At 42.2% G+C, this 53,375-nt stretch carries 47 protein-coding genes; 10 read left to right on the top strand and 37 right to left on the bottom strand.

What is annotated here, in order from left to right; all coding sequences use genetic code 11:
* The first annotated feature begins 567 nt into the window (after window positions 1-567).
* Window positions 568-1,758, top strand: coding sequence for an MFS transporter (locus DET59_RS19235; RefSeq protein ID WP_113971219.1), 1,191 nt, complete (start codon window positions 568-570; stop codon window positions 1,756-1,758).
* A 231-nt stretch (window positions 1,759-1,989) separates the two neighbouring features.
* Here DET59_RS19235 and DET59_RS19225 read toward each other — a convergent pair whose 3' ends face one another.
* The 7 genes from DET59_RS19225 to DET59_RS19195 all read right to left on the bottom strand — a co-directional run bounded on the left by DET59_RS19225 (window position 1,990) and on the right by DET59_RS19195 (window position 6,329).
* Window positions 1,990-2,388, bottom strand: coding sequence for a type II toxin-antitoxin system death-on-curing family toxin (locus tag DET59_RS19225; RefSeq protein WP_113971217.1), 399 nt, complete (start codon window positions 2,386-2,388; stop codon window positions 1,990-1,992).
* Window positions 2,388-2,639: an AbrB/MazE/SpoVT family DNA-binding domain-containing protein gene (locus DET59_RS19220; protein WP_113971216.1), complete on the bottom strand. Its 252-nt coding sequence runs from the start codon at window positions 2,637-2,639 to the stop codon at window positions 2,388-2,390. The genes DET59_RS19225 and DET59_RS19220 overlap by 1 nt, the downstream gene beginning before the upstream one ends.
* 172 nt (window positions 2,640-2,811) lie before the next feature.
* The gene (locus tag DET59_RS19215) at window positions 2,812-3,945 is read right to left on the bottom strand and encodes a serine hydrolase domain-containing protein (RefSeq protein ID WP_181778240.1); all 1,134 of its coding nucleotides are present in this window, start codon (window positions 3,943-3,945) and stop codon (window positions 2,812-2,814) included.
* Between the two features lie 209 nt (window positions 3,946-4,154).
* Window positions 4,155-4,415, bottom strand: a complete 261-nt coding sequence (locus DET59_RS19210) for a hypothetical protein (RefSeq protein WP_113971214.1) — start codon at window positions 4,413-4,415, stop codon at window positions 4,155-4,157.
* 92 nt (window positions 4,416-4,507) lie between these two features.
* Window positions 4,508-4,951 carry a GNAT family N-acetyltransferase gene (locus tag DET59_RS19205; protein ID WP_113971213.1) on the bottom strand — a complete coding sequence of 148 codons (444 nt, stop codon included), beginning with the start codon at window positions 4,949-4,951 and terminating at the stop codon, window positions 4,508-4,510.
* A gap of 562 nt (window positions 4,952-5,513) precedes the next feature.
* On the bottom strand, window positions 5,514-5,801 hold the full coding sequence (locus DET59_RS22335; protein WP_181778239.1) for a TIGR04104 family putative zinc finger protein: 288 nt from the start codon (window positions 5,799-5,801) through the stop codon (window positions 5,514-5,516).
* A 123-nt stretch (window positions 5,802-5,924) separates the two neighbouring features.
* Window positions 5,925-6,329, bottom strand: a complete 405-nt coding sequence (locus DET59_RS19195) for a DUF4181 domain-containing protein (protein WP_113971211.1) — start codon at window positions 6,327-6,329, stop codon at window positions 5,925-5,927.
* Between the two features lie 815 nt (window positions 6,330-7,144).
* On the opposite strand from DET59_RS19195, the gene DET59_RS19185 reads away from it, so the two are divergent.
* On the top strand, window positions 7,145-7,984 hold the full coding sequence (locus DET59_RS19185; RefSeq protein WP_113971209.1) for an STAS domain-containing protein: 840 nt from the start codon (window positions 7,145-7,147) through the stop codon (window positions 7,982-7,984).
* 127 nt (window positions 7,985-8,111) lie between these two features.
* Here DET59_RS19185 and DET59_RS19180 read toward each other — a convergent pair whose 3' ends face one another.
* The 4 genes from DET59_RS19180 to DET59_RS19165 all read right to left on the bottom strand — a co-directional run bounded on the left by DET59_RS19180 (window position 8,112) and on the right by DET59_RS19165 (window position 11,123).
* Window positions 8,112-8,510 carry an HI0074 family nucleotidyltransferase substrate-binding subunit gene (locus DET59_RS19180; protein WP_113971208.1) on the bottom strand — a complete coding sequence of 133 codons (399 nt, stop codon included), beginning with the start codon at window positions 8,508-8,510 and terminating at the stop codon, window positions 8,112-8,114.
* Complete coding sequence (locus tag DET59_RS19175; RefSeq protein ID WP_113971207.1) at window positions 8,486-8,809, bottom strand: nucleotidyltransferase family protein; 324 nt, start codon at window positions 8,807-8,809, stop codon at window positions 8,486-8,488. The genes DET59_RS19180 and DET59_RS19175 overlap by 25 nt, the downstream gene beginning before the upstream one ends.
* Window positions 8,810-9,073: 264 nt before the next feature.
* Window positions 9,074-10,438, bottom strand: coding sequence for a sensor histidine kinase (locus tag DET59_RS19170; protein ID WP_113971206.1), 1,365 nt, complete (start codon window positions 10,436-10,438; stop codon window positions 9,074-9,076).
* Window positions 10,428-11,123 (bottom strand): response regulator transcription factor, encoded by a 696-nt coding sequence (locus DET59_RS19165; RefSeq protein ID WP_113971205.1) that lies wholly within the window; start codon window positions 11,121-11,123, stop codon window positions 10,428-10,430. The genes DET59_RS19170 and DET59_RS19165 overlap by 11 nt, the downstream gene beginning before the upstream one ends.
* 199 nt (window positions 11,124-11,322) lie before the next feature.
* Between DET59_RS19165 and DET59_RS19160 the strand changes: the two genes are divergently transcribed.
* The gene (locus tag DET59_RS19160; protein WP_113971204.1) at window positions 11,323-11,757 is read left to right on the top strand and encodes a hypothetical protein; all 435 of its coding nucleotides are present in this window, start codon (window positions 11,323-11,325) and stop codon (window positions 11,755-11,757) included.
* 104 nt (window positions 11,758-11,861) lie between these two features.
* On the opposite strand, the gene DET59_RS19155 is transcribed toward DET59_RS19160, so the two are convergent.
* The 4 genes from DET59_RS19155 to DET59_RS19135 form a co-directional block, all read right to left on the bottom strand.
* Window positions 11,862-12,080 (bottom strand): hypothetical protein, encoded by a 219-nt coding sequence (locus DET59_RS19155; protein WP_113971203.1) that lies wholly within the window; start codon window positions 12,078-12,080, stop codon window positions 11,862-11,864.
* Between the two features lie 223 nt (window positions 12,081-12,303).
* Window positions 12,304-12,726, bottom strand: a complete 423-nt coding sequence (locus tag DET59_RS19150; protein WP_113971202.1) for a hypothetical protein — start codon at window positions 12,724-12,726, stop codon at window positions 12,304-12,306.
* A gap of 215 nt (window positions 12,727-12,941) precedes the next feature.
* The gene (locus DET59_RS19145; protein WP_113971201.1) at window positions 12,942-13,457 is read right to left on the bottom strand and encodes an SRPBCC domain-containing protein; all 516 of its coding nucleotides are present in this window, start codon (window positions 13,455-13,457) and stop codon (window positions 12,942-12,944) included.
* A gap of 484 nt (window positions 13,458-13,941) precedes the next feature.
* Window positions 13,942-14,469, bottom strand: a complete 528-nt coding sequence (locus tag DET59_RS19135) for a hypothetical protein (protein ID WP_113971199.1) — start codon at window positions 14,467-14,469, stop codon at window positions 13,942-13,944.
* Window positions 14,470-14,786: 317 nt separating this feature from the next.
* On the opposite strand from DET59_RS19135, the gene DET59_RS19130 reads away from it, so the two are divergent.
* A complete protein-coding gene (locus DET59_RS19130) occupies window positions 14,787-15,467 on the top strand; it encodes a hypothetical protein (RefSeq protein WP_113971198.1) in 681 nt (226 codons plus the stop codon).
* Between the two features lie 248 nt (window positions 15,468-15,715).
* Here DET59_RS19130 and DET59_RS19125 read toward each other — a convergent pair whose 3' ends face one another.
* The 9 genes from DET59_RS19125 to DET59_RS19085 form a co-directional block, all read right to left on the bottom strand.
* Entirely contained in the window at window positions 15,716-16,987 is a 1,272-nt protein-coding gene (locus DET59_RS19125) for a TIGR02679 family protein (RefSeq protein ID WP_113971197.1), read from the bottom strand.
* Window positions 16,965-21,098, bottom strand: a complete 4,134-nt coding sequence (locus tag DET59_RS19120) for a TIGR02680 family protein (protein WP_258549743.1) — start codon at window positions 21,096-21,098, stop codon at window positions 16,965-16,967. The genes DET59_RS19125 and DET59_RS19120 overlap by 23 nt, the downstream gene beginning before the upstream one ends.
* Window positions 21,085-22,251 carry a TIGR02678 family protein gene (locus DET59_RS19115; protein WP_113971196.1) on the bottom strand — a complete coding sequence of 389 codons (1,167 nt, stop codon included), beginning with the start codon at window positions 22,249-22,251 and terminating at the stop codon, window positions 21,085-21,087. The genes DET59_RS19120 and DET59_RS19115 overlap by 14 nt, the downstream gene beginning before the upstream one ends.
* Window positions 22,229-23,746 (bottom strand): TIGR02677 family protein, encoded by a 1,518-nt coding sequence (locus tag DET59_RS19110; RefSeq protein WP_113971195.1) that lies wholly within the window; start codon window positions 23,744-23,746, stop codon window positions 22,229-22,231. Before DET59_RS19110 ends, DET59_RS19115 begins: the two co-directional genes overlap by 23 nt.
* Window positions 23,747-23,981: 235 nt before the next feature.
* Complete coding sequence (locus DET59_RS19105) at window positions 23,982-24,443, bottom strand: hypothetical protein (protein WP_113971194.1); 462 nt, start codon at window positions 24,441-24,443, stop codon at window positions 23,982-23,984.
* Between the two features lie 257 nt (window positions 24,444-24,700).
* Window positions 24,701-25,807 (bottom strand): glycosyltransferase family 2 protein, encoded by a 1,107-nt coding sequence (locus DET59_RS19100; RefSeq protein WP_113971193.1) that lies wholly within the window; start codon window positions 25,805-25,807, stop codon window positions 24,701-24,703.
* A gap of 40 nt (window positions 25,808-25,847) precedes the next feature.
* Window positions 25,848-26,348 carry a glycosyl-4,4'-diaponeurosporenoate acyltransferase CrtO family protein gene (locus tag DET59_RS19095; RefSeq protein WP_113971192.1) on the bottom strand — a complete coding sequence of 167 codons (501 nt, stop codon included), beginning with the start codon at window positions 26,346-26,348 and terminating at the stop codon, window positions 25,848-25,850.
* A 15-nt stretch (window positions 26,349-26,363) separates the two neighbouring features.
* Entirely contained in the window at window positions 26,364-27,851 is a 1,488-nt protein-coding gene (locus DET59_RS19090; protein ID WP_258549742.1) for a phytoene desaturase family protein, read from the bottom strand.
* Window positions 27,852-28,499: 648 nt separating this feature from the next.
* A complete protein-coding gene (locus DET59_RS19085; RefSeq protein WP_113971190.1) occupies window positions 28,500-29,753 on the bottom strand; it encodes an ATP-binding protein in 1,254 nt (417 codons plus the stop codon).
* Between the two features lie 279 nt (window positions 29,754-30,032).
* Here DET59_RS19085 and DET59_RS19080 point away from each other — a divergent pair, with 279 nt between their 5' ends.
* The gene (locus DET59_RS19080) at window positions 30,033-32,111 is read left to right on the top strand and encodes a peptidoglycan D,D-transpeptidase FtsI family protein (protein ID WP_181778238.1); all 2,079 of its coding nucleotides are present in this window, start codon (window positions 30,033-30,035) and stop codon (window positions 32,109-32,111) included.
* 179 nt (window positions 32,112-32,290) lie between these two features.
* Here DET59_RS19080 and DET59_RS19075 read toward each other — a convergent pair whose 3' ends face one another.
* Genes DET59_RS19075 through DET59_RS19060 form a run of 4 tightly spaced genes read right to left on the bottom strand, consistent with a single transcriptional unit; the run spans window position 32,291 to window position 35,126 of the window.
* On the bottom strand, window positions 32,291-32,659 hold the full coding sequence (locus tag DET59_RS19075) for a hypothetical protein (protein WP_142675612.1): 369 nt from the start codon (window positions 32,657-32,659) through the stop codon (window positions 32,291-32,293).
* Entirely contained in the window at window positions 32,643-34,004 is a 1,362-nt protein-coding gene (locus DET59_RS19070; protein WP_258549744.1) for a replicative DNA helicase, read from the bottom strand. The genes DET59_RS19075 and DET59_RS19070 overlap by 17 nt, the downstream gene beginning before the upstream one ends.
* Complete coding sequence (locus DET59_RS19065) at window positions 33,955-34,269, bottom strand: replicative helicase loader/inhibitor (protein WP_113971186.1); 315 nt, start codon at window positions 34,267-34,269, stop codon at window positions 33,955-33,957. Before DET59_RS19065 ends, DET59_RS19070 begins: the two co-directional genes overlap by 50 nt.
* Window positions 34,266-35,126: a hypothetical protein gene (locus DET59_RS19060; protein ID WP_113971185.1), complete on the bottom strand. Its 861-nt coding sequence runs from the start codon at window positions 35,124-35,126 to the stop codon at window positions 34,266-34,268. Before DET59_RS19060 ends, DET59_RS19065 begins: the two co-directional genes overlap by 4 nt.
* A 241-nt stretch (window positions 35,127-35,367) precedes the next feature.
* On the opposite strand from DET59_RS19060, the gene DET59_RS19055 reads away from it, so the two are divergent.
* A complete protein-coding gene (locus DET59_RS19055; RefSeq protein WP_113971184.1) occupies window positions 35,368-35,970 on the top strand; it encodes a hypothetical protein in 603 nt (200 codons plus the stop codon).
* A gap of 209 nt (window positions 35,971-36,179) precedes the next feature.
* Here the strand turns inward: DET59_RS19055 and DET59_RS19050 are convergent, their stop codons facing one another.
* The 6 genes from DET59_RS19050 to DET59_RS19025 all read right to left on the bottom strand — a co-directional run bounded on the left by DET59_RS19050 (window position 36,180) and on the right by DET59_RS19025 (window position 47,177).
* Window positions 36,180-36,956, bottom strand: coding sequence for a hypothetical protein (locus tag DET59_RS19050; RefSeq protein ID WP_113971183.1), 777 nt, complete (start codon window positions 36,954-36,956; stop codon window positions 36,180-36,182).
* A gap of 584 nt (window positions 36,957-37,540) precedes the next feature.
* Window positions 37,541-39,673 (bottom strand): DEAD/DEAH box helicase, encoded by a 2,133-nt coding sequence (locus DET59_RS19045; protein ID WP_181778237.1) that lies wholly within the window; start codon window positions 39,671-39,673, stop codon window positions 37,541-37,543.
* Window positions 39,673-40,989 (bottom strand): ATP-binding protein, encoded by a 1,317-nt coding sequence (locus DET59_RS19040; RefSeq protein ID WP_113971181.1) that lies wholly within the window; start codon window positions 40,987-40,989, stop codon window positions 39,673-39,675. The genes DET59_RS19045 and DET59_RS19040 overlap by 1 nt, the downstream gene beginning before the upstream one ends.
* On the bottom strand, window positions 40,979-42,970 hold the full coding sequence (locus DET59_RS19035) for a TerB N-terminal domain-containing protein (RefSeq protein WP_113971180.1): 1,992 nt from the start codon (window positions 42,968-42,970) through the stop codon (window positions 40,979-40,981). Before DET59_RS19035 ends, DET59_RS19040 begins: the two co-directional genes overlap by 11 nt.
* A gap of 519 nt (window positions 42,971-43,489) precedes the next feature.
* Window positions 43,490-44,941 (bottom strand): DUF2357 domain-containing protein, encoded by a 1,452-nt coding sequence (locus tag DET59_RS19030; protein ID WP_181778236.1) that lies wholly within the window; start codon window positions 44,939-44,941, stop codon window positions 43,490-43,492.
* Window positions 44,942-44,945: 4 nt separating this feature from the next.
* Window positions 44,946-47,177: an McrB family protein gene (locus DET59_RS19025; protein ID WP_113971178.1), complete on the bottom strand. Its 2,232-nt coding sequence runs from the start codon at window positions 47,175-47,177 to the stop codon at window positions 44,946-44,948.
* A gap of 169 nt (window positions 47,178-47,346) precedes the next feature.
* Between DET59_RS19025 and DET59_RS19020 the strand changes: the two genes are divergently transcribed.
* Together DET59_RS19020 and DET59_RS19015 are read left to right on the top strand one after the other, a co-directional pair.
* Window positions 47,347-48,720: a Sau3AI family type II restriction endonuclease gene (locus DET59_RS19020; RefSeq protein ID WP_113971177.1), complete on the top strand. Its 1,374-nt coding sequence runs from the start codon at window positions 47,347-47,349 to the stop codon at window positions 48,718-48,720.
* A gap of 139 nt (window positions 48,721-48,859) precedes the next feature.
* Complete coding sequence (locus DET59_RS19015; protein ID WP_113971176.1) at window positions 48,860-49,282, top strand: very short patch repair endonuclease; 423 nt, start codon at window positions 48,860-48,862, stop codon at window positions 49,280-49,282.
* Between the two features lie 36 nt (window positions 49,283-49,318).
* On the opposite strand, the gene dcm is transcribed toward DET59_RS19015, so the two are convergent.
* Window positions 49,319-50,581 carry a DNA (cytosine-5-)-methyltransferase gene (gene dcm / locus DET59_RS19010; protein ID WP_113971175.1) on the bottom strand — a complete coding sequence of 421 codons (1,263 nt, stop codon included), beginning with the start codon at window positions 50,579-50,581 and terminating at the stop codon, window positions 49,319-49,321.
* Window positions 50,582-50,761: 180 nt separating this feature from the next.
* Window positions 50,762-51,085 carry a nucleoside triphosphate pyrophosphohydrolase gene (locus DET59_RS19005; protein ID WP_113971174.1) on the bottom strand — a complete coding sequence of 108 codons (324 nt, stop codon included), beginning with the start codon at window positions 51,083-51,085 and terminating at the stop codon, window positions 50,762-50,764.
* A gap of 261 nt (window positions 51,086-51,346) precedes the next feature.
* Between DET59_RS19005 and DET59_RS19000 the strand changes: the two genes are divergently transcribed.
* Together DET59_RS19000 and DET59_RS18995 are read left to right on the top strand one after the other, a co-directional pair.
* Window positions 51,347-51,607, top strand: a complete 261-nt coding sequence (locus DET59_RS19000; RefSeq protein WP_113971173.1) for a helix-turn-helix domain-containing protein — start codon at window positions 51,347-51,349, stop codon at window positions 51,605-51,607.
* Window positions 51,604-51,831 (top strand): hypothetical protein, encoded by a 228-nt coding sequence (locus tag DET59_RS18995; protein WP_113971172.1) that lies wholly within the window; start codon window positions 51,604-51,606, stop codon window positions 51,829-51,831. Before DET59_RS19000 ends, DET59_RS18995 begins: the two co-directional genes overlap by 4 nt.
* A gap of 22 nt (window positions 51,832-51,853) precedes the next feature.
* Here DET59_RS18995 and DET59_RS18990 read toward each other — a convergent pair whose 3' ends face one another.
* Window positions 51,854-53,272 carry an HNH endonuclease gene (locus DET59_RS18990; RefSeq protein ID WP_258549741.1) on the bottom strand — a complete coding sequence of 473 codons (1,419 nt, stop codon included), beginning with the start codon at window positions 53,270-53,272 and terminating at the stop codon, window positions 51,854-51,856.
* Between the last annotated feature and the right edge of the window lie 103 nt (window positions 53,273-53,375).

The raw sequence follows: 53,375 nt of genomic DNA, 5'->3' as shown, positions 1-53,375 counted from the left end.
GTCCGTTTTGCTTGCCGGCTCAGGACACTCTTATCATACCAAGAGGTTCTTTTTTTGTTCAAACTCTATTTTTCTTCATAACAGGAATGCTGCCCGTTAGTTGAAGAACTGAATTTTCATACTCTTTAGATTTATTTTACCACATAATGTAATAAATCCTTTATTTTTTCTCGCAACAGTATGATAATCACATACCAATTCACAAGTAAAATAGCACCCTAATTCGCACAATGACAATAGCCATTGTCACGTTGTTATTATGGGTGCTATTTCTTACGTTATTTTGTTGTTATCTTCTTATAAAACGCCGATATATCAATACAAACTGTTCTGCTATTTACTGTGCTATAAGGTATGCTAATTCATATGCCATTTGCGATGTTTCTCCACAAAAACTGAACTACTTAGAATAAAAAGCATTCCTTTTTTGTTTAGAAAGCATCAGAGCTGCCCCCATGCTTTCCCGGGACAAGTGACCTGTCCCCACTGTCCCATTCTATGATATGATAATTAAATTGTTTGCCTATACTAATATTGATGTCTATCCATCCTAGAAAAGAGGTACTTATGCAAGAGACTGTATTAACCAAACAGCATTGGTTTCTTATCTTCACACTTAGTTTACTAACGTTTGTTCTCGGGACAAGCGAATTTGTCATCGTGGGGATCTTAACGGAGATTTCCTCGAGCCTTCATATAACGAACGCAAAGGCAGGTACGCTGGTGTCGGCGTTTGCGATTACTTTTGCCATCGCCACCCCGATCGTGATGTCGGCAACAAGCCATTTTCCAAAGCGGAAATGGATGTTGTTTTTGATAGGAACATTTATCATCCTGAATGCATTGTGTGTGATTTCGACAAGCTACGTCATGCTCCTTGTCCTTCGCATGCTGACAGCCATTGTCACAGGAGTATCGATTTCCCTTGCCATGACGATCGCCAGCGAAGCGATTCCCGTGACGAAACGGGGAGTGGCCATTTCCTTCGTTTTCGGCGGGTTCACTCTGGCAAACGTGATCGGAGTTCCCATCGGTACCGTCATCGCGGAGTGGTACGACTGGCATGCCACGTTCCTGTTGACGACGATCCTTGGTGTGCTTGCCTTTTTGGCATCGTTCATGAACTTGCCGAGTAAGCTCAGTCAATACCGCAGTTCCATGCGTGACCAGTTCTCTTTATTGACCCACCCGCGGATCTTGATGGCTTTCTTCATCCCGGCTCTCGGATTCGGTGCCACCTATGCGGTCTTTACGTATCTTGTCCCGATTCTGGACATGATGGGAGCACCAGGCAGCTCCATCAGCTTGATTCTGTTCGCCTACGGATTCATCTCGATATTCAGCAACATACTGGCCGGAAAGATTGCCAGTCACAATGCCATCGGACGCCTGCGTTTCGTTTTCCTTATCCAGGCCTTTGTCCTGATCGGATTGTACTTTACGACCGGCCATTTTATCATCGGCTTGATCAACATTGGCTTGATGTCCTTGATGGCGATCTTGCTAACGACCTCAACCCAGCTTTACTTGATTGACCTTGCCGGTGTGTATCAACCGAAAGCGACAGGACTCGCCGCTTCCTTGATGCCCGTTGCAAGCAACGTCGGTATCGCCATGGGATCGGCACTCGGAGGCCTTGTTTACCATCAAGGGCCCTTGATGAATGTGTCGCTAGTCGGTGGAGTGGTTGCCCTTTGTGCAAGTCTGTTGACATTCTTGAGTCATCGATTGGACCGGAAGCATGAGACATCAGCGTAAAGGACATTATCCAACAGAAGGATCTAGAAAGAAGTGTTCAACAACGTTAACCACCTACATTAACAGGAAAGGAAAAAAGGTTCTGATCACCCGATCAGAACCTTTATCTATTATAACCCACGGGGTTTTCCCTGAAGAAAAAGTGCCTGATCACCTTGCTGGGGATCAGGGACCGATTAATCATAGTCTCATCATTAAAAATACCACTCTCAATATTCCAAGAGAATGGCATTAAATTTTTACGATATGTTGTTGAATGCTAAAAACAATCTCTTCAAAATTGTATTTGTGATTCACTACGTCCACTGTAAAATCTTGTTCTTCTTCAATTCCCATTGTCCATTTATAATGATTAATCTTCAAGAAAATAATGAGTGAAGCAAGCGCCGTTCGTTTGTTGGCATTATGAAACGCGTGGTTTTTTGCAATGGATTCAAATAGAGCTGCCGCCTTTTCAGATATTTCCGGATAAGCATCACGGCCAAATGCAGATTGTTTTGGCCGGTTAATGGCTGAATCCAGAAGGTGCGCATCTTTAACCCCTACAGGTTCCTTTGGTGAGTACAGACGAATTTGTACTGTGTTTATGGCAATCACTTGGTTTGTGGTCAGATAAATAAATTCATCCATTATTTGTCCACTAACCCTTTAAAGGCTTTGTCATGTTCCTTAATCACATCATTTAGAATATCCATGAACTCAGCATCTACTCCTTCAGGAAGTGTTAGCTGTTCTTTTTTCCGTAAAACAATTTTCCCTTCTTTGACTTCAACCTGAACGTCATCCCCTTGAGCTAATCCAACTTGCTTAAGAAGCTCAGTAGGAATCGTGATACCATAGCTATTTCCTATCCTTGTAACTCTCCGCTCATATTGTTCCACTTTTCTCACCCCTCGTCATAACGTTATAACCATTATAACATACTAACCGCAGAAAGCTACGGGACATATCTAGAGCTTCCAATATCGATGTATGGCAGGAGAAAAGGGGGCAGTCCCTCGGCACGCTATAGCGTGTTAAGGGACTGCCCCCAATCATCCACTAAAATATATGTCATGAATCCATAAAAACATCCATAATCTTATCACAAATATCATGATGAATAGTCCCGTCAAAATTCAATAAAACCACCACTCCCAGATTGAGCTCAGGAACCATGGTCATCAGGGCTCTTACTCCTAACTGGCCTCCACCATGTTCAACGATTTTGTATCCTCTATAAGTGTCTGTAAACCAGGCAAGTCCATAGCTCCTGACGTCACATCCAGGTGCCCGCCATTCCTCGCTTACAAGATGGATGGGCTTTTGCATTTCTTCTATTAATTCTGATTGTAAAATAGTCGATTCTTTATTCAAATGGAATGTTACATAGTTGCCTAAATCATTGGCTGTCGAATACAAATACCCGATTGGAGCCGAGATTGGGTTGATGGGAAAAGGCGTTTCGATTTTATCCTCGCCTACATAATATCTGGCACTGTTCGGATCTTCCTCAACCTCATATGAGTCACTCGTCGTCCGCTTCATATCTAGGGATGTAAGGATTTCCTCGTGAAGAAATGCTTCCCATTTACTTCCTGTCACCTTTTCAAACAGATCAGCAAGAATCACATACGCATCTGTGCAATAATTCCATCCCTCTCCTGGTGGGTATTCCAACTCTACTTTTTCAAACCATTTCGTGATATCTTCGCGATTCTTTATACTAGCAATCTCTTCTTCTGTCAGCTGATAATGATCCAATGCCTCCTGAAATTCTGTCGGTGTGTCAGAAAAAATTTCCCTCACATTCGGAGCAATCATATTGGCGATCCCTACTTCTGAAGGGAACCCTGCCGTATGGGACAACACATGCCGTATCGTAATCCTGTCACTCTGTTCTTTATTCTTCGTTCGGAAGTATGGCAAATAGGTAACAACCGCATCGTCCAATGCAATCCAATGCTTCTCAACAAGCTGCATAATGGAAAGGGCCATAAAGTTCTTGGATACACTTTGAATGCTCATCCATGTATCACCATCAATCGGTCGTTCTGCGTTTCCGATCCGGGCATTCCCGAAACCCTTAGAATAGATCGTCTCTGAGTCTTTCACAATGGCAACGCTTACTCCGACTCCCTGGTGATTCTGCATCAATTCATTAATATAATCTGTTACTTGGTTACATTCTTCATTAAATTGCTTCATACGAACCTCCATATATGCGTTTCCGCGATCGCTTCGTATTTCATAACGATCGTATCCTCCACACTTTTTGAGTAATCTCTCTTATTCTCTTAACCTGCCAATTAATTGATATACCTTCCCTATATGTTACCAAAAAAAACGGTGCCTGACCCCGATTCACTTATGTCTTAGGGTCCGGCACCAATATATGATTGATTTATATTTCTTTGTTATGGCTGATTCCAAAAGAATATTGAAACCAGTGGAACAACTACCGAAATGAGAAGAATGAAAGAATTACCTATGATTCCGATTGTTTTAAAACCGCCTTTGCCTTTAAGACCCAATATCAGTCCGATCAACGGAAGCACTATGACAATCATGATCATTACTTTTCCAGAGAATAAGTCCCCTGTTATAAACATCGATATAAAATAAACCGAAAATGCTGCTAAAAAGAAAAGAACTGACAGTAACCCGTACTTTTTCATTCTATATCCCCATTTTTTTTCCATTATATTACTTTTATGTTATTTATTCAAAATTATTTCATGCAGACGGCGGCTCCTTTAGAATGGGTCCATTACTTTTGCAAAACCATATCAATATGAGGGATTCCATCATCCAGATAGGTTTCCGTTATCGCCCTGAATCCAAATGACCCATAGAACTCCCTTAAATATTCCTGAGCCTGAATCTTCACCGATCTTTCCCCTAATTCATCATGAATGAAATCCAGTCCTCTTTTTACTAATTCGCTTGCCAGTCCTTTACGACGATATCCTTCCTTCACAAGAACTCTGCCAATGGAAGGTTCTTTATACGAAACACCTGCCGGTAAAAGTCTTGCATAGGCAACCATCTCCCCGTTCTCTTCTTTATAAAGATGATACGAGTGCACATCCTTCCCATCGGCTTCCAGGTAGGGACAATGCTGTTCCACCACAAAGACCTGGGTCCTCACTTGTAAAATCCTGTATAACTCGTCAGTGGATAGTTCATGAAAGCTCTTTAATTTCCAGTTCATGATATTGGACACCTCTTATGTACTGATTTTGGGTAGGGGACGGATCCCATCCTACTTTAAGTCAAGCGGGGTCCGGCCACATTCACTACTTTCGATTCTAGTCCATGATTAGAAAAAGGTCGAGGATTGTACATCGCCGACCTGTCAAAGTTTATTTCATATGGAATATACCTTTGCCGACATACTTTTTGTATCCCCAAAGGCTTAAAACTGCATGAGAGGCACCCACCAATGCTAATAACGTACCAAGCTTAACGACATCTGAGATTGTAACCATAAACAATCCATATCCAATTAATAGTCCTGCAATGACACAGTTTAGTGCCCAAAATATTCTCTTTCCTATTTTAATCACCTCTCTTTTATGAGCAGGGGTTAATAGGGGACGGATCCCATCCTCCTTTATGTCAAGCGGGATCCGGCCACATTCACTACAGGTCAGCCCACTAGCTCGCTTCATTTAGGCAAGGTGCGTTAATGGAGTATTGAAAAAAGCCTTATTTCTTCACTTGAATTGAGTAATTAGGCTTTCTCATATTTCTATAAATCCGCTTCTTTCTGCTCACACTACCCCCTTATACTTAACAAAAAATGGTGTTAACAATGAACCACCCAAGAAAATGGATATCCCTATAACAAAAGTTAAAATGAAATTATCGAAAGGGGATAAGAAATTCAAAAAAATCAGCGAAGGTGCAATTGTGCAAAGAACAAAAGTTAACCTCCCCAAAATAGTTATTCTGTGTTCCGTTCCACAGTTACTACACTCAATTGGTTTGTATGTCCATATAAAAGATTTATAGATTTCACTCCAACTAAATGGAGTATGACAATGATCGCATTTCTGCAAAATTAAACACCTCGACGATAGAAGAGTTTCTTCTTGGGTTAATAGGGGACGGATCCCATCCTACTTTATGTAAAGCGGGATCCGTCCCCATTCACTACAGAAAATGAAGCAGCAACTTGCTTATTAAAAAGGACCCAGCATCCCCATCTGAACAACAACCACTAGGGCTGTCAGAATCAGGAACAATTCAGTTAACGTTAAGATCGCCTGCTTCGGGACTTCGCTATATTTATACTCAAAGTATGCTTTGACACCATAGTCCAGCATGGCGGAAAAAATAATTCCCAATAGCAACAAGTAATTAAAGGCCTCATTGTTAATCTGAACCAAAATGAGTATAGCAAAGATGAGCCCGGTCGAACGCCTCACCCATTTGTCCACTTTACGATGTAACTCGTTAATATGATTATTAGAAAAGAACTCCTTCTTTACTTTCTCGATCTTAAACATTTTTCGTAGAATGAATTTAACAAGTGAAATAAGAGCAAACACGATCATCGCAATGAAGACAAATTTCAACCAAAACATTTAGCATCTCCTCTTTATATATTTGACGGTTTTGTCATGCCAAAAATGCTACACAACACATTTGAATTCCCTATATATGTTAATGTGAAGTCTTATCCTTTAATGAGTAACCAGTGATATATAAAATAAGCGGAGTTTTTCCGTTTAGTTTGCAGAATATAGCTCGGTACGGGGTATATAGGCGGAATTTTTCCGGTTAAGCAAATTAAAGTTACCGATTTACACGTTTTACGAGTTAATAGACGGAATCTATCCGTCTATTTAAGGTGATTTTTATTCTTTTTCCTAATTAAGAGAAATTTCTCCGCTTATTTATCAAAGCAAGTTAATAGGGAACGGATCCCATCCTACTTTATATAAAGCGGGATCCGTCCCCATTCACTCCTGAATTGAAGTCCATCGGTCCCCTTTTATCTGCTTTTCGAGGGGAAAGGACGTTAGATTGTCCATTTTTAGTTGGAGACGGTTCTTTGGGAGGTATGAGGTCCCAGATGTAGAGTGTGATTCCTCGAAAGAACTCCCTTCTACTATGGAATTGATCCCGATTGGCCCACATTCAATCTTGAATTTCAATTATTAATCCTGTTTTGAATTTATCGATCCTCCTTTTGGATTATTTAATCCTCTTCATAAATAATTCATCCTCCTTGTCGAATTTTCTTTATGAAAAACTACTTATACAAAATGGAGCCAAGGCACCTGTCCCTATGGATTTTATTTCCAGTAAAGGGAGCGAGAGGGATTGGTTCCTTGACTCTCTTACTTATGTTACTATTATATTTGTAAAATCCCGGTAAAGGAGAGATTTTGACTACATGATCAATCAAGTTGACTTCAAATACGCTAAGGCTATATCTGATAAAATAATGGATAAAAAGCAAGAACTTATCGTTCAAAAGAACAACCTGAGCTCAAACCAACCCACCAACATAGAATCGCAGCTTCATATTTGGCGTGAAGATATAATTGAAATTTATGCAAAATCTATAAATAGTGACTTAGATACGTCCTACCAGCTCTTAAAGGAGTGGGGAGCAGAAGCCGTCGATACACTGGTTAACTTCAATCTTCCATTAGAGATTGCTTTGGATGAAGTAAGAGATTACCGGAATTTAATCGGGCAGATCATTAAAGATGAAGCCTCGGGTTTCAACTTGACATTTGATCAATTCTATAACCTGATTTCAGATTTTGATGCAGTGGTAGACCGGGCCGTTCACTGGTTAAGCATCTCTTATTCCAGAAGATTTTATACCCGTATCAATGCTGCAGAAGCTACAGCGTTAGAATTATCCATCCCGGTAATCAAAATATCGAATCAAATAGGGGTACTGCCTCTAATAGGCGATATTGATACCCAAAGAGCTCAAGAGCTAATGGATAAAGCACTTTCAAAAGGCAGTGATTTAGGATTAGAATATATGGTGATTGATTTATCAGGCGTTCCCATTATTGATACGATGGTAGCCGACCGTATCTTCAAGGTAGTGGAAGCCTTATCCTTAATCGGAGTGAAAACCATCCTATCCGGGATAAGACCCGAGATCGCCCAGACCATGACCCACCTGGGAATTAATACTTCTAATATTACGGTCACATCAAGTCTCCATATTGCCTTGGAACAATTTCTGAATATGAAAATCCAGATGGCATGATTGAACCCGGCTGCTCCTTCATCAATACTGCAATAAGGGCAAACAGGATTGGAATTATAAAAACGGTCCCAGCCCCCGGTACGATAAAGCATTATCGTACCGGGGCTGGAACCAGCATGTGCGTTTCTTATTCCACAACTCTTTCAACCATCCGTTCAACCCATTGCTGAAGAAGGGTATAATATCGGTTCAAATTGCTATGAATTTTTATCGCCACTTCCTCATTATAAGTATGGACGGTCAAATTCCGATCGTTTACCATTTCTAATGCCAAAACAGCCTCGTCATCCTCCAACAATTGGACTTCCCTGCAACTGCGTATGACACCCTTTGGTGAGCCAATATCTACCCCCTCCATGTCATACAAATATTGCTTTGCCGCTTTCCAGCTTGCCTCAAACGAAAATTCAAATCGTTGAATAGCTGCATCTCTTTCCACATCATTCGGATTTTCAATCATCGCTAACTTTTCAAAATAAATCAGTGCCTTCTTTGCAGACCCTAGTCGTTTCTGTAATCTTTCCATAAGATCCCCTCCTCTTTCACTTGTTGGACTAACGCTCCCTCAGCATGGTGCATATCCACCACGTCCACTTTATAAGGAATGGTCGAATCCTCGATTTGCTCTATCAATTGATTCCATGTAAAAGGAGAAAGCGGGGAGTGGGATTCTATCGCGATGTCGATGTCCGAACTCTGCTTTTCTTCCTGACGGGCCCAAGAACCAAATAAATATACACGCACATTTTCCTTGGCGAGTTCTTTATTCAGAATGAACTTCAATTCATCTAAAATTCGCTCCCTTAAATCACCGGGACATCCCATACAATCCCTTCCTTCCTTTTTTGTTTTATTATAGCATTTTAATCATAGAAAGGCATGGTCACGGAAAAGAGGGACGGACCTCTCAAAAGCCAAGGGAAAAGCCAAGGGGACAGGTACCTCGGCACATATTTCGCGCAATTGAGCCACGGTATCTGTCCCCAGATAATAGAGGACGGATCCCACCCTACTTTGAGTAGACCGGGGTCCGGCCCCATTCACCCCTGTACGGAGGGCCAGGTGAAATCTTAGAGCTGTATGAACTATTTATTTCATGTTAAAAACAACCACAAACCGGCAACCGTCATCATAAGTCCCATCCAACTCAATGGTTCCACCACTTTGCTCGATGATTTTCTTCACAATCGCAAGTCCCAATCCCGTTCCTCCGGTCTCACCATTCCTGGATGCATCCATCCGCACAAACGGTTCGAATATCTTTTCATGGTAGTCGACGGGTACCCCGATCCCCTTATCCTCGATCGTCATGATGGCCTGATTCTGTCTCTGCTTGAGTGAAATCGACAGATATCCATCACTGGACGCCATCCCATTCTGGAGAATGTTCGTAATCGCCCTTTCAAGCTTGGAAGGATCGAATTTCACCATCAGCGTATCCTCGGTAATATCCAGGTGATACTCCATCCCTTTCTCCTCGAACTCTTCTACAAAGGAAGACAGCATGGTACGGAGCCATTCGGCCATATCGTTTTCCTTAAGCGATACCGGATCGCAGTCTATATCCATATGGGACAGGTCGAACAGGTCATGGATGAGCCGGTTTGCTCTCTTGCTGTTGGACACGATGATATCGGTATATTTCTTCTGATCTGCTCGACTCAGATTCGTTAGGCTGGTCAACGTTTCCGCGTAACCCTGTATATTGGTCAATGGGGTTTTCAGATCGTGGGAAATGTCCAGAATCAGCTGCTTCCTCAAGTTCTCGGACCTTTCCTTCAATGCGATTTCCGTGCCGATCGTCTCTGCCATTTGGTTAATGTTATGTTTCAACTGGTTCAATTCCTGATTCGCCTCGAACTCGATCTTCTCTCCGTAGTTTCCTGATGAAATCGAATCGATCCCTTTAAGAAGCTTCTGGATCGGCTGAATGAGCTGGACGGAAGTTCTCTTCACATACCAATACAGAATGACGATCAAGCACACCATGAAAAAGAGGATAGTGAAGAAGAACACATCATCCAATTGGAAATAGTCATCTGCGGGAAAATAGAGTAATAGATACTCTTCACTATTCTCAGGTATATATAAATCCGTATCATACGTATCGGTTTCCTTCAGAAATTCATTCAATCCATAGTTAAACCCGATCTTATGAGGACTATTGAATTGGTCGATCACCTTATAATCGGGACTGACGATTTCAAGGTAGGCATGATCCGGCAGCTCATTCTTCTTGAATGCCGCTTTCATCCCCAATTTCTTCGCATCTTCATACGTCCCTTCTAGGAATTCCTGATCCAAGTCCTCATACACGGTTTCGACATACACAAAGTTTGCCACCAGGGTGAACGTCCCTACTCCGAGTAGAATGATAAACAATAAAGCATAGTTGATAAAAAATTGCTTGGTGATGGAAATGGACTTTTTGAGGAGGATCGGATTAGTCTTCATGGTCCTCCATCCGATAGCCGAGTCCTTTCACCGTCGTGATATAGGCAGGGGATTTAGGATCTGCCTCAATTTGTTCTCTGATCCGACTGATATGAACCATGATGGTATTGCTGTCCCCGATGTAGTCCGTGTTCCATACAAGCTCATACAACTGAGCCTTCGTATACAATCGATTCACATTCTTCATGAAAATCGATAACAGCTTCGTCTCCTTAGGCGTCAATAGGAGCCGCTCCCCATCTTTGGTCACCGTCTGATTGATGGGGTCATATTCGAGAGAACCGTTTCGAATGACACCTTCCTCCTCCACCACACGATAATCCGTATACCGCCGAATCTGGGCATTCGCTCTCGATACGAGCTCAATCATACTAAAGGGCTTCACCACATAGTCATCTGCCCCCAGCCCAAATCCCAGTACTTTGTCTGCATCATCCGCCCTCGCTGTCAGCAGCATGATCGGAACCTTACAGCTTTTCCGAACCTCTTTGATCACCTGAAACCCATCCACTTTCGGCATCATCAAGTCCAGGATCAGAAGGCTCGGCCGCTTCTCCCTGCATTTACGGATCACTTCAGCTCCATCATAAGTCTGCTCCACCTCGTACCCCTCATTCCGCAAATGAAGGCTGATCAATTGGTTAATTTCCACATCATCTTCCGCTATATAAATCAACTCTGCCATACCCTTACTCCCAGTCTTGTAAAATCAAATTTTTATCCTATTTTATCATGGAAGTGGCGATGTTTTTTGAGATTTATGGTTAATTTAAGGTTCCTTTAAGGTTGGGGCAAAGGATGTGTTGTACAATTAGTAGGTTAATGGTCATCGAAATATATGACTGGCCATTGTCTAAAAAAGGAATAATTGGTGGGTAATGAACATGACAAACAAACTAAATGAGTTCATCATAAAAGGACATTTTGAAGAAGCAAAAGAAATGACGAATGAACTTTCCTATTCAGAACTTGATGAAGAACTGATGGAAACAGCCTTCAAGGATTCAAGTATAACGAATTACGCCTTCATTATGAGTTTACTAGTCGAAGAGGAAACCGTTGAATTACATGAGATGGCGTTCAGATTGATGGTGGTTCCACTAAATTACCTGGACGGTGCTTATTACGCTGCCCTTTATCATGCAAGGCGATGCGTGGAGTTAACAGACCGACAAGATATCGGCTATCTATCCAATCTATTATTCTTGCATCAAATCCCCGATAAAGTCGTCAGTGAAGAGGAAGCCTGTGATACGGCGAGAAGGATTCTGGCATTAGATCCCGAACATGTAATTGCTAGAGAGTTTTTGAATAAGTGAAAGAGGGACGGACCTCTCTAAAGTAGGAGGTCCGTCCCTAACTTCTGAAAAAGAAATGCCCCCGACCGCTGAAACTTTCTACGTTCGGGGGGGGCATTTCCATTTCATTCATTTTCGAACTTCACTTGCTTCCTCATAACAAAACTAAAAATAATACTTGTAAGGATATAATAAATCCCTATAATTGATAACGCATCTGTTAACACGATCCATAGTCCATTTCCTTTTATAACGAACCCCCATAACAAGAAGCTCGTGATAAATATAAGTGGGAATATAAGAAAGTATCCCAGGAAGTATAGTTTCTCTTTTTGTTGCTCCATCATCATCATCCTTATCTGGGTAATGGATTTCTTACACTAAAGTATAAGCGTGTCTGTTTAATATAGAATGATCCGATTCAACCGTTTTGCTGGCCCAAGGTCCGACACCTTCCAGACATTTAGCAGAATAATACGTCAAGAACGCGACCATTCCAATGGCATTTCCACCGACGCCAATCTTGATTAATAGTTTCGCAGCTTCTTTATAAGCCTTCTTCTCTAATTAAGCCCATAACCCGCCAGTCATCGCCACCTCAATAATAGCAACCCCAAAATGATCCTTTAACGCACCAATCATACAGCCCTTCCACGTCTTCTTGGCGGCGAATGGCTGGATCGATTGTGATTGTGCCGCCATCATGGGATTAAGACCTTCGCTACTTGCAGAGTTGATCTCTTGTTCCAGCATATCAAGCTCCTTCACCTTTCCAAACTCCTCTTCCAATTGAGCAAAATCAAACCCTATAACCCTGCCTTCAGAATCATAGATAGCCGCTTCCTCCATCAAAAATTCAAGATCAGCAGCCAATTCCTCCACTTCTTCTTCGGTCGCCATGGGTGCCGCACTAACAGATGGGCCAACCATCCCTACTATTAACATCAGAGCTATTAATACTAGTAATGTGTTTCTACCTATTTGTTTCATGATCCCTTCTCCTCTCTAAATATGATACCTCGGCACTTGTCTTATTCAGTGATAAGCTCAGCATTAAAAGGTTCATAGATAGAGAATACATTATTTACCTTATAGGAAACTTAAGGGAAGGTTAAAGAAACCTTAAATTAATTTGTTTGCTCTTCAAGGAGCCACGGAAAAGAGGGACGGACCTCTCTAAAGTAGGAGGTCCGTCCCTAACTTCTTTATTTCAGCTTCTGAAGGGCTTCCTCCAGGCGGTTCCACGTTTCGGTGATGCCTTGTATCACACCCATGTCCGTAACGGTCTTGAGAGACTCTGCCGAATCATATTCAGCACGGTTGATCAGCTTCGTCCTGCCACCCAAATCGATGAATTCCAATGTATTGGTAGTCGAGGGCATGTCTTCATTCGTATTGCCTTCCGGATCTGAGAAGGAATCGACGTAGATGATCTTCTCCGGCTCGATGATCTCCTTGTAAACCCCTTTTCCCCAAGATTCCATACCGAAATATTCTCCTTGACCTCGATCTGCGCACTTCATGCAGTAGTGCCACACACCTCCCGGGCGGAAATCCACGTTACATACAGGAAGCTCCCAGCCTCTTGGTCCCCACCACTGTTTGAGATATTCAGAGTCTTTAAACATAGTAAACACTAGCTCACGCGGCGCATCAAAATCTCGCTCAAGCACAAGTACCCGATCATTTTCCACCCTTGAAGTCAACGTATTGCTGGTCATTTCATTTCCTCCCGTACATTAGAGTATTTTGATTCAAATCACAACATAAAACGGTATTTCGTTTTTACGGCGAAAAACTTGGACACTGAAATCAAAATATACCCTATGGTGAAAAATACCCAAGGATCCCCCATAGTATCCGCTTTTACTATTCTTCAAAGATTCCTTATTTCCTTCTTTGGTTTTGAGATTGTTGATGGAAAAAGGAGCCATGGGGACAGGTACCTTGGCTTTAGTCAACAAAAAAAGAGCGATACATTCCGTTTGATCATGATCACTCTTCACTCCTATTTCAATATGCTTTTCCAATCTTTTATATCACTTTCATGTCTCACGGAACCAGCTGCTAAAGTATCAATATATCAGATATTAACTTAAACAATTAAACGGTAATGCTAATTGATTTTTTCATCCAAACGATTTTGCAGTGTGAAAAATGCAATCAGTGTAGTTACTACCAATACTAGTCCTATATAATTCACAATCATTCATACTCTTCAATCAAACTCCCAGTCTTATCATAAAATGTATAGTTCCGATACTCATACCCTCCATCTTTTGATTTAGGCAAATCCATCCAGGATACGCTCTGCTTGTAAGGAGGGAACGTTTGCTCAAGTGTTTTCCCATTAATATCTACCGTCATTTTCGCAATGTCATTTTCATCATTCGTCACGAACATGATTTTTCTAAGTGAACCAGGTAAAAACATGCCCATTGTCCCGTCTTGATCGGATTCAATATACCTCCACACATAGTTCCCCTTATCGTTTTGAACAAACTCAATATAGGATGGCCTGTGATTGGCCAGAAACCCTACAATTCGAACATCATCAAAATCATCGATTTGCACAATTCGAATGTCTTTATCCACATAGCCATCCAACGAATTTATCACTTTGACGATGGATTCCTTATCATTACCGTATAATTTCGTGGATTGATACCAGGCATAGGCGGCCACCAAAATCACCACTGAAGTGAGCAAGAGCGTTATTTTTTTCTTATTCATCCATGATCCCCCCATAATGAGTTAGCTGGTTAACCGGTCACAGTTCCCATCGTACTTTCTAAATAGACTATTACTAATTATTCCAAAACATTCAGAATTAAACAATATTAAATAGGAGAGAGACGGTTCTCATGCTTCCTATTAGGTTAGCCGTAAGCAGAAAAGCCACCGGTAACAGGAAACCCGGCCAGTTTTAATCGGCAGATAGAGCCGTGGTACCTGTCCCCGTGGAACCTTCCTCGGCTTACCAGTTCACAAAATATCAGGGTAGTATCATCGATTCATTTCCATTATAATTGTATGAGGGAGGTGATAAAATGGAAAAGCAAATCATAAACATGTTATCCGATATTCAACGGAACATGAAAGTGTTCGACCAAAACTTGAAAGAGCTTGACCGTAATATGAAAGGGCTCGATGGAAGAATGCAAGGTCTCGAAAGTAATGTGCAAGGTCTCGACCAAAAAATGCAAGGTCTCGAAAGTAATGTGCAAGGTCTCGACCAAAAAATGCAAGGTCTCGAAAGTAATGTGCAAGGTCTCGGCCAAAAAATGCAAGGTCTCGAAAGTAATGTGCAAGGTCTCGGCCAAAAAATGCAAGGTCTCGAAAGTAATGTGCAAGGTCTCGACCAAAAAATGCAAGGTCTCGAAAGTAATGTGCAAGGACTCGGCCAAAAAATGCAAGGACTTGAAAGTAATGTGCAAGGACTCGGCCAAAAAATGCAAGGACTTGAAAGTAATGTGCAAGGACTCGGCCAAAAAATGCAAGGGCTTGAAAGTAATGTGCAAGGGGTCGAAGGTAATATGAAAGAGTTAAGAAGTGACTTGAAAGAGATAAAGGAAACGGTTAATAGAATTGAAACCTCACAAACAGAAGATGTCATTGCTTTGTTAAAAGTGGGCAACCAACGTTCTGAAACAGACTTTCATTATCTGAACACAAGAATCACAGATATCGATAAAAGGGTTTTCACTCTTGAGAATCGAGCTGAAGGGTAATCGTCATATCTCGAAATAATAGTCATGACGGTTACCTTATACCTATTCTTCTTTTCCCCTCACCATGATCCACACTCCATTTCTTCGATTTTTCTTTTGTTAGACTTTCCATTGTATCCAAAAATGGTGCCTGACCAAGTAGGTCAGGCACCGTTTCTTATTCCAAAGGTAACCATAGGGACAGGTACCTCAGAACTATGATTAAATAGGCCGAGGTACCTGTCCCCATGGCATTACCATGGCATTAGTCACCTCTCCATATCCCACACCAATACTTCCACCATTGCTTCCTGATATCCAGCTCTCTTTTCTCTCTGCATGACTTCAGCCACTTTCTTCAATCCATAATGTTGAATTTTATCCAATTGTCTCAACCTCTTATCAGAAACGAATTCCTCTGACATGATTTCAGCATACGATTGTTCATTCATTCTCCATAATCGTACGGAATTGGGAAACCTGCGAACCAACCGATCCGCGATAAGCATCCCTTCAGGATCAAGATCCCCTGAATAGTTGATCGTAATCCCTGAAGCTGAAAGTAATTCAATCAAACGCCAGCCGGCAATTCGCAGTTGTCCATGGGTACAAATAATGGGTGCGTGTGGAACCATATCCATCAATGTGGAAGCGACGCTCGAATTTTCTAACACCCACACTGCCTTTCCCTGATATGGATAGACTTTATCTACTTTAATTAACTCTTTTAATGGGAGATTCAAGACCGTTCCCATCTCTTGTGCTGCTTTCCATACCGGATGAATACCCTGATTGGTCTCAGCCCATAGGTTCTGACCCGTTACAAAGCTCCATATATCATCTCGTATCAATCCGTAATGCCCGAGAAGTTCGTTTTCTTCTTCCGATGTTTTACTGAAACGGATATCACCTTCGTTGTTGATCTGGTCGACGGTCAGCAAATGAAGCAGCATTTTCCCCAGTACCGTGTTTCGATCGAATGCATGGGGATTGCCCGTTATCTTTTGAGCAAATAAAGGCATTCGTATGAACTTTTTTTCTTTTACTATCAAACTCCACGCTTCTTCGAGGTATTTAAAAGAGGAAACCAATCCGGCAGCATCTTCCTTATACAGTGTCCAAATCCATCTTGCATCTGCCGACTTCCCGGAAATCCACTCTACGTACCAAACAAGCTGCGAAAATTTATCTTTCACCTCGTCCCAAAATTGCATTTCCCGTTCTTGTTCTTGTATCAGGCGATCTTTGTTCGCTACCAGTTTCTCATCGAAATAGTCTTCAAGGAATGAAAGCAACGAGTCATACTGATACTTAGTACGGCGTAACTCTTTTTCAAATTTCAACAGGGTAATCGATTGTTTCCCGCGTAATTCTTCTACCGACAACCCTGTCAGACCAGAAATGGACATCAGTTCATCATTGGAAAATGATGTTAAGCTAACCGATCCTCCTATCCGGCCGAGTGACTCATATCTCTTCTTGAACAAGAGAAACAGCTTATGAAGAGCCGCCTCTCCTTTAAGTAAGTTCAAGTCGCTCATAGATCTCTTCCTCTTCCTCTACTTGTTGAACCGGCTTTCTGTGAACTCCATCCCACTCATAGCGCATGACCGTCACAAAGTCCGCGTTTTTAGGACGCAACAGGTCAGCGATTGAAAGGGACGGTACCGTATCATAATCTCCCCACAGCGCCTGGGAATTCATGATGTAGTTGAAGCCCAGTTGCTCAATGACTTCGAACATGTCCCTGATATTGTTTTCATCGACCCCTGCGAATGCCTCGTCCAATGAAATGATATACGGGGCAAAATCTCTCGCTTCCTTATAGCGTGAATAAGCTGCAGTGAATAACGGAATATACATAGCCATGGCTTTCTCTCCTCCTGAGAACTGGAAGAAAGCATTATTTGTCAACTCACGCTTGACCCCTTCATTCTCCCGTTTAAACGAAAGAACAAAGGTAAACCATTTTCGATAATCCAGGACCTCTTTCAACACCTGATGGAGGGTAGACCCTTCATTTCGAAGCGTAATCAATTCTTTCGCTTTCTGAATCCTGGACTGGAAATGCCGGGTGATTTTGCTTAAGTCATCTTCATGAAGATGTTTACTGTCCCGTTCAAGCAGGCTCACAAGTTCCGCTGTATCCATCTCATCTTCCGATTCTGCGGTCTGCGCTTTCCAGGCAATCGAGAAGATCAGTCCAGAAGAATTATCACGTGCTGCCATGATTTTGTCCATCTGACGCACCCATTTGGCTGCCCGCTTGATTCGGCTCCTCAATATCGTGCCGATATGATTCAGCATGATATCCTCATACAGCTTCCGGTCCTGTTCATCCAGGTTCCGATCCTGCTCTTCATAGGTTTTCGTCAGGATATCAGCGAGATAATAAGGGTTAATCTGACTACCGTTGTAAGAAAAACGTATCATCCGGCGATCTTTAAGGGAGATATATTCTTTCAGGAACGGTTCAAAACGTTCGTCATGCTGCTCCTTCATCCACTCCGGCGTTTCTTTATCATCGGTATAATTGGTCATCCTGAATTCCGAGAGCATCTGTTGCTCTTCAAAAAATGCTTTGGTCAGAGACTCCAGGATTTTAGGTTTATCATAAGTGGTAAGCACGTCCCCACATGTTGATAAAAGGTGATCCGCATCTGGAACATCCTCCCTCACTTCCACGAACTGATGATTGATTTCATCTGTCACGTGCTGTTTCCACAGATCGCGCATCTCCGCCCAAAATTCCATGTCCCCTACAACAATCTCCAACTTCTCATCCACCCGTTTTGCATCAGTTTCCTTTTCCGGAAGGGTCCTTTGAAGCTTCTTCAACTCATGCTTCACACTTTCAAACCTGTCCTGAACGCGTCTGATTTCCCGCCTGATTTCATCCATCCCTTGTAAGGCAAGCTGCTGTTCGATGGAATCGACTTCACGTAGCAATCTGTCCCAGTCACTCTGTTCCACGTTGATTTCACCTTTCAAATGATCCAGCTCCTCCTCTATGTCCCGGAGGAGCAAGGCGATATCTTGGATCCGTTGCCGGCTCGCTTGCAATTGGACGAGCACATGTGTCAGGTTGTTCAGATCGCCTTCATATTCCTTCATAAAACGTATTGCCTGCATCACGCTTTCCGTATCCAGTTCGAAGGAGAAGCGGCTGCTGTATTCGTACAACTGCTGTTTAAGCCTGCTTAGTGCCACCTGTACCTCTTTCCACTGCCGATCGGTTTGATCCAGAAGTGCCTGCTGAAGTTTCCGCTCCTGCTCCAATTGCTCAAACTGCTGATGGATATCACGGAGCACTCCATCAGAGGGAATCGATTGCTGCCATTCTTTCACGTCCTTCAGGATCTGTGATAAGCGAGAGATCTCAAGCATAACTCCATCCCGTTCTTCATTGAGGTCAGCAAGTTCTGTCATAAGGAGCTCGATTCTTTCCTTTAAATGACGTTTTCTGGATGCTCTGCCGATAAACTTGGACGGACCTTCTTCCGGGGCATGACCTTTCAAGATTCCCATCATGTACGACCCATCTGGATGGATCACGAATGCTCCAGCCGATTCTTCTAATGGAATGGAACGAAGGACTTCATCCACCCTTTGTATGGAAACGGCTGAATCCGCTTCGACATCCGGTTGTAGATAGTCAGCAAGGGTCTGCGTCATAAGGAATGGTTCTGGTACCAGGACCGAATCTTCTGTCGGTCTGATTTCATCTCCCGAAATCAGGCCGTCTAGAATCCCCGTCTGTCTTAGAACTGATTCGATACGCGACTTTTCTTCTTCCGTCACACCCTCCTGAAACTCCACTGCTTCATAGAACGGGACTGCGGCAACTCCTCCCTCTATAAGTTTCTTACGATGCAATGAGGTTCCCTCTGATCGCTCCGGTTCGATCATTTTCTGTTGCTTCAACAGTGAAATCTGCTCATTCTTATCTTCCATTTCACCTTCCAACCGCTTGAGGTGGTTTCTATGTTCAACCGTTCGGGTCCGAATCTCTTCCCGGTACTCCTCCAGACTTTCGAGTAGTACCCCTTTTACTTGATCAAACGAGCTCTCCTCATAAAGCCCCTGCACAGATCGGGCCACTTGTTGGCGCTGTTCATCTGTGAATGAGAGTTTGTCATATTTCCCCATCCAGGTGAAAATGTCTGATTCCAACCTTTGCTGTTCTTCCGTAAACCATTCTTCGGTATGATCCATCTGCTGCAGGATTTCATCAACCTTCTGCTTCTTCTCCGACGACTCCCGTTCAAGGTCACGGTATCTCTCTTGCTGACGCGTTCGATCGTCAAGGAGCTTCATGGCTTCTGAAAGCACGTCCTGATGAGCCGCAACTTCTTTCTTCCAGACGGTAAAATCGTACGTACCTTCTTTTATCCGTTCGAAATCATCCTGATTGACACTGTGAGCTGAAAAGTCACATTCCTCCGCCAGTTCATTCATATCAGCCAGTAACTCTTTCACACTACTCGTTGCCTTCCACTCACTTTCCTCTAAGGAAGTAAGCTCTGTCTTCTTTTTCACATAATCCTTATGCTTCCTGTCCCTTTTCTCTTCCAGGCGAGTGACCGAGTCTTTTTTCCGCAGCGACTCTTTCTCAAGATCTTTCTTCTTCGATTCAAGTGACCATACTTCATGACGGTTCAGCTGATCCTTCTGTTTCTCAAGGAGGTCTTGTTCATTCGACAAGCTCTTTTCTCGTTCCTCAAGCTCTGAAATTCCCAGTTTTAAATCTGCTTTATTTTGCTGAAGTTCTTTGACAGTCTGCTCTTTCTTGACCACCTTTTGATGAGCCGTCTGCCACTTTTCCGCATATTCAGCCAGCACGTACCGGTTATACCGATCGTACACCCGAAGGACTTTATCAATCGAATCTTTTTGCATGGCCAAGCGCTCTAGTTCCTGTTGAGCCTGATCCATGTGATCGATACTGTCGGATAAATAACGGATTTCATCGTCCGTCAAAGGAGGCAATGCCGATTCCAGGATTTCATAGATCACCGTTGGCTTGAAGTCCTTTGAAAGCTTCGGACTTCTCAGTTGAATCAATAATTTGATAAGGTCCTCATACGCATCGGTTGATTGGAAGCCGAAAATATGGCGATTCACAAGCTCCATATACTCCCTTTGGGAATGGACGACCTCCCCTCCCGTTGCAATCCGATTCTTTAATTCCTTATCCGACATGGGAATCTTCTCACCTGAATGAGTGAGGGTAAGGGGAAAGTCAAGACCGATCCGCCGGTTATCCGTGATGACGAAATACCATGATTTCATCGGCTTCCCCCGCTTTGCCTGCATTCCGATCCCGGTGGTCATATATTGCCCAGTACCTTTCTTCACATATTCCATAAACAGATAGCCCGTCCGCTCGTCACGGTCGACAATTCCTTTTTCCCCAAGAAGATAGTCTTCCATCCTTCTCGCCTTGGAACCGAATGGATCCAGTCTGTCGGGAGATTTCCTCCCGTCCAGTAATACGGGTAAAAAGCTTTGCATCGTAACCGACTTCCCAGATCCATTGGCTCCGCGGAGCAGCAGCTTCCCGTCTTTAAAGTCAAATGTCTCTTCATCGTAATACCAGAAATTCACGAGACCGGCCCTGTTCAATTGCCATTGCTCATTATTCACTGTCATCACCCTTTCTCATAAAATCATCTGGATATTTGCCTGCCAGGATGCCAAACAACGGTTTGATATAAATCATCGCATCATCCGCTTCAACCATCATCCAGCTTTTCATAGACGAAAGGCATTCCTTCCTGATGGCTTCAACCGTCGCTTCCCGGAAATGTTTCGACCAGCCTGAACCGTTCTGTTGCCTTAATTCCACAATCAGCTGATCAAAGTCCCCTGTCGTCAATAGCAACTCTCCCGTCTCGAGAGGCGAAAAGGAAGAACGCTTTTCATATAACAGATACGACAGCTGCAACAAAACATCGGTTACAGCTTTATTATCCGGAAAATACTCATACTTGTAATGTGGTTCTTGAGAAGACAGAAAGGCCGTGTTCTTAAATAACCTGAGGCGATAATGGCTGTGTTTCTCGATATCTTCCATCATACGATTGCGAAAGCTCCTGATATAAATAAAATCGGGGTCGTTGCTCGATTTTCTATGTACGCCCGGTGAAAAGAACAATTGGCGGTAGACCCGCTTTCTGCGCTCATCTTCCTGCTGAAATTTCCAATCTTCCTGTAGGAGATCCTGCCAGCTGGTAAATAGAGTCAAATCCTCAGGAAACGAACGGATAAAATATTTACTGTAAACCGTCGTTTCGTATAACACTTCATGTTCTTCGTCATTATCAAACTTCTGAATATTCCCATCAACCGTGCGTATCAAATGTAGATCTGCCATCGCTCTAATCGTCCGGATAAGGGATTTCCGGTGGGTGTACACCGTCCAATCAATTCCTTCTTCACCTTCATAATCATGTCTGATCTCCTCTGAAAGTTCAGACAACAGAAACTGCTCACCGACAGACTTTTCTTCAAGAAAGGCCATCGCGTAACAGAATAACGCATAATCCCGTGGCTCCTGAAACGACGAAATGCCCATCCACGGCTCAGGTTCAACAGGAATTTTCTCAAGCTTAATAAAATGTTGATGGACAATTAACAACAGACCAAATTTATCATCAAGATACCGCCTCAATACCTTTTCCCGTTCACGAATTAACTGATATTCCTGGGGATTCTCACTTCTCAATATCCAGAACTCATGCAGCAGGAGTTCCAGCCCCTCAATCGCTTTGTCATCAAATTCAATCGTTTGAGCCTGTTCCAACGGATGATCCCCCTTTCATTTCCAATGTTACATCCGGCATCTTCAACACCCCATCTGCCGCATGCAGTACCGTCTTTCGGTCCCGATGCACCTGAACACTCACCGTAAATCCATAATCCGTTTTAATGACCTGCTTCTTACTTGCCATCGCTTTACCAATCCAGCTGAGAATCACTTTCCTGACAAACGGCTCCACCACACCAAGCTCTGACAGAATCATTTTCCGATTGATGAACAAAGTTTCGATCATTCTTTGTTCCTGCTCCTTTTCAGCCAGGTACTGCTCCCTCAGTGCCTTTTTCTTTTCCGCATTTGACTCCATCGCCCCGGGCTTCGTCTTTTCCTTATAGGTCCTGATGCGCGGCTTGATTGGCAGGATGATTGGTTCTTCCTCCCAAACATCACTGTGAATATTTTCTGTCGTATCTTCTTCGATTTTCAAATGCCTGATCGTCATAGAACCGAAAACGACCGCTGACAATTGATGGGCATCTTCCATGGAACGGCTTCCACTGAAGAGCCCTGCAAGATGAAGATAATCTTTCTTACGGCTGTGATGACTGTGATGCCGTTCACTCATGCGCTGTACATAACGGGTGATTCGCCTGATCATTTCATTCGTCTGAAGCTGCAGCATTTCAAGCTCGCTCGATTGGCTGACGCTCCCGATGAACCATGACCTCATCACCCGCCAGAAATCGTGGAACTCCTGGTACCACTCCAACACCATCTCCTCGCCGATTTCTTCCAGACGTGGAATTTGCCTCTTATGATCGGCAAGCTTGTCAAAGAAAGGCTCCACCACCTGCTGATCCATCCTCTCCAGTTGATCCGAAATCTGAAAGGACGTTTTCTGCAAGGACACAATAAAGTCTCTCAGGTAGGTGGTGAATTGACTTTTATACACTAAGAACGCCTCACTCTGCATCCGCTGATCCGTTTGTTCACTGTTGATATACGCAATATAATCCGCCGTGCTCGTCCGAATCGTCCTGAAATAGTGCAGCAGATCCTCCCATAGGAGCATATACGTCTCAGGAGATTCCGAAAGACCACTTTTCAACTCATGATCGAGCTTGTTCACCGATTCAAGCAAACGGTCAAACTGAGACTTCTCAAGAGAACCACCGAAACTTTCCCCGCTCTTCTTCTCAAGTGTCGCAACCATTCTCTCAATCTCAATCGTATAAGGTGTCGACTGATAACGGAACCGCTTCTTCTTATACTCCTCAATCGTCTTCGCATTCGTCATATCCTGCCTGGCATTCAAATTCTTCCACTTCACCAACTGAGCAAGCTGTACGAGAAGCTGCTCCTCCTCATAGTGCTCATAGTGAGGGACGGACCTCATATAATCCAGCACCTCTTCAGGTGAAATGAAATCTCTCATTCGTTCATGTTGCAAATAAAAGTATCGTAGAATCGTTCGATATTCAGCAGCATTCTCAGCTGTCAGATAACTCGCTTCGATGAGCTTTTTCATCGGCCCTTGCATGTTTCGTGCACCTCTTTTCATGGTGATCATACATCATTTACTTATGTATGGTATATGAAATAATTATACAGTTAAAGGAGCCATGGGGACAGGTATAGTGTTTCTAAGGGAAGGGGAAAAGTAGAAGGGAATACATCTTATATAATGCTTTCAAGAAGGAATCATTCAGGCGAAGTCATCTTTATAAGTCCACTAAAAAAAGAACGATTCATTTCAGGTTGACCCGAATCGTTCTTCACTGGTTTTTCAATATGCGTTTAAAATCCTTGATATCACTTTCATGCCTTACAGAACGAGCTGCTAACGTATCAATCACTCTTTGCTGATCTTCGAGTGTCTCTGTTATCTTGCTGGTTTTTGCATCGATATGTTTCTCTATATGCTCAAAGTATGGGCCCAGTCCATTAATAAGATTATCTTTTAATTGATCTTGGCTTGTTTGAAGTTGGTTTTGATTTTTTTGCAGTTGATCTTGGCTCGCTTGAAGCTGGTTTTGATTTTTTTGCAGTTGATCTTGGCTCGCTTGAAGCTGGTTTTGATTTTTTTGCAGTTGATCTTGGCTCGTTTGTAGTTGGTTTTGATTTTGTTGTAGTTGGTCTTGGCTGATTTTCAATTCCTTTTGACCACTATCTAAACGGTCAAGTCTAGTGTTCACTTTTTCCAGTTCACCGAGTATGAGCTTTAAGGTCTCATCCAATAAAATAACCCCTAATGCGCGTTTCCTTCATTATAACATGTCTCAATGGGGTTGATAACTATTCTTTCTAATGAAAACCATAGAGACAGGTACAAAAAATAATCCAATAAAAAACAACCCCAACTCACTATGTAAGAAGGGATTATTCATTCCATAAAATAAAAGCTCTCAACTGTAAATACATTTCCCTGGTCCTGCACCAAGAAAGCCAATCCCGATGATCCAACCTCCCAGCTAGAAAAGAAGCTCCAGGCCCTTCATACCTTTATCTTCCGCCCCTTCCACTTCACAGAATGAAAAACATTCACCCGGACAAAAGAATAAAGGAAAATCACGGCGAAGAATGCAAACAGCAACGGGTAAAAAGGGAAATACACCCATCTAAAATCCCCGACCCTGCGAGCAAACCATGCCGTTTGAACGGAATAGAGGATATACAATACCCCGTAGACGATGATAGCGGCAGTACTTCCCTCTATCATCGAAGAGATCAATGAAGACGCGCTCGTTAAACTTCCCGTAATCCAGAGGATGACCATCAGCATGACGACGGGATGAGTGGACTTAGAACCGACGGCAAAGCTTTTGCACCAGCCTTCGATCAGACTCCCCACCCCTTCCGGATACATGCGGAACGAAATGATTCCCCTGCCACCGAGACAGCGAACGGGAAGGTTCTGATCCAGAAAGGCCTCTCCCAGTGCCAGATCATCCATGATGGCCCCCTCGATTTTCTCATGCCCACCGGATAAAAAGTAATCGTCTCGATTACATAGAATACATGGACCGAACGAACCGGCAGCTTTGAACCGGGATCCCCAGACGGTAAATAGATTCATGCCCACCACGACGATGATGTTAAAAACAATGGAAAGATGCTCATACACGCGCTCCACGGTGTGATAGGGCTGCAAAGCGAGTATCCCCCTCGCTCCTTTCCCCTGGTAGACATGCAGAAGATTACGTAATCCATCCACACTCGTAAATCGGGTATCGGCATCCAGGAATAGCAGCCAGGCTCCTTTTGCCTCCTTGGCACCGCGCCAGCAGGCAGACGATTTCCCTGCCCCGTTATTCTGGAGGACCGTGACACCGTAGCTTTCTGCGACCTCAACGGTTCGATCCGATGAATCGTCATCCACCAACAGAACCTCAAATCCCTTGTATCGCTGCTCTTGCAATGACTGCAATAAAGGGGTGATCCTGCCTTCTTCATTCCTGGCAGGGATAATGATGGACACAAACGGCAACCCCGCCGTTTGTTTAGAGGTGAATCTTGGAACCGGCAAGGACCAAAACACGATCACGCCAATGATCACACCCAGGAAACCCAGGATGAGATTGATCACTTCTGAAGCAGTCATGCCCTCCCCCTCCTTCCTCTAGAATAGCGCCAATCCCCGTTCAACCTTTATGTAGTCTTTTCTTCCCAACTCCTGACGTAATCGCCGATATCCGCCCCCGATTGTACCGCTGAACCACAATAATCGGAAGGTTAAAGACAAGGGCATACAGAACCATCGCCCATCCTGCCCATACGGGATTCCATATAAAGAACAGCGGAGCAGGGAGAATGGAGAGCCAGTGAGTTAGTTCCGCGCGTTTCGTTTCCGCGGCAAACACCTTCAAGTCCCTCGACTTCGTCCCATGCAGCCCCTTTTTGCTGTATCCCTTTTTGAGAAAAATCGTGCCGTCTAGAATCAAACCCTTCCACGCCTTCACCCGGAATAAACGCTGCCACAATGCTCCGGAACGTTCAAAAGAGAACGTCCGAAACCAGAAATGGTCTTTCAAAAACCAGGTCAAAGGCAGCTTCAAGCAAATGGCCGAGATGGCAAGATGAAAGAACGTCCAGGCAAGCACATCAATGAGTATGATCCAATGGTCAGGCAGTGAGACGATCATGACATCACCCCTTTTTTATAAAGCATCCCTCTCCATAATCTTCTCACCGACCAGCTGGCCGCTTAACGTCACCATCGGCATTCCGCCACCCGGGTTCACCGTCCCCCCGACAAAGTAGAGGTTATCGTAGCGTTCACTCTGCTTCGGATGCTTCAAGCCTTTATTCTTCTTACTGTCTGACACCGTTCCATAAATCGCCCCGCGGTCGGAGCCATACGTGCGCCTGATATCTTCCGGTGTCCACATATCCCTCGTGACAATGTTCTCACGCAAGCCATCAAGGCCCATCTTCTCCAACTTGATCAAGACCCGCTCAGCGAATTGTTCATAGTCCTCTTGCGTATACGGATTCTCATCCCGGATAAACGGAATATGCGGCAGCACCTTGATATTTTCATGTCCTGGAGGGGCCTGTGTCGGATCGGTCTTATTCACATTGACGAGATAAATGACCGGGTCCTCCGGCAGTTCATGGCGGTGGAAGATCGATTCCATTTGCGCCTTCATATTTTCGGCGAAAAAGAAATTGTGATGGCGGAGCTGCGGATAACTCTTCTTCACACCGAGATGCATGACGAGACCGGAACTCGCCGGTTCGAATTTCGTTTTTAATTTTTCAATATAATCGCTGTCTTCCTCCAGTAATCGCTCGTACACCGGTATGACTTCCATATTGGACACATAGTGATCGGCCGTCACCCGGGTCCCGTCTTCCAAAACGGCTCCGGTAATGTCGCCATCCTTCTTGTCTAGCTTGACGATCTGCTGTCCAAGGTGGAAGGTCACCCCCACTTCTTCCGCCAGCTTCACAAGGGCGTCGGCGAGCTTGTGCAATCCGCCGGGAACGTACCATGCCCCCTGATCATGCTGCATGTAGATCATCATATTCATCACAGCCGGCGCATCGTAAGGGGACGAACCAACATATTTGATAAAATAAGAGAGCATATCGCGAAACTGCTCATGACTGATCCGCTTATCGAGGGATTTATGCACCGTGGACATCAGGTCAATGTTCTTCAAGACACTGAACAGTCCCGCCTGCTTGACGATTCCTTTTGCCGTATCCGCACCTTTAAATAACGTTTTATCCGTCATATCGTAATGGGTTTTCGAATGCTCCAACAGACGTTGATATTCACGAATGTCCTTTTCACTGAGAGAGGCATTCTTCTCCAGCATGTCGTTCACATCTTCATACAAGTCTATGACATTTCCATCGGGGAAGAAGGAACGCCATTGATGATCCAGCCTCTCAATCTGGACATAGTCCTTCATGGATTTACCACTGGCCGCAAACAACTTCTCAAAGATCTGCGGCATCGTCAAAATGGACGGGCCCAGATCAAACCCAAAGCCGTCTTGCTCGAGCCGGTTCAACTTTCCTCCAATATGATCGTTTTTTTCATACAAAGAGACATCGTATCCCGCCTGTGCCAGTGTAATGGCAGCCGACACCCCGCCGAGTCCGCCTCCAATGATCAGTACTGTTTTATTTTTCAATGGTTCCGTTCCTCCTGTTCGGAAATCTTGTTTTGGAATATGTATGTTTATCTTAAATACTTTTAACATCTGCCTGACCTTATGCCAAGCTCCTTTTGACCCTTGGAACCAGACCCGGTTTGGCCTGCTTCTTCCAATACATCAAGTCTGTATCTTCCACACTCATCTTATACCCTAACTGCCTCTAAGAAAAAACTTGAATGTGTTTGGGTCATGGTTCGATGTGGAGGGGCTTCTGCCACAGTGAAATCTTGTTCTTCATCGATTCCCATCGTCCATTTATAATGATTGATCTTCAGTCCGTAGAACACATCCTTCTAAATGGGTGAAAACATAAACAAAGGGACGTATCCCACCTTTAGCCTTTAGCAAAGTAAGATACGTCCCCGTTTAGTTTATCCCCATATTTTCATCTTGAACCACCCACTATGAGCGATTGTCAATATTGAATTATCTAAAAAATACAACAAAAAACCTATGTTAGTAAAGAGAGTGTATCCCTTGGTAACACAGGTTTTCACATGCAGATTACTGGCTATTTTTTGATCAAAAATCATTAGAACGATTCATGCTTAGAAAGCACGTGAACCGTTACTTTGCTTTCAAAAAAGAAAACGGCGTGGACCAACAAAAGGTCAACGCCGTTTTTCATGTCCGAACACCCGGAAACTCAATAACAAATTCCGTCCCCACCCCTTCCTCACTTTCCACACTGATCTTCCCCTTAAAGGAATGGATGATTTGATAGCTGACCATCATCCCAAGGCCTGTCCCTTTTTCCTTCAGAGAATAATAAGGAGATCCCAGGCGCTGGACCTGTTTTGGATTCATACCGATTCCCTGGTCCTTGACCGTAAGCCTGATGTGTCCATCGGCGGTCTGATGGCACGAAAGCGACACGGTACCGCCATTCGGCATGGACTCCACTGCATTTTTCAAAATATTGAGCAGGGATTGGTTCAGCTTCTGGGGATCTGCTCTCATCCAGCAGTGATCCTGGATGTCGGTTTGAAATTCAACCTGCTGGTTCACATTAAAGGTTTGAATCAGCGATGCTGTACGTTTTAGCTGTTCACTGACATTGATGGTTCCATATGTACTGTTGGAGGGTTTGCCTAAAGCGAGAAAGTCGTGGATGATTTCATTGGCCCTATCTAATTCTTCAATCGACAACTTGATGTATTCTTTTTGGCGAAAAGGGAGATCGGGTTCATCGAGGAGTTGAAGAAATCCCCTGCTCACCTGCAAAGGGTTGCGGATTTCATGGGCAAACACACCGGTGAGTTCACTGATCACCTTGAACCTTTCCGAGTCCTGGACCTCCAGCCTGAGCTGATGGATCTCACGAATTTTATCAATCAGCACAGTACAGAACCACGTGACGGCAATCGTAAAAAGCAGATGAATACCCTGAACTTTCAACACAGGGATGGAGAATCCATTCATGCCCGCAAATACCAACATGCCGCAGACACAGTACAGGAACGATAATCCCGTTGCAATGATGATCCTTCGATCCCTATTCACACGTAAAAATAATCGCTGAACGTAAAAAATGACAGGGAGCATAATGATGAGCACAACGACTGTCGTCACGACCCCCATGCTGATCCCGAAAGACAGACGATATAGAATGATTAAGGCTGACAGAAACACGCCAGACCGAACTCCGAGGTATAACGTCCCGAATAGCAGAGGGATAAACCGGATATCGAGGCGTGCCCCCCCAGCGTATTCCACGGGAAAGGACATGCACAATAGGATGGACACTCCCCATAAAATGGTCATGAACATCTTGATCGACCGGTCCTCTTTCACCTTCTCCAGAATAAACGTAAAGTAACTGAAGATCGGAATAACCATTAATGTAAATTGCAGCAGGAAATCTTTCACTATACTCATCCGGGCACCATTCGCCTTCTGTTCTAGGTATCTTCAATTTTATCAAAATTCAGAAAGTTTTGGTACTTCGACCTTTTTATTATAAAAAAACCGTGGTTCCTGTCCTCGTGGCTTTCTATCAAAAGAAAAAAGTAGAGTGGTTTCAGTCCTCACTCTACCCACTCCAGAAACGGGATTGTAATAGATGAAACAATTTCATGAACGTTTCAGCATATCCCTTGGGTTCTTGTTATTCCTTTGTTTTAATTGTAATAAGTCAGAAATACAATGGTGATAAAAATGAGAAAGAGATTCAAAAAACGACGAATGAACAGGAAAGTCTATCCTAAGCGGATGAAGATTCTATTTGTGACTGTTTTTTTCTTATTCAGCATGTTGATCGTAAGACTGGGCATGGTCCAGATTGTGAATGGACAGTCTTATGAAAAAGTAGTAGAGAAAAAGGAAAGTCTGACAGTGAATTCACCCGTGCCTCGGGGGGAAATATATGACCGAAACGGGAAGTTGATTGTCGGCAATAAGCCACAGAGGGCCATCACCTATACCCGGACATCAGATACGAGTCAAGAAGAATTACGGAAGGTTTCAAAGAAGTTAGCCGATATGATTGACGTGAACATCGAGTCACTTACAGAAAGAGATAAAAAGGATTTCTGGATCTGGATGAATCCTTCAGAAGCCGACAAGAAAGTGTCCGCTTCCGAAGTGGACCGCATCCAAAGCGAGAAGGGTCTTTCTACCAAAGAAGCCAACCAAAAGATTTATCAATTAATGCTGGAACGAATCAGCGAAAGGGAATGGGCCTCTTTTACGAGAGAAGAATATGAGATGCTAGCCATCTATCAAAACATTTCCAAAGGGTATGCCCTCTCCCCTCAAATCGTTAAAAACAAGGGGGTCTCCATCACCGAATATGCACAAGTGAGTGCCCACCTCGACGAATTGCCGGGTGTGAACGTCACAACGGATTGGACAAGGTCTTATCCACTTGACCACACTCTCCGCTCTGTGCTTGGAGATGTGTCTTCAACCAGGGAAGGGATTCCTAAAGATCTCCTCCAAAAATATCTGGCGGAGGGTTATGACAGAAATGACCGCGTGGGTACCAGCTACTTGGAATTAAAGTATGAAGACCTCTTAAATGGACAAAAAAAGAAAGTCAAAAACATCATAAAAGACGGGCAAGTCATTGGGACAAAGGTCATCCAAAAGGGCCACAGCGGGAAAGACCTTGTGTTAAGCATTGATGTCGAATTGCAAAAAGAGATCGAGAAGATCATACAGGAAGAGCTTTCAAAACATATCGGTACGAAGGGTTCTCCTTATCTGGATCGGGCATTCGTGGTCATGATGGATCCGTACACAGGGGAAATCGAAGCCATGGTCGGCCAGAAAGTGAAGGAAATCCTCCCGAATGGGGAAGTCGAATTCCAGGATTATTCCTTGGGGACCTACACCACTTCCTATGAATCCGGGTCCGTTGTGAAAGGTGCTACCCTCTTAACCGGTTATATGACCAATCAAATCAAGCCGGGGGAAAGGATTGTGGATGAACCCCTTTATATTAAAGGAACACCAAAGAAGGCTTCCTGGTTCAATGAATGGGGGCAGCGTACACGCCGAATTTCTGATCTATTTGCACTGGAGAAATCCTCTAACTCCTATATGTGGAAAGTGGCACTCCGGATTGCAGGGAGCAGATATGTTCCGGAAGCACCCATTCAACTGAAGGGAGACGCCTTCCGGACATTCAGGGAGCATTTTGCCCAAATGGGACTGGGCGTGCCGACAGGGATCGACCTGCCCGGTGAATCACCGGGTTATCAGGGAACAGCGGAACACCCGGGACTGCTTCTCGACTTTGCCATCGGGCAATACGACACGTACACCCCCATGCAGCTGGCTCAGTACGTTTCAGCCATCGCAAACGGCGGGGAGCGGATTCAGCCTCACCTGTTAAAAGGGGTGCGCGAACCTTCCAACCAGTCACCTTCATTAGGGAGTGTCGTGTATAAGAAGGAGCCAGAGGTGCTGAACCGCATAGACGCCTCACGAGACGAAATCCATCAAGTACAAAAAGGCTTCTATAGGGTCTTTCACGGGAGAGAGGGTACGGCAAACCTCTTCAAAGATGCCTCCTACAATGCAGCCGGTAAGTCAGGAACGGCAGAGGCGTTTTACAAAGGTCCGAATATGAAGAAGGCACAACCAACCTACAACACCTCTCTGATCGGATACGCACCGTTTGACCAGCCTGAAATCGCCTTTGCAACCGTCGTTCCATGGTCTCACCAGAAACACGATCCCTATATCAATAAGACCATTTCCAAACGAGTGATGGACACATACTTTGAGTAAAAAAAGAATAAGGACTATTAATGGAAAAGAGGCTGTCCCCAAAGTAGCAACTGCTTACTTTAAGGACAGCCTCTTAAGTCAGACATGATTTTTTCTTTGTAAAATAGAGAAAAGTAGAGTGCGGATCGTCTCCACTCTTTCCTGTCTCATGCTTCCTTTTTTCATCTATCAGAAACACATCAGCCCACACTCCTTACCCAACTCCCCCCACTAACCCTCTCCCTCCAAATCAATCCCCCATCCTCCACCACACCCACCATATCCATCATCACCGCAAACCCCAGATCCACCCCACTCAACACCCCAGCCTCCTTACACCCCTCCCACAACTCCCGATAACTCACCAACACATACCCATCCTCACGCCTCTCCCGCTCCTCACCCAACAATCCCATCAACACCCCATACACCTTCAAACTCTCCATCCGAAAATCCAACTCATTCCCCTTCGCATACTCCGTCACCAACATCCCAATCCCTCCTCTTTTCATCATTTTATTCTTAGCCAACGGACCTGTCCCCCCGCCCCACTCAAACCGAAGCAACACAACCGTCCCCCTGCTCCCGCTTCATCCATCCACCCCGAAACCGCCCAAACTCCCTCACAAACTCCAACTTCACCGTCCCCACCGGCCCATTCCGGTTCTTCGCAATCTTCACTTCCACTTCCTGTCCGCTCTTCGAATCCGGATAGTAATAATCATCCCGGTACAGAAACAACACCACATCCGCATCCTGCTCAATATTCCCTGAGTCACGCAGATCCGACAGCCTCGGCCGCTTGTCATCCCTGGACTCCACTCCCCTCGATAGCTGGGACAACAGAATGATCGGAATCCCAAACTCCTTCGCCATCCCCTTCAGCTGCTTCGTAATATGTCCAATCGCCAGATCATGCCGGTCAAACCGCTCCTTCACCGTGATCAGCTGCAGGTAATCAATCACCACGAGAAACGGCTCCGTCGGGTACTCCCGCTTCAGATTCATGATCCTCTGCCTGATCTCCGGCAACGTAATCATGCCATTCTGCGAGAGTTCAAGTTTCGCCTTGTACACCGCGTTCATCGCCCCATGCATCCTCGGCATCTCGTCCTTCGTCAAATACTTATACGGATTCTGCCATTTCATCATGTTAATATCCGTGATACTTGAAAGAAGTCGCTGCATGATCTGCCTCGAACTCATCTCCAAGGAAAACACCATGCTCACGCCTTTCTCCCTCGTACATTCCCAAGCAAGCTGAATCGCAAAAGCGGTCTTCCCCATAGAAGGTCTCGCCGCTAAGATGATAAGCTCCCCTTCCTTCCACCCTCCCGTCAGTGCATTCAGGCTCTCGAATCCCGTCGAGACACCGGGAAGTCCGTCCCTCTCCATGTAAAGAGATTCATAGAGATCCATTATGATGTCGTCCTTCGTTTCTTCGTCTGTATTCGTGTTGGTGTGCATGTCGATGAGTGCTTTGTAGAGGCCCTGTGCGGATTCCGGGGTGTAGGAGTTCAGGAAGTGATGGGCCGAGTTCTTGATGAGGCTCAGTTCGTAATACTTCAGGACAATCTGCTCATACTGCTCGATGTTCACCGTCGTCGGACAGTAGTTGGCAAGGGCCAGGAGAAACTGAACCCCTCCGACATTCTCAATGTCATCCCCAAGCTCCTCCACCACCATGACCAGATTGATCTCCAGCCTCTTCTTCTGAAGCCCCTTCATCGCTTTAAAAATCAGGCGGTTCTTCACCAGAGTGAAATGCTTCTCCTCCAGGGTCAGTGTATCCAGAATATCCGCTTCCAGAAGTACAGCTCCAATGATCATGCTTTCCGCTTCATGCAGCTCGCGTAGCAGCTGTTCATCGTGCCCAGGGTGGTGCAGGTCGTGCCCACTCGTTTCGTCGTTCATTCTCAATTCGTTCCGCTCCTTCTTTTTCCCAAATGTGAATGGTTTCTAGTATCGTCGTTTCTTCCACCGGCTGTTCATACAGCTCAGCAATTGTCGGCATATACTGGCTCACTTTGATATGGGCTTCGATCCGCCTCTTCACCCCGTGATAATCACAATTCTGCAGGTGCTGAAACCAAATCTCAGCCGTCTCACGACTGAGCAGCCGCTGAGGGTAAGCTCCCTGGATCATCTTCACCAGCTCCTTGAATTCATTGAACGTCATGCCTCCGTCACAATCTCCTCCAGCCCGTCCAGCAGGTCATCTATGTGCTGCATCGATTCCCGAGGAGAAATATACGCCTCAAGGGCCTTCTCTAAATACCTTGGACTGTTGATTGTCAGCTTCGGATTGATGCTCTCCTGCTTGTCAAACTGCTCATCCATAAACACAATCAGCTCATCCGTCGACAACTCACTCAAGCTGATCCGCTCCATCGCCACGTGATCCATCGGTGTCAACAGAAAGCCTCGCCCCCTCCTGCCAACGAAATGCCCGATCAGCGCCTGCAGCCTATCTACATCCTTAGCGTCTCTAGTGGCAGTGGTGTTGATGCTGTTGTTCTCTACTATCTCTTCTTTCTCTAAATTCTTAAGTCTGTTTTCACAACTCATTCGCTCCTCCTTCATATCTGATTCACGTACCGAGGACAAAAGGGTACCAGCCCCCTCATCAGGCTGGTCATCAGTGGATCCATCATCCCCTTTTACTTCCATAGGGATCCCCATCCACTTCAAATACTCCCCACACTTCGGATCCTTCACAGGTCGAACCGTAAAGATAAACCCATGCTTAAACTTCTCCGCCTTCAACCAACCACACTTCTCCAACCGCTTAATCGAACGCTGGATCCTTGACGTCGCATACGCATCCTTCTTCTTCCCATTGTAAAACCACAAATCCTCCTGCAGCTTCCCGATCGACCTGATATACTGTCCCTCTCTAAGAACCACATCCCCAACCTGAACCCCATCTTTATGAGTGGCATGTATCAGAATCCATACATACATTCGAATATCCTCCGGGTGATGAAAAATTTCCGTCTCCACCATATCTTTTTCTAGTTTTCTCCATCCGCTCATTTGATTCACTCCTATTTCAGTTTGTATTCATCTTTTATATAGGGGAATGGGGAGGGAATGGACACCCTTTGGGGAAATTTTTTTATAAAAAAAACATTCGGGTGGGGTCCGAATGTTTGTAGGAGGACATATGAACTTATGAATACACCATTCAATCAGAATTCATTGGCATGAAAACACTTGAACTTTCATCTATATAAACTAGACTTAAAGTAATGACCATTAGAGAGGAGGACCATATGTGCAAAATAAAGCATTCACATTCAAGCTGTCTGATGAAGGATACTATGAGCTCCTTAAAAACATGCCCTACTTTAGAAAAGTTTACTTCTTTGGAAACATTGGATTGGGCGTGATTACTACAGTATTATTTTTGTACTGGAATCATGAATTTCAAGAATCAGCAAGTACACCTTCCCCAGTGATGTTCGCATTTATATCGCAAGTGATGTTCCCAGCTCTATTGGCATTCGGTTTATCCCTTGTCGTACACCTCGTGTTGTATTTCTATTTCCGCTTCAGAATCCATGCTTCCCTGAAAAAATCAGCCCGACGTTTAAAAGAGAAATACCAGCCAGCAAACGGTGAGGAATACAAGATTGTGTTTGACCAGGATCAGAATGCCTTCTTGCTTGGAAATCGACAACATGGGATTGGTCAGAATCTAAAAGTAGTATCTACTTCCAGACATCTTCTTTTTTATGATGGGGATGGGAAGTCTCAAGAGAAGTTTTATATTCCTAAGGATGGCGGCAAAGAGCATCAGGAGGATGTAGCTTGTATATCCGTTTATTTAGAGAAATCCTCAGCGGTACAGTATAAAGAGAAGGAAAAGGACTGGTGAATGTTAACGTTGGTTAGAAGAGAATGAGAAGGGAGTCCCCCTTTTTATCTATGGCAATTTTGTTATGTAAGTATGTTTTCCGAATAGAAATCAAGGCATTATATACAAGTTTTTTACATAACTTGTATATAATACCTTATTTAATAATGCAGGACTGTTGAATATAAATTCTTAACTACTATATATTAATACTAAATCTAATAAATTAATTAATACTTATCTTTATCTACTTCATTTATTAATTCCAATATTTTTTTTGCTTCGTTAAAACTAATTTCAGAAGCTGTTTTACCTGATATTAACTTTTCCATCTCAGTAATGATTTTCTGCTCAAATAGACCAATAATTGTTTGCAATGAACTTAAGGAAGAAACTTCAACAGTTTTTAGTTTCTCACCCAGAAGATAATTAGCTATTTCTATCAAATGCTTATCTTCACTCCAAGATTTTATATCCTCTTTTTTTCTACCTTTAATAAATAGATAACACATCCTTAACATAAAGGCCCTGTATAAATAAAACAAATTCCACAGATTTTCACCTATGAAAGGTCTATGTTGTTCAATATTATCAACTTTTAAGTTAAGATCATATAAAGTATCCTCAGATATTCGTTCTACCCCAAGAAATTCTTTATTTTCATATAATACTGTTTTATATTCCTTAGGTAATAATATACTGTAAAAATTTATTATAGGACTGTTATATTTTCGAATTAGTATTATACAATTCCATAAGTTCTCAACTGCGACTAACCTTCTTTCTTGTGCAGTACTATACTCGTTAGCTAATGATGCCAATGAAGCTTTTAAAAATTCTGTATTACTACTTACCAAAGCTTTAAAGCCCTCAATATCCTTTTGGTTTTCGTGTTGCCACTTGATTTTAAAACGATCGTTCGTTATTTTCCCAATCCATTTAAACAAACCAAATAAAACTATACTTCCACCACCAAGCCACGCTAGAATTGATGTCAATATTCCCATCTCAACTCCACCCTTTCATCAATCTAATTCGACAAAAAGGGAGACAATCCTCTAATTCGTATAATTCTTATCGTAGAAGTGGTGATATTCTAACCATTTTGTAACTCTAAAAGAAACAGTCATATTAACTAAGGAATAATATATATGTATTTTCTTAATATGCTGCCAACTATATATACTTTTACTATCTAAAAATGAAGATCCTTGCTGCACAATAATTTTCTAATGTCCATTATATGAGTTCTCCACAATATACCCTTTTGTTTCCAGAGCTCAATTCACCTAAAATTAAAATCATTTCAATCAGGTAATATATGTCTCCAAGTAGGAAAACGAAAGTACTTATTAATGGAAGTAAAATAAGTCAGTCAAGATGCCGGTTATCAAGTGACTGACCCTGATGAGGTAAAGCAATTATCGAAGGCATTAGAGGAAGATAATCCGAACTTTTCAGAAGAAGAAATAAAAAAGATGTTAGATAGTTTAACTCACACCATCTTCTTCAAATAGATTAGACACTTTAAGCTAGGGAGCTTTAAGCGTCTAATCCCGTTTCCTTAATAAGTTAACCAGAGTTTTTCCTCTTATAATTCTATTACTCTAAATCGATTCTCGCGTAAATATTCTTTAACTCCTTGAATATCAATTTCATGAGCAGTGTGCATTTCATATTTAAGAGACTCTGGTATTACTTCAGAGTATTTGGATACAAATATTTCTGGTTGCTTGGTATGCTCAATTAGTTCTTCGGGATTCCAATTCTTCGCACCAATTCCCCTCAGTACTTCTTCTATTCTACAATCAGGAGGTAATTCTATTCTACCTAACCCATCTCTATCTTTAATTTTCACCCCCATGCTTCTTAGCATCCATACCAAGGTGTTAGTGATTACTGTGCCTGTATATGTTTCGAACAATTGACCCGTTCTTGTCTTCCAAATGATTCTTTCATTCTGTGATACCTTGTGAGAATGATAAGGTCTACGCATATCTTCTATAGCTGCACTTCCTTTGTCGTCTACATATCCAAAGCTTTGATCTGTACAAAGTATCTCCAGTATCTTCTCACCAATTCTTTTGTGAATTTTGACCCCACCACTTGTATACTTAGGAGGTTTCCCATCCACGGCTTTATTTACATATATTTTATTCCGTTTGGGATCAATTATTTTTATGGTCCATAACTTGCCAGACAAAATAATATTATCTCCTTCATTTAGAAACATCACCTTATCCAGCGTGCCAATCCGTTTCACACCCTCAAGTACATCATATTGTTCAGTACTCATAAAAACGGAGTAAAATTCTTTTCCTCGAACCAAGCGCTCTCCTTCAAAACCCACGATTAACTCATTTGGCCCTTTGATGAGCTCAAGATGCTCATTCTTCAGCATATGGTCAATCAATTGACGAATCTTTTGGTCGTCTAATTCATAAAACATATCATTCAATTTGATTTTATCTATCAATTCACGAAGCGTAATTCCGTTAGTTTCTTCACATAAAGAAAGAATTTGTTGAAAAACAATATCATAAGGTAACAAATACCCTTTGGCAGGCTCAACCCACTTCTCACGAACAAGCTCCATTACAGCTAGAGATTGGATTAAACTGTCTTCATCAGTTGAATACAGTTGTAACATTTGATTTGAGTCCCTCTTTCTACCTGATCGACCCAATCGTTGCTTGAGAGCGGAAACGGTAAAGGTACTGTCAATCTGAATAACAATATCTATACTACCAATATCTATACCAAGCTCTAAGGAACTTGTTGCAACCACACTCTTAGGAATGGTGGTTTCAGACATAGTTTTTTCCACAAATTCTCTCTCTTTTTTATCAATAGAAGAATGGTGGGGATAATACATTTCACCATTACCTTCTCTAACTGCTAATCGATTCAACATGACCGTTTTTTCTTCTACCTCTCCTCGACTATTACAAAAAATCAATGCTTTATGATCACGCGTTAATGCTCGGATATCTTCGTATAATTCAAGTTTTTTCTTATTACTTTCTCCTTTTTCAAAGTACATTAAGCTATAAAGCAAGTTCTTATCACTGTCAGGAGATTCAATGATAGATACAGAATCCAAATGTTTATGATTCACCCACTTCTTTACGAAAGAGAAATTATCGATAGTAGCGGATAACCCAATAACGCGAGGGCGCATTTCTGTATAGCTTTCCATACGTGATAACAAAGATCTTAGATGAACTCCTCGCTCATCATCTAAAAAAGAATGAATTTCATCAATAACAATGAATTCAACATTTTTGAATACATGTTTTAATTGTTCAGTACGATTAATAAACAAACTTTCAATTGATTCAGGAGTTATCTGTAGGATTCCTGCAGGGTCTTGAATAAATTTCTTCTTCTTTGACTGGGATATATCCCCGTGCCAACGATGAATCGGAATATTGGTCTCCTGGCAAAGTGATTCGATCCGCTCAAATTGATTGTTGATTAGAGCCTTTAAAGGGGAGATATATACTACTTTAAGTACTTCTTCTGCTTCTTTTTCAACAAGAGACAAAACAGGCAAAAAAGCAGCTTCTGTCTTACCAGAAGCTGTACCAGAGGATAAGATAATATCATTTTTTGTCTCAATAATTTCTGGTATGGCCATATCTTGAATAGGAGTGAAGGATTCCCATTTCATTCTCCAAACCATTTTCTGAATGGCCTTTGATAAGAGATTAAATGAACTCATTATTCATCCTCCATGCTCGCAAAACGAGAGGAAATGTTCCTAGAAGAAACGACTTCTTTTTCGATCTTACCGAAAACCTTTTCCCTACTATAATCCTGATTTTGATGAAGAATACTTAAAGCCCCCAAGAAATTGCGTATGATATCCCCAACCGTTAGATTCTCTTCTGCACCTGGACGGCTATATTCCATTTTCAGAAATGACGCAATTTCCTCTTTTGACACCGACGAATCATATCCATAATGAGCGGCGTGAATCTCCGTTAATTTTGATAAAAGAAGAAATGTATCATTATGATTTAATGGCGTTATCTTAATAACAGGCTGAGAAAGATCCCTAAATTCACTTGTTTCGAATTTGTTACTCTCTAACCTTCTCTTTAAAGCCCCATAGCTAAAAAGTCCTTTACGTTCATCCTCCAAGAACTCCGGTGTACCTCCAAATGTTATATAGAGTCCCTGGACGTTTCCTTGAAGAGCATCATTGTATATCTTCAAAATGGACTCATAGTTCTTCTCTCTCGTTTGAGGATGTGTGATTTTGTAAAGGTTAATGGCCTCATCCAAGTTAATAACCAACCCTGCATAGCCAATTTGTGATACAAACTTAGCCATCACCTTAATATAGTCATAGTAGTTGTTATCCCCAATAATATCACGGACTCCTAGGTCAACTCGAGCTTCCGTTTTCGTCCCATATTCCCCACGTAACCAACGTAGAGCACAACGTTGAATATCGCTGTTATCTGTTATGAACCCCTTAAAATATGCTGTGAGAATGCGCGAAAAATCATAACCACCAGTTAATTCGTCCATTTGTGACACGACTAAAGAAATTTCCTTTTCCACATCTTTTACAAACTCAGGATTATCAAATTCTACGGAACCATATTCTTTTTCACGAACAACCTTTGATTGAATATCACTTATCCACTTTTCTAAAATGGTTCCTAGTGCATTTCCTTCAGGCTTTGTAGCGATTGCAAGATTTTTCATTAGCTCTGTATAAATAGCGACAGCCTTTCCTTCACTTCCATAAAGCCTTCTCTCTGGTGAGAAATCAGCTTTTGCAACAATAAACTTCTCATTAAAGGCTATTTGTTGTATCAAAGCTTGTATAAAACTCTTTCCGCTCCCAAATGGACCAATGAAGAATTTCACGATAGAAGAACCCTTTTTTACATTTTCTAGATCCTTTAAGATTTGATCAGCTTCTTCCGCTCTACCAACCATAATGTGATGCAAACCCCTTGCAGGGACCACACCTCCTGATAAAGAGTTTAACACCGCTGTCGAATCTCTCTTTTTAATTTTCAATCAAAACACTCCTAACCATATCGATAACTTCCTCATAATCTTCTATGATAATTACTTTGTCATCTTTCTCTTCTAAAAGCGTGTCATCTATATGTTCCATTGCTATCTCATTTATCTCTGAGAGGAAAACCCCTAACATCTTTCCATTCTGTTTCGCAAATTCACTTGCTTTAGCTTTGCGTATTTCTCCGACTTTTATTAAAGAAAGGAACTCCTGTTGAGAGGAAGAAAGAGCTTCAACTAAGCCATCATAATCTTCTCCAACTTCTATCACATCAGCCGAAAAAGATCTTTTTTCTCCTTGTTGATTGTCAACTTTAGGGGATTGAGCATTACTTGCATCTGCGACTTTCTTATTCTGGTCATTTTCGGCACCTGAAATTGGGGAAACCGAAATATCTTCTCCAGTAATCTGATCATTAGCTTCTTTCGCCTCTATTTTATCTTTAATGAGGTTTAGTTCCTTATCCTTCTGGCTTATTTCATCCCAATCAAACTGTATCTCATTTCTTTTCACTTCTTTTTCTGCTGTTTGTTCTTCTTTCTGTGGTACAGGTATCTTACTTCCCTTAATTCTCTTATCACGCTTTTTAACTGTTTTAAAGCGTGATTTTACCATAACTTCTTTCATATCCTCAGGCAATATACTTTCATCCACCTTGATATTCCGTTTTTCATTATTTTCTGAACGGACGACATTTTCCGCAAGACGAAATAGATTTGAAACAACTTTCGTTAAATCCTCCGTCGCATACACCTTCTCCACTTGCACATGAGTATCATGATATTCTCTACCCAAGACAGCCCCACTGTATAGGTAACGTACTTCACGCTCGTTTTTAATTTCGAACCACTCCGCAAGTAAACCCTTTCCCTCTTTTTCATATAATTTCTTTAATGAAGGGATACTTTCTTTAAAACTTTTATAAATTTTATTTTTGTTTTTGCTAAAAAATTCCGTCTCCCGATAATTCTTAATATAAGGTTTCCAATACGTAATGGATATAGACTCCAAAGAATCTTGATTTTCTTGAATGAGGGTATATAGCCTTGGTACTGATGTATTGTAGCTCTCCTCTACAAATTCATTCGCCAGTTCTCGTTCATTTAATTCAAATAGCATATCAGCAATCCATCCATTCAAATATTTATTCAACTTAGGATGGCGTTCTATATAAGCTTCATTTAGGCGGACTAACATACTTACATTAAAAGCGGCATTTATATTAAAAGAGTAATTAATAAGTTCATAGACAAATATGAATATATAACTTAAATCCACATCCAAATAGTGGCCTTTAAGGGCTTGTTCTCTCCAATAGAAATACCATTTTCTTTGTTTCTTATCCAAATGTTCAAATGTTGGCCAATACGATTGAAACGGAACTTCTTTCGTCTCAATCCCTCTGGTTTGCGAATGTTTTAAAGAATCCCTAATAAAGGATTGATGAGAGCTCGATATCGATACCTCGAATACAATCCCACTTTTTTCATATCGGTTATTTTTTGGCTTCTTCAATTTATCAATGGAAGCTTTAATGTCTATAGGTGTATTTAAATGGATGTATTTAGGTAATACAATGTCTTTTTCTGAGTAAAATGTAAAAGCATCTTTTATCATAGAAAGACTATTAGGTTTTTCAGTAGGCATTTCAATAGTTTCAGTGTCACCTTGATTTTTAAAAGGTGCTATGTCTTCTGCTTCCGGTCTTTGAGTGACCAAATTTTTCTCATTTACATCAACAGGATTTTTTGGGGATGTTTTGGAGCGTTGTCCAATTACATTATTGTTTAATTCATTTGTCCACCTCTTGATAAAAAACATATCTATCCATCCCAATACCATTGGGACGTAGGTCCAGGAAAATAATAAATATAATGCTCCTCTTATGTATTTTCGATAATAAAATAAATGAATACCTAAGATACCTAGAAAAAATGCCAAAATGTAGCCAACGGTTGGAGATTTCTGCTTTTTCAATCTATATCCCTCCTAACTTGCTCATTCTTTTGTAGTCTTCAAAAAATAGGTTATAATTCACTATATGAATCCACACCCTTATTTTACCACTTACTTATCATGTGTTTAATAAATATCTCTCAAGTACTTAAATAATCCGACAATGATTGCACCACTGCTTGCCATTTCTTTGGACCAGATACGACACTCTCAAAACTCAGTATCTGGAGCTTATTATAGGGGTAGTTATTTTTAGTAATAATTCAAAAGAGAGCACGATCAACAGTCTGTTAAACAGCTGATTAACCCACCCCCTTTTTTATCTCCTATTAGTTATGAAGATAATTGTTATATTATGTTACTCCTCAATCAAATAATGATACAAAGAACTCTCCACCTCATCCTCCAACAACATATTCATCCGAACAACCGGCAACGCCTTACCGTTCTTATCCAACATGGTCGTCTGTTCCTCACTATTCTCTCCAGGTACGGCCTTCGGTCATGGTGCCTCTTCCATGGTCTTAGACCGTCGCAGCTTTACTCAGTATCAACTTTCACGTTATTAAAAATCGATAATAACTTTTGATGCATTTTCTTATTTCCAGATCCAGGAATCATCTGTAATGCTCCCATTTTATATTTATCATGGTACCCTTCCTGAAAATACCTCAATGTTTCCACTGAACCATCCCTCGTCGGTGTCAGAATATACACTTCACGGACAGTTCTTTCCCCTGTTTCTCTGTGAACGATACCATCACGGTACTTATGCATTTCGCCAAGTGCGGTACCAAGGTTCCCAGGCACCCGGTATTTCGGATCGAATATGATGATTTCTTTTCCATTTTCCAACACAATATCGGGAATCATCCTTTGAGTATACGTGAAGAATTCTTTTGTCTTGTACTGATAGGTTCGTTGAAAATAGAGAGTCATACCACCTTGTAGGGTAATCTGGCTTTCTTTGTTTTTGGCCAAGTCGATAAAGATTCCATTTTCCGTCTTCTTGTATAACCCACTAGTTTCTTCGACCAGGTTCAGCTCCCTCAAAATCCTGACGATTTTCAAAAAGCACCACATCTCATATAATTCGAAAGTATCCTTCATGGCAATGGGGTAATCAAAACCGATTCCTTCCCTATCATGCTTGTATAGCTGCTCAAACCACTTATACCACTGTCGGTAAATAGGATGTTTCCTGAATTTCTGGGTGACGGAGTATGTCCCTTGATGCATGGAAACTTCCTGTAGAAAAGGAGAGTTGATCCACCTTCTTATCAATGAATGAAACGTTGCCGCTTTCTTGGAAATGTCCACTCTTTCCACTTTCATGTATGTCCTAAGGAGAGTAGTCAGGTCAAACAGCTGCTTCTTCAAGACCTGATTTTCATACACGTCCACTGTCTCGAAAGTTTTGGTCGTCTCGACATTGAGGGGAATATCTTCACCGTACCCTCTCTTATCAAGCCAGTGTAAAGTCGGTTGTTCAACCTGTTGTACCCTTTCCCTTTTCTGAACGATCGGAAGCTTGACTAGCCTACTGAATGGCTGTTTTTCGATACGGGCAAAAATCTGACGGAGCTTTTGCATGGACCTTTCAATGTAAATCCACTGCGTCCAGGAGACTCCCAGGCTCTTACCGGATACGGAAACTTCCCTCTCCAATCCGCTCAATTGGAAGCAGCTGTTGCTTTCCTCTAATATCTCCTCAATCATTACATCAAATTGCTGTTCTGATAGTTTACGGGAATCAGGATAAATGAATGTTTCATATTCCTTACCATTGAGGAATACTTGTACCGATCCGCTCTGGAAGGGAGTCATGAGTGAAGTGAAGAACAGGTTCCCCTCCTTATGAAAAGGTATCGGTACGCCATGTATCCTTAAATCGATACCAGCCCCCTCATAACGTAACTTGTATTCCGTTGCCTCTGTTAAAAAAGCTTCCTCAAAGGGAATCCAGCCCTCTGAAGTCATCCATACTTCCAATGATCTATCTCCAGAATTGAGTGGCGCCATAGTACTCCAACTCCTCTTGCATCCGTTTCACATGCTGCAAGGAGACGGAACTGCCTTCCAGATTGGCAGTCAACCAGCGATTCAATTCTATAAGCATTTCCGATATTCGTTCGTCCCCCCGAATCTTCGTTAACACTTTTTCAGCAATCACACCATCGAGTGCTTCATTGGAATCCATTGCATGATCCGGTCCCAGCTGATGATTTGCGTAAAGTTTCTGTAGCATCTCACCCATGGTCCTGTAGCCAAAATGAAGCTCATATACAGCCAATGTGGCATGCAACTCTTTCAGTAGAAGGAATTCCTGGAACAGTGAATCCTTCAAGTCCTGGTCCACCCTCTCCCAGAAGGAAGTGAAGTCCACATCCGATAATGTCATGACAAAAGCTCGGTCCAATACTTTATCCGATATGGAGTGAGTGGTCTCGTCAATGTTGATCGTCCCTAGTATATAAACATTAGGCGGTATGCTCAGTTTGTGAGGAACATCTGTTATATGTTCATCCTGATGAAGAGGGATCTCTTTTCTCGACTCCACCGCACTTAAATAATCACTCAAATAGTACTCCACCCTGGCCAGGTTCATCTCATCCAGTAGAATGAAATGTGGCTTTTCCCGTTCCTTCAATGCATTCAGTATCACTTTCAAGAATTCCGTTTTCACATAACGTTTCTCGAACGAACTGTAGTACCCGAACAAGGAACTGGCATCAGTCCAGTCAGGTCGGACCGGTATAATGCTGAAATATGGATTTTCACTTTCATACTCCAGCCCATATACAGCATTGGCGTATAAACGGCAAAGCTGTGTTTTCCCAGTCCCGGAAATTCCGCTTAGTATAACGAAATGCTTGTCATCAAGCGCCGTCAGATTCAAGTGCAGATCCCTTACAATCGATTTGGAAAAAGTAAATTGACTGTTATCAATCATGTCATGGATTTCTGTGAACCTGAAATTAGGCTCGAGTGTTTCTGTTTCGGAAAGCTCAATTTCTCCTTCCATTTCCAATTCATTGTTTACACTATCAGAAGGAAGCTCCACCGTTTTGCGTGCATGGGCAAACAGAAGAGCTGCATCAATAAAGTTCTTCTTGACCTGATGAGCCCCTTCAATGAAGGTTTCACTATCGTTGTCATATGTGCCTACACAATAAGAAGCATCCTCCACCTGTATCCCATGTTTCTGAAGCAAGCGCATGGCTTCCGCCTTGATTTCATGGTTATCCATACTCTGAGTGGCAAATAGCTTCTTGATCCACCACTCCTTGGTGCCATTAGCCAAGATCTCACGTACATTGGTGAAAATCTGGTTGCCTCCTGCCACCCTCAAGAGAATCGTTTGGTATGGGGTGACTTTGTCATGATAATCAAGGTAATCAATATTACCTTTCGTAATCATTTGATCTCCATCATTGATTTGAAAAGATTGTCTCTTCCCTTGATATTTAAGGTTTTCAACAGAAGAAACCTCTACTGAATAAGGTCGTCCAAGCAGTTGAGTTTCTTCAATATCACGTATGGAAGACAATTGTTTTAATGCAGTCCAAGCCCTCTGTCCTGTTTGTATTTCCATATTGATGAATTCCCTGAATTCGTTCAACCCGTCCCAGACTTCCTGTAAATATCCACTCAGTTCTTCCTCATCGAACTGTCCTTCAAGGTCCATACTCTTTCCTACTTGGAACCATGGCCTCTTTCTTGGTTTGATACAACTTTTCACAAAATCTTCAAATTCTTCTTTAGGCACTCTCGACTTTTCCTTCCATCCAGTGAAAATCGAGTACTCATCAGGAATCGAGGACAACACGTCCCGGATGACACCACTCCTGGACCAGGACCAAAAAGGTATGAGGCTTATTTCCGTATGCATCAATAACGATTGATCAATTCCATTAAATTCTAGTGTCAAAAGGTTGTATTCCTTCTCATCGGATTTCATATATAGACCCACAAAGTATTTCCTGCCCATATCAGAGTTCTTTTTCTTTTCTGCATATGTTGGATTCCGAGCATCATGATAAGTTGTCGTCAAAGTAGTATCGTAGTTACGGATGTATAACTTATCTCCCAAAGGGATTTCCTTGTAAGTAATGAATCGTTCAAATACCCTGTTTACTTGAGGAGCCACTTCATCAAGGACCCTGCGGCACCTCATTTCGGTATTGTCTTCATTGAATAATGATTGATAGTATGTAAGGTTGAGCATTGTGTTCACCCACTTATTGTTAGTTATGACTCTAGACTAGCATACTATTGGGAGGAAAAGGGAAGTATTCTTCTAGCTTCCTTAAACCCAAATCATATACATAATTTTACTTTTCTAGTAATATTAAAAATATGAAATCTAGAAATTCTTTCAAATGAGGAGTAAATAAATGATATACGAAACGATAGAAGAATTGATGATCAAAGCACAAGCTGCAGAAGGGAAAACCTTTGGACAAATAGATACCACTGGCAGAATAAAAAACTTACGATCTAAAGGGACATTGGGTAACATCATCGAGGAAAGCTACTTTGGATATGAAATAAACTCGGTCTCCAAACCAGACTTTGAAAACCTGGGCGTCGAACTCAAAGTCACACCCTTTAAGAAAAATAAAAATGGTACATATTCTGCAAAAGAGCGATTGGTGTTGAATATCATCGATTACATGAATGAATTCAAATTGACATTCGAGACATCCTCATTCATGAGTAAGGCAGCAAAAATGTTGATTATGTTATATCAATACAAGCCGGATGTAGAGATAAATGATTATCAAATTTTCAAAGCCTTCCTGAATGATTTCTCAGAAGAAGACTTGGCAGTGATGCGACGGGACTGGGAAACCATCGTTACCAAAATCAGGAATGGTGAGGCTCATTTGATATCGGAAGCAGATACCATGTATTTATCGGCATCTACCAAAGGTGCTAACAAATTGAGCGTCCGCCCTCAACCTTATTCAGCATTGGTGGCAAAACAACGTGCCTTTTCCCTTAAGGCTTCTTACATGACAGGTTTAATCCGCAAATATCTAACACCAGAACACATGGAATCCTTTTCAAAAAAAGGCGAGCTTCAAGTAAAATCACTGGAGGAAATTTTGAATGAGAGGTTCAAGCCTCATTACGGGAAAAGAGTGGATCGATTATGCACTGAAGTAGGAATAAAGTACAACCCTAGCAACAAATCCATGATACCTCATTTGATGGCCCGGCTGCTCGGTGTTAAGAAAAACGATATCAACGAAATCGAGGAATTTTCAAAAGCAAACATCAAGTTCAAGACTGTGGGCCGAGAACCTGACAATAGCATCCGTGAACACATGTCATTCAAGAAAGTAAATTTTGATACGGTAATAGTCGAAGAGTGGGAAGAAAGTGAACTATATCAGCTGTTTGCAGAGCAAAAGTACCTATTCCTAGTATTTAGATACACCGAAAGCTATAAACCAAAAGTAAAAAGAATTCCTTATTTTGAAGGAATAAAACTTTGGAATATGCCGCAGCAGACCATCGAAGGTGAACTGTACGATTTATGGATGCAATTAAGAAAAGTTGTAGATGAGGGAGTCGAATTGATTCCAAAAGGAAAACGGGTCTTCAACAATTTGCCTGGACCATCGTTTAACGGCGTCAGCCACCTCCGCCCCAAAGCCAGTAATGGGAAAGATAAAACATTACTTCCAGATGGCCAATGGATCACTAAACAAAGCTACTGGTTGGATAGGGAATTTATACAAAAAATTTTATATGATGAATAAAATAAAAGCCGCAGGAGATTCTTCTTGTGGCTTTCATGTTGAATAAAATCCTCTCCTTTGATATCTAATGGCTTCCTATGTTTATCCCTGCAAAAAGCTAGGTAGTATAAACATATACCATAAAAAGGAGTTCGTTAAAATGAAGAACCCTAAAACAACGGAGGAAAGAAGCAGAATCATGGGATCCATCAAAGCTGTCTCGAAATTGGAAAACATGGTGACTGAAGAATTGTGGAGCCGTGGTTACAGGATTCGGAGAAATGTAAGGTCATTAAAAGGAACACCCGACATCGCCATAAAGAAGTATAAAGTAGTGGTCTTCATCGACTCTTGCTTTTGGCACCTTTGCCCGATTCATGGCAAGATACCTAAATCAAACGTCGAGTTCTGGACTGAAAAGCTGACCAGGAACCAAGAACGTGACAAGGAGGTGACTCAATACTACGAGGAAAAGGAATGGTATATTTTGCGCCTTTGGGAACATGAAATTCGCGGGGAATTTGAAACCGCAATCCAGAAAATCAGTGACTTCATTAATGAAGCGAAAATGGATTATAAATAAAGAACTCTCCTAATCAAGTCAGGAGAGTTCTTTTGCTTATTTTGCATCCGGTTCCGAAAACACCAAATCAAGTTCAACTTGATTCCCATCTATGTTTTCTTTCTCAATTTCCGATATCCGGTTACCCATGCGAGCTATCAAACCGACGACCAAGGCATTCCCCATGCAAAAGTATCGCATCCTGTCCGTCATACCTTCCGTCCACTCATCGGGGAATCCATTCAGGCGTTCACATTCTACCGGCGTGAGGATACGCAGCCTTTTTGTCTGTGGATCTTCCACCACATGGGAACTCCGATTGACAGTGCCTTCACTCGTCAACATCGTTCTTCCAGGCTTGTCCAGAGACTCAGGGAATGCCATGCCCCCTTCGGAAAAGACGTATTTATGTCCGGTTGCTGACGTTCTTTCAATCTTTTTAGGACCTTTTAAGTAAGTGAACTTTTCAATGGCTGCTTCAGATAAATAATATCTTTCATCAACATCAGACTGAAGTATTTCCTTTAAAGGAACTGATGATTCTTCTACAGGGGTGACTTCTTCCGTATAGACCAAATCGTCCCTCATAATACCTGCATTATAATAATTCATCGAAAATTCATCTGAAATTTCCACAAGATCCTTCTTCATAATGAATGATTGAGGCTTTTTCTTCTCAGAAATACCTTCTTTCACCGGAAATGCTTTTGCAAAGAAGCCTTCCTCGTGTATCATCTGGGATTCATCGAAACTTCTTCTATTAATTACATAAGGAGTTTCATTCTTAGTGGCAAAAATGAAGACCCTCCTTCTTCTCTGGGCTTGTCCATATTCAGCCGCATTGATGACTCTCCACTCCACTGAATAGCCCAAGTCCCTGAAGCTCGCCAACATGATGGAGAAGTCCCTGCCCCGTTGTTTCGAAGGGGACTTCAGCAACCGATCGACATTCTCAAGCAACACATATCTAGGACTCGTCTCCCTCATCAACCGGGTAATCTCCCAAAAGAGTACGCCTTTCTTACCTTGAAGCCCTTTTTCCCCGCTCAAACTTCTCGCAACAGAGTAATCCTGGCAAGGAAATCCGCCCACAATCATGTCGATATCCTGATTCTTGAAAGTTTCTCCATCAACCGTACTAATATCTTCATTGGAGTGTATTCCTTGATTCTCAAAACGACGTGCATAACAGTCGAATGCATGTTGCGCCTTCTTGGAAGGTTCCCATTGGTTTCCCCATACTACATCGAAACCGCCAGCAGATTCCAACCCGATTCGGAATCCGCCTACGCCAGCAAATAATTCTATAACATTTATCAAAACCGAACATCCTTTCGGTATATATTTAAGTTAATTATAATAAATATTGACTAAAAGATCAACTATTTAGGCTAAATAATTTAATAATAATCAAAAGTTTATTATAACAGATAGTGCATCACTCAATATATAGGCAGATTTTGATAATCTATATAGTAGATTATTTGAAAATTCAATGACTTATTCCTCCACATCCATCAAAAACACCTTATCCTGAAATCCCCCACGCTTCTCAGCCTTATCTTTCCGCACTGCTTCTACGTCTTCAAATGTAGATTCATGCTGCTTAGCCAAAGACCTAATAACCTCCAGCAAATCAGCAAGCTCTTCCACAGCTTCCCCATTCGTTTCAGCCGCACAGTATTCATCAAGTTCCTCATAAGCTTTTTCTTTCAAATACTTTATGTAGTCTTCATCGTTAAGGATTTTTGTCGAGTACTCCCTACCTTTATTTTCAAGAATCTGTGGGATTTTATCCCGTACCAATTTGTTATAGGTCGGCATGTTGGTGACCTCCTATGGATTGTATTATCTATATTTTAACATTTTATTAGGGAGTCCATAGAGCAAAGTTGGACACAACAGTTACTTTTTCCCATTTTCCATATCCCTATTAGTCGTCTGCATGTAGTAATTCCTTCTGAAAAAGAACAGTGACAAAAATAAATTTAGTGTTATTTTACATAATTTGTAATATTCCTACTTACTGTTCGTGGTACATGATTTCCCCCGATTTGATAATGGTTCTAAAAAGGGGAGAATCCATTGGTAAAAGAAGAAAATAGACCTTTTGCGGAACTATTGGGGAAACTACTGAGAAGAAGAAGAATTGAAATGGATATGACCCAGGCTGAGTTTGCCTGGATCACTAAAATGTCTGAAGAAGGCTACGGAAGGATCGAGAGAGGAGAAAGTATTCCAACCTCACTAACACTAAGCAGAATACATAATAATACAGGAATTAGTATTGACCAGATTTTTCAGGAAATTGATAGAATAGAAAAAGAGAATAAGCCAGAAGCATGACTTGGAAGTTAATTGGGGGGATTACCATCAAAAAACAAGAATTGATCCTATTAAAAGGTCAGCAAACATACAATTTTACGATTGTCGGCTTTAACCGTGAGCATGATTATGGGGAGGTTTATTTTACATATGAAAATAGAAGGACTTCTGTTTATAGGGGTTCGGATGTGACGGAAGTTATAAAGTTGGCGAAGAGAGAAAGCCGTAGCTTACTACGGGAGTAAGCTGCGGTTTTCTTTTTCTCTTTTATAAAATGACTTCTTTTATTTTTAGACGTTCTTTCAATTCCACTACCGTTAAATACACTCCATCCTCTTTTCTATGAAGCATCGCATGACAATTCGGACACACAGGAATAAGATCTTCTATCGGATCCACCTTATATCCCTTTTGAATTTCATGAAGGGGTGTAATGTGATGGACGTGAATGAAATCTCTCCCCACTTCCCCATATGTATCTTCAAAGTCCATTTTACACACTTGACACTCGGCGCCATAATGATCCATGCACCGCTTGCGGGCAAGAGGATTACGTTCATATGAATTCACAGTAATCGTTCTTCGCTTCCCTTCCCACATTTCTGGCACTTCGTCAGGATAGACCTCAGCTGACAAATCCTTCTGAAAGAACGACATGATATAGTCACGGAGCTCACCGGTAAGTTTCATGGAACCCTGAATATTACCCTTTAATCCATGCTCCCTTAATTGATAAAGAGATAAATCATCGGTATCAACCACATCCACCAAGCGGACACGCGTCTTGTCTCCGCCAATGGATTGATCATATTTCTCTTGATCTACCCAAAACGACTGATCATAGATCGTATCATACGTTTGAACCAATCCCTCTATTACTTCCACCTTGTACCTGATCTTTCTGACACTACCTGAAACATAAAAAAATAGGATATCACCATTTTCATAGTTGAAGGAACGTTTCCAGTCCAAAGTACTAAAATGACTGAAAGCCCTCTCTAAGTCATATTCGTTTGGATTCGCAGGTACCAGCCAAATACGGCGGGCATTCTTATGGTCTCTTTCTTCTAGTTCCTGGCGGCGGTTAGCAGCAATCTCAGGTGGCGCTTTAAAACGATACTCATCTCCTTCGAATTGGTAGGGAATATTGTACACATATCCCCTCTCGATTGGATCATAGCATTTTGACTTCTTTATATTGAGATGAGTAGCAAGGTATTCAGCAGCTTCTTGAATATTAGTAGCTTTATATAATAGTTGATTATTTTTGCTGATGGTGATGGGAGTGGGCATTGGTTGCCTCCTTATATACTTCGGATTCACCTTAACTTTCTCATTAATATAATGTTTTCTCCAATAATAATCGTCTCTACTGGAATTATTATTACAGATAGTTGTAAGCTCATCCTGAATGTTCTTATTTTCAAAAACAAAATAATCTCTGTATTTCTGAGTGCTAAGCATGCTCATAAAGGAGTACCCATATGTTGAATGATTTTGAATGCCTGCCGTCCCTTTAGGTATAAGATCAGCTATCTCACTTATTCTAAAACTGCCCTTCATGTCTTTCTGTTGATTTTCAATCTCCATCAAGAAGCTTACGAATAACTTATCTCCGTTTACTCTATTTTCAATATTACTTGTAGAAAACAGATGATAATCTCTGCAATCCCAATCAAATTTCACCATCACTACCTCCTCGTATATTATGTTTAGGCTCTATTTCAGAGCTCGGGTAATCTTCCATATAAATGAAACTTCTCTTTATTACTTGGACGTCTCAAGATAT

The organism is Rossellomorea aquimaris (genome assembly GCF_003315075.1).
Taxonomy (GTDB): Bacteria; Bacillota; Bacilli; order Bacillales; family Bacillaceae_B; genus Rossellomorea; species Rossellomorea aquimaris_C.
Note: the sequence above shows the minus strand (reverse complement) of the source record. Positions and strands in the feature narration are given on the sequence as shown.

Excerpts from the sequence above, each read along its gene's own strand:
- DET59_RS19155 (WP_113971203.1), bottom strand. The coding sequence starts at position 12,080 with ATGGAGCAACAAAAAGAGAAACTATACTTCCTGGGATACTTTCTTATA.
- DET59_RS19175 (WP_113971207.1), bottom strand. The coding sequence starts at position 8,809 with ATGGGATGTCCCGGTGATTTAAGGGAGCGAATTTTAGATGAATTGAAG.
- DET59_RS19005 (WP_113971174.1), bottom strand. The coding sequence starts at position 51,085 with ATGCCGACCTATAACAAATTGGTACGGGATAAAATCCCACAGATTCTT.
- DET59_RS19165 (WP_113971205.1), bottom strand. The coding sequence starts at position 11,123 with ATGGCAGAGTTGATTTATATAGCGGAAGATGATGTGGAAATTAACCAA.
- DET59_RS19150 (WP_113971202.1), bottom strand. The coding sequence starts at position 12,726 with ATGAAACAAATAGGTAGAAACACATTACTAGTATTAATAGCTCTGATG.
- DET59_RS19045 (WP_181778237.1), bottom strand. The coding sequence starts at position 39,673 with ATGAGTTCATTTAATCTCTTATCAAAGGCCATTCAGAAAATGGTTTGG.
- DET59_RS19180 (WP_113971208.1), bottom strand. The coding sequence starts at position 8,510 with ATGGAAAGATTACAGAAACGACTAGGGTCTGCAAAGAAGGCACTGATT.
- DET59_RS19095 (WP_113971192.1), bottom strand. The coding sequence starts at position 26,348 with ATGATCGTCTCACTGCCTGACCATTGGATCATACTCATTGATGTGCTT.
- DET59_RS19145 (WP_113971201.1), bottom strand. The coding sequence starts at position 13,457 with ATGACCAGCAATACGTTGACTTCAAGGGTGGAAAATGATCGGGTACTT.
- DET59_RS19215 (WP_181778240.1), bottom strand. The coding sequence starts at position 3,945 with ATGAAGCAATTTAATGAAGAATGTAACCAAGTAACAGATTATATTAAT.
- DET59_RS19025 (WP_113971178.1), bottom strand. The coding sequence starts at position 47,177 with ATGCTCAACCTTACATACTATCAATCATTATTCAATGAAGACAATACC.
- DET59_RS19130 (WP_113971198.1), top strand. The coding sequence starts at position 14,787 with ATGGAAAAGCAAATCATAAACATGTTATCCGATATTCAACGGAACATG.
- DET59_RS19100 (WP_113971193.1), bottom strand. The coding sequence starts at position 25,807 with ATGACTGCTTCAGAAGTGATCAATCTCATCCTGGGTTTCCTGGGTGTG.
- DET59_RS19235 (WP_113971219.1), top strand. The coding sequence starts at position 568 with ATGCAAGAGACTGTATTAACCAAACAGCATTGGTTTCTTATCTTCACA.
- DET59_RS19125 (WP_113971197.1), bottom strand. The coding sequence starts at position 16,987 with ATGAGCGACTTGAACTTACTTAAAGGAGAGGCGGCTCTTCATAAGCTG.
- DET59_RS19185 (WP_113971209.1), top strand. The coding sequence starts at position 7,145 with ATGATCAATCAAGTTGACTTCAAATACGCTAAGGCTATATCTGATAAA.
- DET59_RS19135 (WP_113971199.1), bottom strand. The coding sequence starts at position 14,469 with ATGAATAAGAAAAAAATAACGCTCTTGCTCACTTCAGTGGTGATTTTG.
- DET59_RS19195 (WP_113971211.1), bottom strand. The coding sequence starts at position 6,329 with ATGTTTTGGTTGAAATTTGTCTTCATTGCGATGATCGTGTTTGCTCTT.
- DET59_RS19020 (WP_113971177.1), top strand. The coding sequence starts at position 47,347 with ATGATATACGAAACGATAGAAGAATTGATGATCAAAGCACAAGCTGCA.
- DET59_RS19060 (WP_113971185.1), bottom strand. The coding sequence starts at position 35,126 with ATGAGCGGATGGAGAAAACTAGAAAAAGATATGGTGGAGACGGAAATT.
- DET59_RS18995 (WP_113971172.1), top strand. The coding sequence starts at position 51,604 with ATGACTTGGAAGTTAATTGGGGGGATTACCATCAAAAAACAAGAATTG.
- DET59_RS19050 (WP_113971183.1), bottom strand. The coding sequence starts at position 36,956 with ATGGGAATATTGACATCAATTCTAGCGTGGCTTGGTGGTGGAAGTATA.
- DET59_RS19205 (WP_113971213.1), bottom strand. The coding sequence starts at position 4,951 with ATGAACTGGAAATTAAAGAGCTTTCATGAACTATCCACTGACGAGTTA.
- DET59_RS19120 (WP_258549743.1), bottom strand. The coding sequence starts at position 21,098 with ATGACAGTGAATAATGAGCAATGGCAATTGAACAGGGCCGGTCTCGTG.
- DET59_RS19170 (WP_113971206.1), bottom strand. The coding sequence starts at position 10,438 with ATGAAGACTAATCCGATCCTCCTCAAAAAGTCCATTTCCATCACCAAG.
- DET59_RS19160 (WP_113971204.1), top strand. The coding sequence starts at position 11,323 with ATGACAAACAAACTAAATGAGTTCATCATAAAAGGACATTTTGAAGAA.
- DET59_RS19085 (WP_113971190.1), bottom strand. The coding sequence starts at position 29,753 with ATGAGTATAGTGAAAGATTTCCTGCTGCAATTTACATTAATGGTTATT.
- DET59_RS19225 (WP_113971217.1), bottom strand. The coding sequence starts at position 2,388 with ATGGATGAATTTATTTATCTGACCACAAACCAAGTGATTGCCATAAAC.
- DET59_RS19015 (WP_113971176.1), top strand. The coding sequence starts at position 48,860 with ATGAAGAACCCTAAAACAACGGAGGAAAGAAGCAGAATCATGGGATCC.
- DET59_RS19065 (WP_113971186.1), bottom strand. The coding sequence starts at position 34,269 with ATGACGTTCAATGAATTCAAGGAGCTGGTGAAGATGATCCAGGGAGCT.
- DET59_RS19110 (WP_113971195.1), bottom strand. The coding sequence starts at position 23,746 with ATGCAAGGGCCGATGAAAAAGCTCATCGAAGCGAGTTATCTGACAGCT.
- DET59_RS19210 (WP_113971214.1), bottom strand. The coding sequence starts at position 4,415 with ATGAAAAAGTACGGGTTACTGTCAGTTCTTTTCTTTTTAGCAGCATTT.
- DET59_RS19070 (WP_258549744.1), bottom strand. The coding sequence starts at position 34,004 with ATGAACGACGAAACGAGTGGGCACGACCTGCACCACCCTGGGCACGAT.
- DET59_RS19080 (WP_181778238.1), top strand. The coding sequence starts at position 30,033 with ATGAGAAAGAGATTCAAAAAACGACGAATGAACAGGAAAGTCTATCCT.